A 57,671-nucleotide genomic window follows, 5' to 3' on the forward strand; every position below is an offset into this window, starting at 1 on the left:
CCCTGGAGGCGCTCTTTGGCATAATCGGCCGCCATCTGATAAGCGCCCTGAGCACTGCCAAGCCCCTGGATACCTATGGACAGACGTTCATAGTTCATCATGGTGAACATGCACACCAGGCCACGATTGGGCTCGCCGATAAGATACCCCTCGGCATCATCAAAATTCATCACACAAGTCGCCGAACCCTTGAGACCCATCTTGTGCTCGATGGCACCGACGGTTACACCGTTGGCTGCGCCCAAACTGCCGTCATCGGCCACTTTGAACTTAGGTACCAGGAATAGCGAGATGCCTTTGCTGCCGCTGATCTTGGCCAGCACCAGATGAACCAGGTTCTCGGTCAAGTCCTGATCGCCACCTGTGATGAAAATTTTTGAACCACTGATAAGGAAACTGCCGCTGTCAGTTGGTTCAGCGCGGGTGCGGATATTACGCAAGTCCGAACCGGCCTGAGGCTCTGTCATATCCATGGCGCCGGCCCATTCACCTGAGTAGAGTTTAGGCAGATATTTGGCCTTGAGCTCCTCACTACCGTGGGCGTGAATACACAGTGCAGCACCTGAAGTCAGTGCACTGTAAAGTGTAAAGGCGTTACAGGCGCTATAGCCCATTTCATCGACCATGACACCGAGCATTTTCGGCATCCCCATCCCCCCCAGCTCAGGGTCGCCGCACAGCCCTACCCAACCACCGGCGGCAAACTCGGCATAAGCTTCTTTATAACCATCGGGTGTGATCACCTTGGCAGCCTCGAAACGGACTCCTTGTTCATCGCCATTGCGGTTTATAGGATGAATAAGATCGCGGCACAGTTTGGCGCCTTCTTCGAGGATGGCAGCGGCAGTATCGAGATCGACCATATCGGCCATTGCCGGCAATGAAGACCAGGTTTGTTCGGCATCAAAAACATGTTCAAGCAAGAAGCGCATGTCAGTTAACGGAGCTTGGTAGGGATTCATCTAAAGACTCTTAAACGTTGGATTTAAACACTTGTTTCAATCTAACTCAGTTAACGCAGTAATACAATGCGCCAAAGGTAGAATTACCGAGGCGATATCCACAGAAATGAGGGTTTTATGGGTATAATCATATTCTGATTATCAAGCACAACGACCAAACCCAAAGCGGATATCCCCTGCCGCTTTCCGCCGGGCCACTCTTCAGTCTCATCAAGTAGTTACAGTCAAAACTGTCGCATTGAGTTGTGAAATCTATTCATATCCCTTTTCATGGAGATATTCAGCCAAAAGTTGCTCTGTTTGTTGCTGCTGGGTCGCTTGCCAGCCATCTTCATGGACAGCCAACTCAAGTGGTCGCCGTGGCAACCAGCCTTTACGTTCAAGCTCAGGGATATCGCTAAAGGCACTCACACGACCCAGACATAGATAGGCGATAATTCTTATCTGCTCCGGGATCCCCAATGTCTCACGCAGCACTTCATCATCGAGAATACTGACCCAACCCACCCCAAGACCTTCTGCTCTGGCAGCAAGCCACAAATTTTGCACGGCACAAACCGCACTGTAGTTGTCCATTTCCGGTTTAATGGTGCGCCCAAGTACCACTGGCCCAGTGCGGCTTGGGTCGCAAGTCACGCAGATACCCAAAGGCGCTTCAACAATACCTTCTAGTTTTAGTCGCTGATAATGGCGTCGTCTTTCACCACTGAACTGCTCGGCAGAACGCGCATTGGCGGCGTCAAACCCTTCTTTAATTGCCTGGCGCTTGGCGTCACTACGCACCAGAATAAAGTCCCAAGGCTGCATAAAGCCAACGCTGGGCGCATGGTGCGCGGCATCCAGGATCCGCTGTAAACTATCCTCGGCAACCGGTTTTGACAAAAATTGGCTACGTATGTCACGACGGGCAAATATCGCCTTGTAGAGGGCTTCTCTTTCTTGCAGAGAAAACGCCTGTGCTTCGGAGGAGACGGTAAAATCAGACATGGTTCACCTCTTTGATGACTGCTGTGCCCGGACTATAGCAGGCATTTTACTGATTGGGCCAATCCGACGTTCGCGGATTTGATGCCATATCAGCAAGCGCTTTATGGAAAAATACCAGGTCGTTTGAATGACCCGGTATTTTCAATACTGTTCAAGGCAAAGGTTCAGGCTTTATCAGACACTCACTTCTCCACGATCTTGTTTATTGTCCGTGCCGCCGGCTTTTCCATCTTCATTGCTGTTCTTGCCTTGTTCACCAGATGCCGTTAATGCGGCTTGCTGCTCTTTTGCTTCCAGCTCCTTGGCCTTTTGCTCGGCTTCAGCCCTTGCCTGCTTGAGGGTTTCTTCAGCTTCCTTGAGTGCTGAAGCTTCTGCCATCGCCTCTTTAGGGATAAGGCTGATAAGTTCAATTCCCGTTGGCAAGTCTGTCGTGTTACCGGTCAACATAGTGACCTTGCCGTTTTTCAAATACATCAGTGGTACTACAGTTTCACCATAACGACGGTAAAAATCTTTGTAGCCGAAGCTCTCCGTCAGATTAGTGCTCTTAAGCACTCCGCCCTTAGACATCAAGCTGGCCAGTTTGGCGTAGGAAACTGTCTCCCCGAATAGGCACATACGCTTCAAGTAAGATTCAGATAACTGATGGCGAGCGCTGGTACCGTTGTTCTCCGAGTTACTGAGACCATAAACCTTCTTCTGCCCGAGGATATCCTGGAAATGGAAATAGACCAAAGGATTGAGCTGACGATATGGGGAGAGGATCAGCACCTTGCCGATACCGGTCAAATCCAGATAGGTGTCGGCATGTTCGGAAGCCGGATTACCGAAATAAACCGGAATATTATCCATTCGTGCCAAACGAATATTATCCCAGTTACTGTCGGCGAGGATGACCTTGATATCCTTACCCTTGAGCACCTTGGCCAGCTCCCGGGAAAACTTGGAAGCGCCAAAGATAAGCAGGCCGCGGGCGGACCCCGCTTGTACCCCAAGCATATTGGCCCAGCGTCTGGCCGTGAGTGACTGGATCACAACCGTGCCTATGATGATTAAGAACACCAACGGCACTATAGTTTCAGCCCCGGGCACTTGCATCTTCTCCAGCTTGATGGCAAACAGTGATGACACTGCCGCCGCTACTATCCCTCTTGGTGCCACCCAGCTCAAAAACCACTTTTCAGGGCTACTAAGAGACGTTCCTATACCAGAGATCCAGATACTCAAGGGCCTAGCCACCAAGAGTACCACTGCCAGTACCCCAAGACCGCCCAGCCCTAAGTCGAGCATGGCAGATGAGTCCAACCTGGCGGCGAGCAAAATAAACAGCGCCGAGATAAGCAGTACCGTGAGAGTCTCTTTAAACTCAAGAATATCGGCAATATCCACACCGCGCATATTGGCCAGCCAAATCCCCATTACTGTCACTGTTAGCAGGCCGGACTCCTCCTGAAGCAGATTCGAGCCGACAAAGACCCCGAGCATTATGGTTAACACTGCCGTATTAGTGAGATAATGAGGCAAGAGGTTACTTCTCAGCATCCGACCAACAAGATAACCGGCCAGAGCCCCCAGGCCCAGGCCTATCCCCAGCATGGAGCCGAGCGCCAGCAGTACATGCGCCGTCTGCCCGGCGCTGACAGTAATATACTCAAACACCAATACCGCCAGCATGGCGCCTATCGGATCTATGACTATCCCCTCCCAGCGCAGAATGCTGGCCAACTGAGACTTGGGTTTAACAGTTCTGAGCATGGGCACTATCACAGTCGGGCCGGTCACCACGACCAAGGCACCAAACAGCAACGCCAGCGGCCAGTCAAAGCTCAACAAAAAATGCGCCGCCGAGGCGATGCAGCCCCAGGTAATCAATGCCCCCACAGACACTAAATGCGTCACCATCCGGCCGTGATCTTTGATCTCCTTGAAGTTGAGTGTCAACGCCCCCTCAAACAGAATCACCGCCACCCCGAGGGAAATTATCGGGAACAGCAGATCACCGAAAATCGCGTCGGGATTAAGTAAACCTAGTCCAGGCCCCAGCAATAAACCACACAATAGCAGCGGCAATATCGCCGGCAGACGCATCCGCCAGCCAATCCACTGACACGCCAGAGACAAGACTCCTATCAACGCCAGCATGGCGGTGATTTTTTCAACCATAAGTGAATCCTTTTGTTTGGCTCGCCCCGAAAGCCGTTCTACCATCAGCCCAGTAAAAGCCGCATTCGCATTATGAGCATATATGAGTTAACGAAATATGTACCAGCTTTGAATATCAATGATTTTCAAAACCCGGTTATACAAGAATAAAATCTGATAAGAACTGGAAGATGCACATAATATTAAGCAAAAGTGCTTTTCCAAGGAAGTTGATAAGGCTGCAAAACTAACTTTATAAAAACAATAAGTTAACTATCGATTTTCAGTTTGCCAAGATGCAGGGTTTACCTATTTTGCGTGATTAGACAGGGAAAAGTCGTTAAGACCTTTCCCTTTTCTGACTATTCCGGCTTTATCATCTCAAAATGGCTGTAGGCCCTGGCAGTGGCTATCCTGCCCCTGGGAGTACGCTGGATAAAACCTTGCTGAATAAGAAATGGCTCCAGCACATCCTCTATGGTTTCCCGCTCTTCGCCTATAGCCGCCGCCAGGTTGTCGAGCCCCACTGGGCCGCCCATAAACTTGTCGATGATCGCCAGCAGCAACTTGCGGTCCATGTAATCGAAGCCTTCGCCGTCCACATCCAGCATATCCAGCGCTTGCTCGGCCACCAACTTGGTGATCCGGCCATCGTGTTTCACCTCGGCAAAGTCACGCACCCGTCTGAGCAGGCGGTTGGCGATCCGCGGGGTTCCGCGGGCACGGCGAGCGATTTCCCTGGCGCCGTCCGAGTCCATCTGCAGTTCCAACATCTTGGCAGAGCGGGCAACTATGGTGCTGAGGTCGTCCACATTGTAAAACTCTAGCCGCAGCGGGATCCCGAAACGAGCCCTTAACGGCGAAGTGAGCGCACCGGCGCGGGTGGTAGCGCCCACCAGGGTAAATGGCGGCAAGTCCAGTTTGATAGAACGGGCCGCCGGGCCCTCGCCTATCATGATATCCAGCTGATAATCTTCCATCGCCGGATAGAGAATTTCTTCCACCACAGGGCTGAGACGATGAATTTCATCGATAAACAGGACATCGCCCGGCTCGAGATTGGTCAGCAATGCCGCCAGATCGCCGGCTTTTTCCAGCACTGGCCCCGAGGTGGACTTGATATTCACCCCCATCTCATTGGCCACTATCATTGCCAAGGTGGTCTTGCCAAGCCCCGGCGGGCCGTAGATCAACATGTGATCCAAGGCTTCCTGGCGGTTTTTGGCGGCTTGAATAAACACCTTGAGCTGAGCGCGAGCCTCATTCTGACCTGTATACTCGTCCAGCAACTTGGGACGCATCGCCCGATCGATAAGCTCCTCCTGAGGAGAGCTTTGGGGTTGGATCAGTCTGTCGGCCTCTATCATGCCTTTACCTTCATTCCTCAGTTATCCGCTCCATGTTACAGCATGGATTTGAGTGCGGCCTTGATCAGGGTTTCTGAATCTATGCCTTCAACAAAGGCGCTGGAAACCGCTTTGCTGGCCTGGGCGGGTTTATAACCCAAAGAGAGCAAGGCTGCAATGGCATCTTCTTCGGCGTTGTTGGGCGCTTCTGCCGGGGTAAAATTGGACTTGAGCACAAACTCACGCTCATTGCCGCTGGAGGCTTCCATCAGGCTCTTGAGCTTGTCGCGCATCTCAACCAATAAACGCTCGGCGGTCTTCTTGCCCACCCCCGGCAGTTTTACCAAAGTGGCGATATCATCGCGCTCGACACAGCTGACAAATTCCTGCGCCGTCAGCCCCGACAGTATGGTCAGCGCCAACTTAGGGCCGACCCCATTGGCCTTGATAAGTAACCTGAACAGCGCTCTTTCCTGCTTGGTAATAAAGCCATACAGCAGTTGAGCATCTTCACGCACCACAAAGTGGGTATAGAGAGTGGTGCTCTGTTGCAGTTCCGGCAACTCATAAAAGCTGGTCAGCGGCATCTGCAGTTCATAGCCCACGCCATGCACATCCAACAACACTTCCGGAGCTTGCTTTTCCAGCAATATTCCCTGTAAACGCCCTATCATCTGTATCTTCCATAGCTGCGGGCCGTTGCCCGGCCACCGAGGGCAACCAGACTCTGGCAAGTATGATAATGACACACGGCCACGGCGAGCGCATCTGCCGCATCCGCCTGCGGGGCGGCCGGCAGTTTGAGCAGCTGCTGGATCATGTGTTGTACCTGGGTTTTCTGAGCCCTGCCTGTCCCAACCACGGCGCTTTTGATCTGGGTTGCCGTGTATTCAGCCACCGGCAAATGCGCCGCTGTGGCCGCCACTATGGCCGCGCCTCTGGCCTGGCCCAATTTCAGCGCCGAATCGGCATTTTTGGCCAGAAACACTTTCTCAATGGCAAACTGCTCCGGCTGATATTGGCGGATAATCTCCGACAGGCCATCGAATATCTGTTTGAGACGGGAGGGAAGGTCCTCGCAGCTGGTGCGAATGCAACCGCTGCCGAGGTAAATCTGGTGTCTTCCCTGACACTGGATCACGCCGTAGCCAGTGATCCGCGAGCCAGGGTCAACACCTAAAATAATCGCCATAGTCCGCCTTATCAGCCGAGGCGTTCCATCACATCATCGGCAATTTCCGCGTTGTGATAAACTTCCTGAACGTCGTCGTGATCTTCCAGCGTGTCGATAAGACGCAGGAACTTGGCGGCGGTATCTTCATCCAGATCGGCCTTGGTCGATGGCACCATGGTCACTTCAGCATTCACCGCTTCAACCCCAATCGCATCCAGCGCATCTTTTACCGCACCGAAATCGGCAGGTGCAGTGTATACATCCACAGAGCCGTCATCATTGCTGACCACATCCTCGGCGCCGGCTTCCAGCGCGGCTTCCATGATGGCATCCTCATCAACGCCTTCTTCGTAGCTGATAACGCCCTGCTTGGTGAACAGATACGCCACTGAGCCGTCTGTGCCCAGGTTACCACCTGACTTATTGAAGGCGTTACGTACGCCGGTCACAGTGCGGTTGCGGTTGTCTGTCATGCACTCGACCATAACGGCGGTGCCGCCTGGGCCATAACCTTCATAAACAACGGTTTCCAGCGCCTGGCCGTCGAGCTCACCGGCACCGCGCTTAACCGCACGATCGACTGTGTCACGGGTCATGTTGTTGGACAGCGCTTTGTCGATAGCGGCACGTAAACGGGGGTTGGAATCCGGATCTGAGCCACCTTCGCGGGCTGAAACTGTCAGCTCGCGGATAAGTTTGGTGAACAGTTTACCGCGCTTGGCATCCTGAGCGGCCTTGCGGTGTTTGATGTTGGCCCATTTACTATGACCTGCCATAGGTATATCTCCTCTCAATACCGGCTTAAATTCAGACCGGTAAAAAAACAGACCGAGGCTTATGCCCCGGTTTGATTCACACTTTTATGACTTCAAGCTCAGTCATTCAGACTTCAGCTTTGTCGGCGGCCTTTTCGGCAACCTTGATACCCAATTCCACCAGTTGTTGTGGATTGGCCTCACCCGGTGCATTGGTCAGCGGGCAGGCTGCGGTAGTGGTTTTCGGGAACGCCATTACGTCACGAATCGAGCTGGCGCCTGTCATCAGCATAACCAGACGGTCGAGACCGAAGGCCAAACCTGCGTGCGGTGGTGTGCCGTAGCGCAGCGCTTCCAGCAGGAAGCCGAATTTTTCTTTGGCTTCTTCATCTGTGATCCCAAGAATACGGAATACCGTGGCCTGCATCTCCTGATTGTGGATACGTACAGAGCCGCCACCGAGTTCGGTACCGTTGAGTACCATATCATAAGCGTCGGATACCGTCTCGGCCGGGTTGGCTTCCAGCTCGGCCGGAGTCACGCCCCGCGGCGCGGTAAACGGATGGTGCACTGCGTACAGGCGACCATCGGCCTTTTCGAACATAGGGAAGTCCACCACCCACAGCGGCGCCCACTCGCCCTGGAGCAGGTTGAAATCTTCACCCAGTTTCAGACGCAGCGCGCCCATGGCTTCGGCAACCACGTTGGCCTTGTCGGCACCAAACAGTATGATATCGCCGCTTTGCGCGCCGGTGCGTTCCAGCAGCGCCTTAACGATATCTTCATTGAGGAACTTGAGCACAGGTGACTGAATGCCTTCCATGCCTGCAGCCAGATCGTTGACCTTCATCCAGGCCAAACCGCGGGCACCGTAGATACCGACATACTTGGTGTAGTCGTCTATCTGCTTACGGGACAACTCGGCGCCACCCGGCACCCGGATAACCGCCACACGGCCTTCAACATCGTTGGCCGGGCCGTTGAATACCGCAAACTCAACATCCTTGACCAGATCGGCCACGTCCACCAGTTCCAGCGGGTTACGCAGATCCGGCTTGTCGGAGCCGAAACGGCGCATGGCTTCGGCATAGGTCATGGTCGGGAATTCACCCAGGTCCACGTTGAGCAGTTCGAGGAACAGACTGCGCACCATCTCCTCGGTCTTTTGCATCACCTGCTCAGAGCTCATGAAAGAGGTTTCGATATCAATCTGGGTAAATTCAGGCTGACGGTCGGCGCGCAAGTCTTCGTCGCGGAAACATTTGACGATTTGGTAGTAACGGTCGAAACCGGACATCATCAACAGCTGTTTGAACAGCTGAGGCGACTGAGGCAAGGCAAAAAACTGCCCCTTGTATGTGCGGCTTGGCACCAGATAGTCACGGGCGCCTTCCGGCGTGGCCTTGGTCAGAATGGGGGTTTCGATATCCAAAAAGCCGTTGCTGTCCATAAAACGACGCACGGCACTGGTGACCTTGGCGCGGAAAATCAGTCGCTGGGCCATTTCCGGACGACGCAGATCCAGATAGCGATACTTGAGACGCTGCTCTTCGCTGTTGTTCTGGAAGTTATCCATACTCAGCGGCAGAGGGTCGGCGGCGTTGATTATAGTCAGTTCCTTACCCAGCACCTCAATTTCACCGGTACGCATATGAGCGTTGACCTGGCTGTCGGGACGGGCTCTGACCACACCTTTAACCTGGACACAGAATTCGTTGCGCAGTGTGCTGGCGACATCGAAAACCTCAGGCAAGTCCGGGTCATATACTACCTGGATCAATCCTTCACGATCCCGGAGATCCAAAAACACCACACCACCCAAGTCGCGGCTACGGTTTACCCAACCCACCAGGGTCACTTCTTGTCCAACGTGGGACTTGTTTACGTCCCCACAATAATGACTGCGCATCTGCTTTATATCCTTTATTCCGGCCTGCTGAGCTCTGGAACGATTCAACACGATAAGAGCGGCATTATAGAGAAAATCTGCCGCTTACCAAAGTACTTCACTTTCAGACGGTGAAGTATCAAACAGTTTGCTCCCTTTGACCAGTGGCTGAAACCAGGTCAAGGCACGAGCGTTCAAAATAACAACAATCAGGCACTGCGATAACAGTTACCGCCGCCCTTCTTGGCGCGATACATGAGTTGATCGGCCCGTTTGAGCAGTTCGATGGCGTTGTCACCATCCATCGGATACACGCTGATCCCGATACTGAGCGACAACTGCACACTGATATCTTGCCACTTAAGAGGTCCTGCCAGCGATTGGATCAAGTTTTCCGCCACCTGGCAGACAGCATCGAAATCCTGAATCCGATTGAGGATCACCACAAATTCGTCGCCACCAAAGCGTACCAGGGTATCAGATTTGCGAATAACAGTAGCCAAGCGTTCCGTTACTTGTACCAGCATTCTATCCCCAACCTCATGGCCATAGGTGTCGTTAATGGCCTTAAAGCCATCGACACCCAAAAACAGCACAGCAAAGCGCTCCTGCTCTCTGGCATGTTGCAAAAACGCCTGCTCCAGCCTGTCATCGAGTAGCGCCCTATTGGGTAAGCCGGTGAGCGGATCGTGATTGGCAAGATGCTTCATCTTGAGCTCGGCCTCGCGCCTTAAGCTCGTTTCCCGGCTGAGGCGCCGATTGAGCTGCAACACCAGCAGTGCAATAAACAGCGCAATCAAGAGTGCCAGCAGAAAATAGCCAAGCCACTCCTTATATTGTTGGCTCTTGTCGGTAATCACAGTGCCAATCCATTTTTCATGGATCCTTTGCCTTTGGCTGTCATCTATACCGCTTATTACCCGGTTAATCAAAGGCACCAAAGGTTTGTAGCCTGACGTGACGCCAATATGGCTCTTTTGATCGGCCATATCGGTTATCAGGTTCATCTTCAGTGCCGGATATTGCCCGGTAGAAAGTGCCGAGGCCAGCGATATCACTTTATCGATAAAGAGATCCGCCCTTCCCTGGTTGACCGCCTCCAATCCTTCACGCATGCCGGGCACCAATACCGGGATTATCCCCTGGCTCTTGGCCATAAGTTCACCGGCGAGCTGATAACCTTCAACAATCGCCACCCGCTGGCCATTGAGTTGCCCCAGGCTATAAAGATTCAGATGATTTACAGTGGATACCATGGCCCAGGGCGATGGCCAATAACCATCGGAAAAAGCCAGCGCAGCATCTTGCTCATCCCTCGCCGCCAGGCTGGCGGCCATCACCACATCGCCGCTGCCAAGCGCCTTGAGGAGATCGCGCCACTCATCGAAAGCCACGGGCGCGAGTTTAAGCCCCAACTGTTGCGCCACCCTGGTCATCACGTCGGCATTAATTCCGGCAAACTGCCCCTGCTCATCCTTGAATTCAAAGGGCGGCCAATCCTTGAGATAACCCACTTTAAGCTCGGGCAAGCTTTCAAGATAGCGCTGCTCTACCTGAGTCAATGGCAGCCGACTCTGCTCCTTGTTGTAAACATGATCGTCACCATTGAGCATCCATTTGTTTTCCAGCGCCGCCAACTCGTCGCGGGTCAACAGATTAAAGCCCGCGCTCAGTCTTTGGGTCAGGCCATGGTCCTGCCTGCGGGTCAACACATAGATATCTGAGCTGAATTGCAAGGCTTTTGCTTGCTGGTAACCGGCCCAGAGTCCATGAGTCAACAGGTAGTGCTGAGTCCAGGCCGAGGGCGAGACGAAGCCTGAGATATCACCGCGGTCGGCGGCATTGACCATGGCATCGAGAGAGTCGAAATATTTGAGCTGTACCTTGGGCAAGCCCTGTTTCAGCTCTGTGATATAAGGTGATGACGGGAAAATGCCTAAGCGTTTGCCGTCCAAAAGTGCAGGCGAATCCACCACCTGCCCTTTGAGAAATAGCCGACTGTTTTGGGTGTGCAAGTGCCAGGCACGCTTGAGTCCTGAGCTGAGGTCATCACTTTCCGGATAGCCTATATGGGCATCAACAATCCCCTGCTTGACCTGCTCCAGAGTGTTGTTCATGCTACCGGCAACAAACTCCACCGGCACCCCGGTTTTGGCAGACCATTTGTGCCAGATATCCACATACAGGCCATGGGGTAAACCATCCGGGCCAAGATCGGAAAACGGCTCCATATTCAGTGGCATGGCAACCGTGATCCCATGCTGATCGGCGCGATAGCCCAGCCAGCGCCTCTGGGTCTGGACGATAAACTCAGGAGTAATCTGGGCAAAGCCACTATCGATTTCGGCCACCAAGGCCTGCCTGCCTTTGGCAACAGCCGGCGCCACCGGCGAGTGCTTTATCAGCATCCTGTTGGCGGTTGGATATTGCTGGGCAATACTGCGCGCCAATTGCCGATCACGAAGATACCCTTCCATGCCGGCAAACACCTTGATCTCTCCGCGGGATACCGCCTTGAGCAAAGCGTCGCGACCTGGGTATAAGGCAAATGACAGGCCGGACTGCTGCGCCTTAAGATCCGATTCGTGGGACGAGCCTGTGACTATCCCTATCCGATACGGCAGCAGCTCATCGAAACTGTCCTTGCGTCTTAGTTCAGAGTGCAGATAAAGGTAGGTGTCAATACGACTGATGGGCTTGGCAAATTCAAACTCTGCTTCGCGCTCCGGGGTCAGCGCCAACGCCAGGTGCACATCCGCCTTGCCTTCTTTGAGCTGTTTCAAAGAGTCGTTCCAGTGCCGCGCCACTAGTGTGATGGGTCTTTGATTGACCCGGCTCCATTCCTGCCAAAGGTCCACCAATATCCCCCGTGGCTGGCCGGCATCATCAACAAATTGGTAGGGATAGCTGTCCTCCCCCATGACGATGACAAGAGGGGGGGCAGAAGACAGATCTTGGGTGGCCGCTTCCAGCGGCAGACATACGAGCACCCACAATAGACTCAAAAGAGAGGTCAGCGATTTCAAGTGCTTATTTCCTGATAAGACGATGTAATTATTTTGTTATTCCCGCATCATTAGACAAAAAATTTGCGTCAATTACCAGAGCACACTTGCTGCTTTCAGGCGGGATTCGGTAAAATACGTCACTGATTTTCCCGCACAAGATTTCAGATGAACACTTCTCAAGACACCATATATGCAACTGACTGCGGTCAGGTCTCAGACTTTGCTTTTGATGATAGGGTGGCCGGCGTATTCAGCGATATGATCCGTCGCTCTGTGCCGGGTTACGGCCAGATCATCAACACCATAGGCGATTTCGCCGAACGCTTTGTGACACAAGACAGTAAAGTCTATGATTTAGGGTGTTCTCTTGGCGCGGCGACTTTAAGTATTCGTAGGCGTATTGAAGGCAAGGGCTGCGAGATTATCGCCGTCGACAACTCACCGGCGATGACCGAGCGCTGTCAGGAGTATCTCAATGCTTATGTCAGCGATACCCAAGTGCAGCTTATTTGTGGTGATATTCGTGATGTCGCCATCGAAGACGCCTCCTTGGTGGTACTCAACTTTACCTTGCAGTTTCTGCCACCCGAGGATCGCGATACCCTGATCCAGAAAATATATGCCGGCTTACGCCCCGGTGGTGCCTTGGTACTGTCGGAAAAAATCCGCTTCGGCGATGAAGTTATCCAGCAAGTACTGGATGAACATCATCTGGATTTCAAACGCGCCAATGGCTATAGCGAGTTGGAGATCAGCCAAAAGCGCAGCGCACTGGAAAACGTGATGAAACCCGATCAACTCGACAATCACTACAACAGATTATCCCAGGCCGGTTTTGGCCATTACGGTGTCTGGTTCCAGTGCTTCAATTTCACATCCATGGTAGCTATCAAGTGATCAGTTTCAGTAATTTCTATCAACAGATTGCCGATTCCAATCTGCAGCATTGGCTGGAAACACTGCCGGCCAAACTCGGCGACTGGCAAAGAGAACACAAACACGGCGCCCTGCCCAAGTGGGAAAAAGTACTCGCCAAGCTCAACTACCCCACCCCCGACCGTCTGGATTTCAAAGACAGTGTCACCATAGGTTCAGGTGAGCAATTGGCAACAGGGCAGCGGGAAAAGCTGGAAAACCTGCTGCAGTTACTGCATCCCTGGCGCAAGGGACCATTTCATATTCACGGCATTCATATCGATACCGAATGGCGCTCTGATTGGAAGTGGGAGCGCGTCGCGCCCCATATCAGCCCGCTGGCAGGTAGAACCGTGCTGGATGTAGGCTGCGGCAGCGGCTATCACATGTGGCGCATGTATGGTGAAGGCGCCAAAATGGTGGTCGGTGTCGATCCCTCCTCACTGTTTTTATGCCAATTCGAAGCGGTCAAACGCCTTACAGGCGGCACTCCGCCAGTGCACCTGCTGCCTTTGGGGATAGAAGAACTGCCGCCACTGGATGCCTTTGATACCGTGTTCTCCATGGGAGTGCTCTATCACAGGCGTTCCCCCATTGATCACTTGTTGCAACTACGTGATCAATTGCGAACCGGAGGTGAACTCATTTTGGAGACTTTGGTCATAGAAGGTGATGAAAATGCCGTACTGCTGCCACGGGATAGATATGGAAAGATGAATAATGTATGGTTTATCCCGTCCGTTGCCGCGTTGCAACTCTGGCTTGAGAAGTGCGATTTTCGTGAGGTTCGCTGTGTCGACGTCGATGTCACATCTCTGGCCGAGCAACGCTCCACGCCCTGGATGCGCAACGAATCTCTGGTGGATTACCTCGATCCGACCGACATCAATTTAACAGTGGAAGGTTACCCCGCTCCCAAACGGGCTACCTTTATCGCGATTAAGTAAATCGAGCTCACCGAGCCCTATATAAAAGTGACGCAATCTGGAAAACAGAATACAGGAAGCAACATGTTGAAACAGACGATTTCAATCGCCGTCATGGCCTCCATGGCAACACTTGCCGGCGGCTGCGCCAGCACTCAGGAAGTGGCCAATGCCCCGGTGCCGGTCGACGCCCAGACCTTGCAGTCCAACCTCGCCTCTCAGGAAGCCAGCATAGTCAATGTGATTGCTCAGGCGCAGAATCAACAGCAACAGCATCTGGATGCCTTGAATACTCAGCTTCAGAGTTTGCAACAGCAGATGAAGAAACTGCAGCAGCCCCCCAAAGAAACCATCAAGGAAGTACAGGTGCCTGCGCCCTGCGAAGCTTCACCTATTGGCGACAAATATATTCTCGGTGAAGTCGAAAGCGTCTTTATCGATGAATTGAATGCCAGTTTCGACACCCGTATCGATACCGGCGCCGAATCTTCGTCACTCGATGCCCGCAACATAATTCTGTTTGAGCGTGACGGCGCCCAGTGGGTTAGATTCGATGTGATGATCAATGGCGCAGATGCACCGGGAAAAACCTTCGAATCCAAGGTGGTGCGTTTTGTGCGTATCAAACAAGAGGCCGATGAAAAGGACGATCGTCGTCCGGTAATCCACGCCCACCTCAAAATAGGCAAATATGCCGCTGAAACCGATCTTAACCTTACCGACCGCAGTCACCTCGAATATCCTTTGCTGCTTGGCCGCAAGTTTATGAAAGACATAGCCGTTGTCGATGTAGGCCAAGCCTATCTGCATGGCAAAGCCAAAGACTTAGTGATTTCGAGCCATAAATAGGAGCGGTAATGCATTCACGGAAACCTTTCTACCTGGTGGTAGCTCTGCTGTTTATTGTTGGGCTAAGCGCCAGTATTTATCGTGGTATTGAACACAATGTGCCCTTCCTGCCCGGTGAGCAGGTGCAAAGTTGGGCTGTCGATGCCAAGGTGAGTTTTCAGGGTACGGGTGGCCCGGCAGAAGTCTCTTTCTCCCTGCCACAAGACCCGGCATTTGAAGTCTTGATGGAAAATGCCACCTCCCCGGGTTATGGCCTGACTATCAGCAACAATGAACAGGGCCGCCGCGCGCTTTGGTCGATTCGTCAAGCCAATGGCCAACAGGACCTCTACTACAAGGTCACCCTGATCCCCACAGGCCGAGAAGAACTCAAGGCACAGGAAGAACCCCTGCCGCCGGCACCTTATATCTGGTCTGCGACCGAGAAAGCCGCCGCCGAACAGGTGATGGACGAAGCCTGGGCCCGCAGTGCCGGTAACCTCTCTTTTGCCCGTGAGATCATGCGCGCCATTGCCGGCCGTGATCGCAGTCAGAACATAGAGCTGCTGCTGTCGGCCAACTCACCCACCAAACTGTTTGTCCATATGCTCAATAGCCGCGGTATTCCAACTCAGGAAGTCAATGGTCTGTATCTGGAAGATCAGCGTCGTCGGCAGCAACTGTCTCCCTTTGTCGAAGTCTATCAGGACGGTAAATGGCACCTGTTCGATCTGGTCAAAGGCACAGAGGGCCGTCCGGAAAACATGGTGCTGTGGGAGCGCAATGGCAAATCGGTATTGGACGTACTGGGTGGCAGCAACTCCCAGGTCAACTTCTCCATGCTGAAAGACACACGTTCAGCCCTGGCGACCTCCATTGATATGATGGCCAAAAACAGCGCCTTCGACTTCTCTCTCTACCAACTGCCGCTGGAAGAGCAGAGCCTGTTCAAGGGGATTTTGCTGATCCCCATCGGAGTGCTGATGGTGGTATTCCTTAGGGTTATCATAGGAATAAAGACTTCAGGTACCTTTATGCCTGTGCTTATCGCCCTGGCCTTTATCCAGACCACACTGCTGACCGGCCTGATAGGTTTCCTGCTGATTGTGGCCTTTGGCTTGATGATCCGCTCCTATCTATCGCATCTGAACCTGTTGCTGATTTCGCGAATATCGGCGGTGATCATAGTGGTGATAGGCATTATTGGCCTGTTTACCCTGCTGTCGTACAAGTTTGGCCTCAGTGAAGGCCTGACTATCACCTTCTTCCCGATGATCATTCTCGCCTGGACCATTGAACGTATGTCTATCCTCTGGGAAGAGGAAGGCGCCAAAGAGGTGATGGTGCAAGGTGGCGGTTCACTTCTGGTAGCCACTCTGGCTTATCTGGCCATGAGCGCCACTTGGGTACAGCACTGGGTGTTCAACTTCCTGGGTATCCATTTGGTGATCCTGGCGCTGGTGCTGCTGATGGGTCAGTACACGGGTTATCGACTGCTGGAGCTCAAGCGCTTCAAGCCACTGGCAGGAGAATAAAATGAATTTTGCCTGGCCATGGCAGCTACGCCGCGCTGGCGTGCTGAATATGAACAAGCGCAATATCGACTATATTGGCCGCTACAATCCGCGCAAGTTTTACAAACGGGTGGACGACAAGCTCACCACCAAACAACTGGCGCTTGCCAATGATATTGCCGTGCCCGATCTCATAGGTGTGGTGCGCGAGCAACACGGTATCAATAGCATTCCCGAGCAGGTAAAAGATCGCAGTGGCTTTGTGATCAAACCCTCCAAAGGCTCGGGCGGCAAAGGGATCTTGGTGATCACCCATGTGGAGAATGGTCGCTTCTATAAGCCCAATGGCAATGAAGTCACCCCGAGCGAGGTCGACCGCCACGTTTCCAACATCCTCAGCGGTCTGTTCTCCCTCGGTGGCAAGCCGGATGTGGCCATTATCGAGGGCTTGATTGAATTCGATCCCGTCTTCGATGGCTTCAGCTATGAAGGGGTTCCGGATATCCGCCTGATAGTATTCAAGGGGTTTCCTGTGATGGGAATGCTCAGATTGTCCACCGCCGCTTCCGATGGCAAGGCCAACCTGCACCAGGGCGCGGTTGGTGTCGGCTTGGATATCGCCACCGGCCGCGGTCTGCATGCGGTGCAGTTTGACCGCCCGGTCGATTTGCATCCGGACACGGGGCGTAACCTGATTGAAATCGAGGTGCCCCACTGGGATACCTTGCTGCACACGGCCTCGAGCGCCTATGAGATGTGCGAACTGGGTTATCTGGGAACCGATATGGTACTGGATCAAAACAAGGGACCACTGCTGCTGGAGCTCAACGCCCGTCCCGGGCTTGCTATCCAGATAGCCAATGGCATGGGGATATTGCCAAGGCTGCAGCATGTGGAAAGAATGACAGGCAAACCCATGTCAGTGGAAGAACGGGTCGCTTATGCCAAGAAGCACTTTGCCAGCCGCTAACTCCGGCCTGAGTCCATCTCGCCTCAAGTCCAGACTGCCACTGTCGTTGTTGGCGTCCCTGCTGGCATCGACAATGGCCTCGGGCATTTCCCCTGCCCTGGCCGCGCCTAATGCCGTCCCCTTGCTGACGGCTCAATGTGTCGAATACAGCAACAATTTTCAACCTGAATTTCAGGATCTGCAGCTGCTGGAGCGGCAAACCCTAGGGCTGCACAATATCAATGACCGCCTCGGTTATTATCGGAGTTTCCCCCTGTCAGCGGCACAGCATGAGCTGCTGTTGCAATGTCAGTTGAAACTGGCCGACACCATGGATAGATTCCTGAGCGAACCGGCGCTGACAAGCCTGACATCCGAACTGACCCAGGATGATGAGCCACAGCTTCAGGCATTGGCCCAGAGGTTGGACTGGTTGATGCAGCAACATCTGGGCATAGAGGAAAAGGCCCGTCTTCATGGCGCCCAGGCCAGCATTCGCCAGGGAATGCGCAGTGACGATCTCAAGCTGGAGTTGGGACAATGTGCCCTGCCCGGCATGCAACAGGCTTCCAACCCCGAAGAGGATTCAGCGGAGCAGGAAGCCGCTCAATCAGCCCAAAAGCCCGGCTTTTTTGCAGTCAATATCGCCTCTTACTTGATGCAACAGGCAGATAGTGATTGTCGCGCCAAGGTTTGGCGCACTTATCAGGGCCGCGCCAGATTACGCAATCAACTGCCGCTGTCATCCATTTTTGCCCTCAGACAGGAGCAAGCCAAAGCGCATGGTTACCCGAGCTACAGTGATTTTATACTCAGTTCTCAGTTGCTGAGTACCCCAAGCGATGTGGCCAAATTTCTCGATGCCAGCACTCAAAAACTGGATTACGCCCCTTGGGATCTGGGCCGTGAGTTACAACAGGCCCACTCGACCGAAATGGTCGCGCTCAAAGGCTCTGAAGTACTAAAAGCCCTGTTTAACCATCTCAAACCGCTGGGATTAACCGCAGAGCGGATTAACGACGACTGGCTCAGGGTGTATCACCATGGTCGGCTGCTGGGTGAACTGCTTATCAGCGAAGGCAAACACAACCGCCATAAAATGCTGCGCCGCGCTGTTGTCGGCCAACAAACCGGCCAGAGCGAGCTGGTGCTTAAGCCTCAGCAACTTAGGCTAAAAGATTATCAGACCGCAGTTTCTTCCCTGAGCGCCGCCATAGCCCAACTCAGTGGCGGCGGCCGTTATTATCTCAACAACAGTCTGGAGTTGCCTCAGGATGGCGCCGGAGTGGGCAAAGCCTGGCTGGAACGCTATCTGAGCGGCGCCTTTGCATTTTCACTCAAGCCGGCTCCCGGCTCGCGCGAACAACTGGCCGAAGAATACCAGCAGCAGCTCAAGGTGTTTCGTGCCAAAGTGGCCCTCACCAGCTTTGAAGCCTTTGGCAACAGCCAATACCCACAGCTGCACAAGGCGTTTGAAGCCAGTTTTAATGGCTCCTGGCCCGAAGTCAGTGATTATAGCTACAGCTTTGGCGCCATCAGCGTTCAGGGGCCGCTCTATTATCTCGGGCTCTGGCAACAGCAACTTGCCAGAGCCATAGATGTTCACACCCGGGGCTGCAACCCGGCGCAACTATTTGATCTCTTGCTGGTCAACGAATCAGCCCAACCTATGGCCGCCCGTTTGCAAAGCCTGTTTGGCGCTGCCGATGCGGCCACACTCATCCGGAGGATACGCGATGCCAATACTCAAGAGAACCGGTCAACTGACACTTGCCCTCTGCCTGGGAGTGATGAGCAGTACCCTGGCCGCCAAGAGCCAGCCCAGCGCTGATGAGGTTTATCAACGCATTCAGCAGAATCTGGAGCAACATCTCTACCAGCTGCCCCCAAGGGTGCAGGGCCATTACGGGATCCGCCTCTATCGGATGACAGGTGACGAGCAGTACGCCAACGCCGCCTTGGTGGATCTGTTTGCGGTTACTGAAGCGCAAAGCTTCTATGCCTGCCAACTGGACGACCCTGAATTTGTCAAAAGTGAATCGCTCAAGGCAATATCCCAACTGGGCAATGGCCCCCGGGCCAAGGCACGCAAAAAAGCGCTCAAACCCTTCCCCGAATTTCTGTTTTATACCGATGTGCTGCTGCGCTACGCCAGCCGTATAAATGAGTTTGGTTTTACCGGCCCCTGCCACGACAAGTTGCTCAAAGGGCTCAAGAGTACAGATCTGCAGCACGGCTTGACCGACGAAGCCATGATTGAAGCCTGGGCGGCGCAGCTGATCAATTATGTTTACTGGGCCAAGCAACTTGGCGTTGGCGATTACCTGGAAGACTACAAAGCCGCCTTCAAACGTGTCTACCCGGATGCCGAGGATGGCAAGCTCAGTAAGGCACAATATCGCAATAAGCTCTATGGCCTGACTCACTTTATCTTCGCCGCCAGTGAATACTATCAGCACCCGGTAGATACCAAGGAGTTCGCCTGGATCCTCGACTACTTCGAAGCCAACCGCCAGCGGATCCTCAGTGATGCCACCGACGATATTATTGCCGAAGTAGGAATAAGCTATCTGCTCGCCGGCAAGGGCAAAGATCATCCCATGGTGAAAGCCACTCAGGCGCACATCATCAAGTCCTTCGATCCTGAGGTGGACTTTATTCGCTCCCCCAAAGGCAACCCGGCGCTGGCCCTGGGTGAACACCGTAATGTGCTGGCGATGATGCTGCTCAAATGGCCGGAAAAACTGCATAAAGGCCCCTATTTGAGTGAGCTCAAGGCGACCCGGAAATACCTGCCGATGCAGGTGACGCCACTCGAGTCGGTCAAACAGGCGACCGAGTCGACGAAAAAGGCTAAATAGTTTGAAAAACTGGCAGTTTCCACCCATGATAGGCCGAAATCTGACGAGTTTTTAGAAAATGAACAGACCCAAGTCCACATTGGAACAGTGGCGGATCCTGCAGGCCGTCGTCGACTTCGGTGGTTACGCCCAGGCTGCCGAGCAGCTCAACAAGAGCCAGTCATCCCTCAACCATGCTGTTGCCAAGCTGCAGCATCAGTTGGGGATCCAACTCCTCGAAGTGCGCGGCCGCAAGGCCTATCTGACAGAATGCGGCGAAGTACTGCTGCGCCGCTCTCGTCACGTCACTCAGGCTGTGGGGGAATTGGAGCAGCTCGCCAGCAATCTGGAACAGGGCTGGGAGCCGAGTCTGAGCATCGCCAGGGAGCTGGTCTACCCCATGGAAACCCTGACCGAGGCGCTGGCCGCCTTTCTGCCCCAGAGTCGCGGAACCCGGGTCACAGTGCGGGACACTGTGATCAGCGGTACTCAGGAGATGATCAAAAACCATCAGGTGGATATTGCGATTTGCGGTACCCCGCCCATGGGGTATATCTCAGAGCCCCTTTGCGACTTGAACTTCTACCTGCTCTGCCACCCTTCCCATCCGCTGGCGGCCCAAGTGGAAATTGAAGACGACAGAGTGCTGGCCCAACATCTGCAAATTGTGATCAAAGATACCGGCGTCAATAGTCAACTGGAAATCGGCTGGCTCAAGGCCGAGCAGCGCTGGACCGTCAGCAACTTCCACGAAGCCAAGGTGATCCTGGCCAAAGGCATAGGTTTTTGCTGGATCCCGGCGCATCTGGTCAAGCAGGAGCTGGAAAATGGAGAGTTGGTACGGCTCAGTCTCAAAGGTTCCAGCAGCCGCAAGATACTGCTCAGTCTGGTGGTGCCACAGAGAGATAAACAAGGCCCGGCCTGTAAGCTGCTGGAATCACTGATCCTGGCTCAACATAAATCCGGCTCAGTATAAATCTGGCTCATTATAAATAGTAAGAAACGGAGCAACTTCATATTTACCCTGTGTCCGTAAGGTATGACGTCACAAATATCAGTTAGAAAAAGACTCGAACAGCTCCGGAAGCACACTATAGTGCTTGTTTTTCACACAGTATTATTGAGGTTTTGACAAAAACCTCGGAAATTTGAAGATAATCTGGCGCATTATTTCTGTAATATCACAGAAAGTATCATTAAAGTCATATAGATATAAAACACTGTTGGTAGATAATAGGTTTGGAAACCGCGCATGCGCACTATATGGCTGGTATGTGTAAAAAGTAACGGGCCATTTACAGGAAAACTCTCTGAGGAAAAGCAACCAAACTATCAGATTTTCCATTGGTTTTTCTCTCGCCATGCTTGCCTGGGTAGCACCATCTGTAGCTATGGCTGATCTTGAACGAGCTTTAGAAAACTATCTGCTTATCGTTAAAGGCAAAAGAAGGCTAATGATTTATCCCCAGCCGAGGCTAAGGGGGCACTCGAAGTCCACAACAGACTAAGGGGCTTTGGTGGATCGGGAGGCGGTGGTTGCGAGCCAGTAATCGAATCTCAGATAGATGGAGATTTTGAAGGCTGGGAAGGTGAAACCATTTTTAAGCTTATGAATGGGCAAATCTGGCAGCAGAGCAGCTACTCCTACACCTATATGTATTCGTTCATGCCAAAAGTCATGATTTATCCTGTAAGCGGTGGTTGCACGCTAAAAGTCGATGGTGTTAGCGATACCATTACTGTGCGCCAAATCAAGTAGCAAGTTGGTTATGAGCTCTATTGAAAGAATATGGACACCCTGCGTTAATGGCACGCCCCCGACTATGCTTTGTTTAAGCATTTAACAAGAAGGTTATTGTGCCGCGCCCTCGCCGAACTCAAATTAGTCTTGAAGATACGCCTTACTATCACTGTTGTAGCCGAGTGGTACGGCGTGGCTTTCTGACTACAAGGATATCTTTTGTCAAATCACCTAACTGTGCTTGAACGCAGACAGAAAGAAGGTTAGGTTATTGTTTTATAATGGGTGGCTCGATTTTTTGTTAGATAACAGGTTTGGAAACCGCGTATGTGCGTTTAGCTGCGAGGGATATTAGGACTAAAGCCTATTTAACCAATCGATACAAATAGATAGGATACAAAAAAATAGCGATGCGCGTTTCACTCATCCGAGGACTAAAACGCGTAAGCGTACTATACAACTGTTAGGCATACGGAATATGAATCGAGTTAAGTCTTATATTATTGCAATTTTTCTAGTATCAGTTGCTGGGTGTAAATCAACTTCAGAAAAAGAAGATGAAAGTCTTGCTTTACGAAAATCAACACCAATTCAACTGTTCATGGGGACATGTGTAGTTGGTCGTCAAAGCCCAGCGGCTCTTGAAGAGTCAGCTAAAAGAAAAGGTTTCGTACTCGCTCCTAAACAAATTGCTCAAAATTACTTAAAGGGTAATGCTGGTAAAGCGTGGCACTTGAATAATAGTGAGGGTAGTTTCGGGTTAGCACTACTGCAAAATAAACTTTGTTCCCTATACGTACATCAAGGTGACCCAAATACTATTCAAGCGAGCATGGAGGCTTGGTTACCACCCAAAGGTAGCGGTTTTACATATAAAAAAGAACTAATTTCTCAATCTGCCAACCTGAGTACAACTTCATATACATTGTATCAAGGCAGTAGTTTTCTAGAGCAATGGGTAATAACAATAAATAGTGCTAAACCTAGTGATTTAGTTGCTGTAATGTCATACAAAGGCGTCTAGTATGCCTTGCGAGAATATGGACACCCAGCGTTAATGACGCGGAAGTAAACCCCCGACTATGCTTTGTTTAAGCATTTAACAAGGAGGTTATTATGCCGCGCCATCGCCGAACTCAAATTGGCCTTGAAGATATGTGAAGCACTAACGACTCTCATCCCGAATGCGCTGCGCCTGTTGCTGCTCAGCGGCTATCACATCGGCAACTGAACCCGACTCGAACTGCAACTCGGCCTTGGATGGACTGAAAGTCTGTTCATTCAAGGCATTTGACTGCTGTGCTATGGCGCCCATCAGACGAGACAGGCCTATGGGAAAGTTTGCAGAGTCGCCAGCCTTGGGTTCAAAGGAAGGCGCGGACTTTTCAGCGGCCGGATCTACGGCTCCCAACAGGTTTTGACTCAGCTCAGGCTTTGGCGCGGCGGCAAGTCTCTGGGTGCCGGCCTCTTCTCTTGCCTGGTTATATTTACGCATCGCCTCGGCGGCGACCCGGATATCGGCCATGGAGGGAGCGACAGGTGCCATCGCCGCCGCATAGACCTGTTTCATTTTCGCCATGGTCGCCAGTGGATCGCCGTTCACTACAGAGACATCTATCTGAACTTCACCTTCCACCGCGTAACGCTTGCCATCGGGTCCTTTCTCGAATTCAAATGCCGGTTGTCCGGCATGGATCCCGCCTACTGCGGCATGAGCCTGCTCATGGGAGCGCACCTGGGTATCGCGCTTCATCAGGGAGTCGATCTCCCGCTCAAGCGCCTGTTGCTCACGACTCTCACGGTTCTGCTGCTGTTTCTGTTGCGCCTCATCCGGCTTGGGTTCAGCGGCGCTTGTCGTATTCGGCTCCCCGGTTGACTGACGAGCTGCCCCATAATCCCCTTCTTTTACTTCGCTTCCTGCCTGGCTCGATGAGCGACTCGAAGAGCTGCCGGAAGTGTTGTCAAAATCCTGCTCTGCCTCACCCATAGAGTTGGCGGAAGTATTTGTGCCATTAAAAGCGGGAACCTCAGGCGCTTCTCCCACTAAAGTTACTGGTATCGCAGGGCCGCCGGCAACATCTGCACCTTGGCCGGAAAAGGCAGATGCTTGAGTCGATGTCCCCGCGAGCTGCGTCGATGCTTGAACCTCTCCATGCCAATGGCCTGAGCTGGACAAGGCCGCTGCCCCCAGGGCTCCTTTAGTCAAACTGACCAGTGCTTCCCGCGGCGGTTTTACGGTTTGAGGCTCTGAATGTTGCGCAATTGAACCTTGGTGCAGGCTTGAATTGACTGGGCTTGGATTAACTGAACTTGTATTGAGTGCGCTTGTATTGATTGGGCTTTGATTTCCCGAGCTCGGGTTTAATTGACTCGGGTTTAATGGGGTTGGCTTTACGCCACTTACCTGAGAGGGATTTTGACTGGCGGAGATTTTACCGGCAGGGTTGGCACTGAGAGGCGATTGGTTTATGGAGCTGCCACTGCTTAAGCTGGCAATTGACGAGCTTGGCCGCCGGGACACGGCTGTTGCCGTCAGCCCCGCGCCGGCCAGCGCGCCAACCATATATTACACCTCGATATCTATGATACTGCCCAAGGTGTCGGATGCGCGTTCAATCACCTCTACTGAAGCTTGACCCTGGGCCTTGGATTCCAATGCCGATACCAGTGCCGAGGTTTTGTCTGCCTCCTCAACTGGGCGGGCCGAATCGGCCTGCTGCGCAGGTGCCGGACGGGCGATATCCACTGTTGCCTGAGTCAGGCCGGACTGGGCGCTTTGCAGCCCTTGAACTCCCGCCGAAAAAGCCGATGGAATTTGCATAATTGCCCCTTGTCTGTATTGGACTGTGGATTGTCGTTCTGTGGTTAAAATCAGTTGCTACCATTTCAACCACAGCTTTGAACGATTATTGGTCAATTCGGTGCAGATGTACAGCCCGAAAGGTTCATGCGCCTTGATGGGTTACCGCAAAAGAGGCGCCTGCGAGCCAACTCGCGTCCCAATCTTTCCACACAGGTTGCATGCCTTGTGCTCGAATGGCACTGACCACCTCAGGGACAGTTCGCTCATCACTTATCTGGAACTGATCCAGCTGCAACTTGGGATTGCTGTAACCACCTGGCTCTGTTGAGCTGGCGGCACTCACATGAGTGATCCCAAGGGGCAATAGATTGTCCCTGAGTGAGGCGCTCTCCCGGGTAGAGAGACTCAACTCCAGCGCCGGGCTGAACAAGCGCATGGCGCAGATTAACTGCACCAATCCGGCATCATCCAGAGTCACAGCCGGCGTTACCCCACCAACGCAGGGCCTGAGCCTTGGCAGCGACACGCTGAAGCGGCTACGCCAGTACTTTTGCTGCAGATAGTCCAGATGCAATCCCATCAGTGCCGAGTCCAGGCGCCAATCATCCAGCCCGAGCAAGACCCCCAGGCCTATCTTGTCGACCCCGGCCCTGGCGGCTCTGTCCGGTGTATTAAGCCTGAAACCAAAGTCCTTTTTATTGCCTCTAAGATGATGGCGGTCATAGGTGGCGGGCTGATAGGTTTCCTGATATACCATCACGGCATCCAGTCCCTCATCAACCAGGCGCCGATAGCCCGCTTCGGCGAGGGGCTGCACTTCAATCGCCAGATAGCTGAAGTCCTGCTTGAACCTCAAAAGCGCCTTGGCAAAATAATCCAGCCCTACCTTGGTTTCATGTTCGCCGGAAACCAGCAATACAGAATCAAAGCCGCGCTGCTTGAGAATGGCAATTTCAGCATCCAGTTCGGCCTGGCTTAGGGTCTTGCGGCGAATTTTATTGCTCATGCTGAAACCGCAGTAGTCGCAATCATTGGCGCATAGATTGGAAACATAGAGCGGCGCATAGAGACCTATGTTGGCGCCGAACTTCTTGCGGGTGAGCGCTGCAGAGAGCTGCGCCATAGGCTCGAGAAACTCCCGGGCCGCCGGTGACAAGAGAATGGGCAAGGCCGAGGGATTGTGCGCTATCGTCTCGGGCCGCGCCAGACAACGCTCAACCTCGGCGGCGCTGACACTGGCAATAGCAAGGCGCAGTAGATCTCTGTCGATAGCGGTAAAACGCTCGAGAAAATCAGCCATGGTTTTCTCCCAGATTGAGAAACCCGGTCAGCGGACTGGTGTTTTGGGCTCGATTGCTGATGGCCCCGAGTCCGGCAAGATAGGCCGCTCGCCCGGCGCGCACCGCATCTTTGAAGCTACTCGCCATGGTCACGGGATCCAAGCTGGAGGCGATGGCAGTATTGACCAGCACGGCATCGGCGCCCAACTCCATCGCCCGCATCGCCTGAGACGGCGCGCCGATCCCGGCATCCACCACCACAGGTACATTGGCCTGCTCTATGATGATCTTCAAAAAGGGTTCTGTGGCCAGCCCCTGATTGGAACCTATGGGACTGCCAAGCGGCATCACGGCGGCGCAGCCTACCTCTTCGAGGCGCAAGCACAGCACGGGATCGGCATGCACATAAGGCAGAACAGTGAAGCCTTCGGCGCACAAGACTCGGGCCGCTTCCAGTGTTTCTACCGGATCCGGCAATAGATAACGGGGATCCGGGTGGATCTCCAGCTTCAATAGTTGGGTGCCCAGCATCTCCCGCGCCAGCTCGGCGGCAAAAATCGCCTCCCTGGCATTGCGGGCCCCGGCGGTATTGGGCAGCAGCTGCACGCCGCGCTCTTTGAGCGGTGCCAGCAATTCATCACTGCCCTGGTTAAAATCGAGCCGCTTCATCGCCACAGTAACCAACTCGGCGCCGCTGGCCACGAGCGAGCGTTGCATCAGTTCTGCCGAAGCAAACTTGCCGGTGCCGCCAAACAGCCTGGATTGAAACTCAAACTCGCCAATTTGCAACATATCAACCTCCGGCAACGGCGGAAAACAGCTCGAGGCTGTCTCCGTTTTGACATTCAAGCTCTGGCCACTGAGATCTGGGCACTACGGCGCCATTACGCACCAGCGCCACGCTGCCAGGCGCTATCTCACACCACTCGAGCAGCTGTAACAGCGTCATAGCTTCAGGCAACTCTTTGACTTGATTGTTTATCTTAATTTGCATCGCAATTCTCCTCACGGCTAAGCTCTGGGCGCCCTTTCATGAATTGGGCTTGTGTTTTATGTCCAGCCTGAGTGTGGGTTTGACAGCAAAGACATGCCGGGTCGGCACAAAGCGTGGCCTCACGCATGCTTAGAGTGCGGCAATCCAAGCTGATGAGCCGTCCCAGGGTGCTGCGCTCTCCAAGCAGAGTATTGATGGCTGCCAGCGACTGCATCGCCGCCAGGGTTTGCACCGCAGGACCCAACACCCCCATGTCGCGGCAGCGCCCCGAGCCAGTGCTATCCCGAGGGAACAGGCATTCATAACAGCCCGCCTCGGGGTTAAGCCAAGGGGCGGTATGACACAATAGGCCGGAATCGGCGCTGATCGCCGCCGCAATCAGCTCTTTGCCCAACTTCACACAGGCTTGGTTAAGGTTATGACGGCAAAGAAAATTGTCGCTGGCATCCAATACCAATGACGCCTCACTAATAAGCTCCGCGCTCTTGGGGCCAAATAGCTTGGGCTCAATCTCAATCAGGCAGTTTGGATAATCGCGCCCCAGCTTTTCCTTGGCCACGTCGACCTTCAAACGGCCGATATCCTGCTCGTTGTAGAGCAGTTGCCTCGGCAGATTACCCAACTCGACAATATCGGGATCGATTAGAATGAGACGCCCTACTCCGGCGGCGGCCAAAGAGCGCGCCAGATGATGACCAAGACCTCCGAGCCCCACTATGGCGACCGTCATTACCTGTAAGGCGAGCTGCCCCGCTTCTGAGACTCTGGGCAGCAGCAACTGGCTACCGTAACGGATAAAGTCGCGATCGCTCAGCCCGGTACAGTCCTGACCCCCAGCACGGCCCAGAACTCCAGTACCGTCCCGCTCAGCTGCACCTTCCTGACCCCCGCCATTTTGTTGAGCATGGCTAATCCCACTTGCAATAGCGGCTGCTCGCCCTATCCAGCTTTGTGTCAGGCGCCTGAAGGCCGTTACCGGCTCGGCGGCCTCGGTAATGGCCCGCACCACGGCGACATTGGCAACACCGGTATGTTTGACGGCATCAAGGTTATGCTCGTCAATGCCGCCAATGGCGACCGTCGGCAGCAAGGAGCCGAAGGTTTCGCTATAGGCAGCAAGGCGCGTCAGTCCCTGGGGCAGAGACGGCATCACTTTGGTCTTGGTGGCAAAGATATGTCCGAGGGCCAGATAACTGGGCCTGTGGCGCAATGCAAGCAGCGCCTCGAAATAACCATGACTGGATAACCCCAGCGCCATACCCGCCCCTTGGATGGCCTCAAGGGATGCCTGGCTGAGATCCTCCTGGCCCAAATGCACACCAAAGGCGCCGTGGGCAATGGCCAGTTGCCAGTGATCATTGATAAATACCCGCGCCTGATATTGGCGCCCGAGCGCGATGGCGCGAATGATCGCCCGCTCGGCGCTCGAGCCGGGCAACACTTCCTCCTTGAGCCGCAATTGAATAGTGCGGCAACCTGCCTTGAGTAAGGCTTCCAGCAATTCGACATCGGCCACGACCGGGTAGATACCCAGATTATGGGGCAGTGTTTTAAAGCCTTCAGCACTAACGCCTTTAACACCAACGCCTTTAGCACTAACAGCATCAGCAGAGGTTGGCGCTGCAAGCCAGGGGGCGCCGAGCACCTGGGCTGGGTTGGCCCAGGGATAATCCTCCACCGACCAGATGACAGGCATAAGCTCGGCAGCCAGACAAGCCCCGGGGCGACCTAAGGGCCCGGGACCACTGCCTACCCGATAACTCTGCGCCAAAGCGCCATTGATATAGGCCTTGGCCAGAATTAGCGCATCGGGCAAGATCCAGTCGTGGGCCAAAAATGCCGCTATGGCACTGGATAGCGTGCAACCGCTGCCATGGTTGTTGCTGGATGCTTGCCTTGGGCTCGCCAACACAAACCCCTGCCGTTGATGCAACCCTGAGCTGTGAGGCAAGTCTTTAAAAAGCAATAAGTCTTCTGCCAGACCGCGCGCGATCCCCGCCTCGAAATCCCCGCCCTTGGCCAAGAGATGGCAAGGCAGTTCGTTTGCCAGGCAAGTTGCCGCATCTTGCCAGGAAGGAAAGTCATGAATATCGCTGCGACTCAGCAACGCCAGCTCGTGAATATTGGGGGTCAGCGCAGTGGCGAGCACCGCCAGCGGCCGGTAATCGAGCCGCGCTGCGCCCGTTGCAGTACTCTTAGAGAGTGCATCGCCGCAACTGGCCACCATGACAGGGTCGACCACCAAAGGAACATCAGGCAGGTGCCGAGCCAACCAGTCACAAAGCAGCTGCAGCTGCGCTTGATTGGCAAGCAAGCCGATTTTTATCGCCTTGGGCGGTAAGTCTCCGAGCAGAGCATTGAGCTGCGCCAGCAACATCTCCTCGCTCACCGCCTCGGTTAGCGTCACTGCCACACTGCTTTGGGCGGTCAAAGTGGTGATGACAGAGCAGCCATGGCAGCCAAGATTACTCAAGGTGGCAAGATCGGCCTGGATACCGGCGCCGCCGCCACTGTCTGAGCCGGCTATGCTCCAGACTATCGGCCTTTTATCAGCCGCCATTTCAGGCTTCCTCTTCATAGCGTGTAGCCTCTGGCTTGGACTTGGACTTGGACTTAGGCTTTGGATTGGGATTGGACTCGGACTTTTCGCCTGCTGTTGCCGGTTGATACAGGGCGCTGCCAGCGGCCTTGAACTGCGCCGACATCCGCGCCATCCCTGCCTCGGCATCCAGTACTTCCAGCGGCTGTGCCGTCAATTCTTCTGCCTGCACAGGCTCGGTTTGGCGCTCTGCCGCGTCTGGCCCTGACGAATCCCCCGAAGCTAGCTGAGATGCAGACAAGGATGCAGCCAGAGACGCAGCATAGTCGCGTACATCCTGGGTGATTTTCATCGAGCAGAATTTGGGGCCGCACATGGAGCAAAAATGCGCCACCTTGGCAGACTCCTGAGGCAGGGATTCATCGTGGAACGCCCGGGCGGTATCGGGATCCAACCCCAGGTTGTATTGATCTTCCCAGCGAAACTCGAATCTGGCCTTTGACAACGCATTGTCGCGCAGCTGGGCACCTGGGTGTCCCTTGGCAACATCGGCGGCATGCGCCGCAATTTTGTATGCAATAAGCCCTTGTTTAACGTCTTCCTTGTTGGGCAAGCCCAGATGCTCCTTGGGGGTCACATAACAGAGCATGGCGCAACCGTACCAGGCAATCATCGCCGCGCCTATGCCAGAGGTGAAATGATCATAGCCGGGCGCAATATCCGTGGTCTGGGGCCCCAAGGTGTAGAAAGGCGCCTCATCACAGTACTCAAGCTGCTTGTCCATATTCTCCTTGATCAGCTGCATAGGAATATGGCCCGGTCCTTCGATTATGGTCTGCACATCGTACTCCCAGGCGATTTTCACCAGCTCACCCAAGGTTTCCAGCTCGGCAAACTGAGCCTCGTCGTTGGCATCGGCAATCGAGCCGGGGCGCATGCCGTCACCGAGCGACAGTGACACATCATAGGCGGCGCAAAGCTCACAGATGTCGCGGAAATGGCTGTAGAGGAAGTTTTCCTTATGATGGCTCAGGCACCACTTGGCCATAATGGAGCCGCCGCGGGATACCATGCCGGTCACCCGATTGGCCGTCATGGGCACATAGCGCAGCAAGACCCCGGCATGAATGGTGAAGTAATCCACCCCTTGTTCGGCCTGCTCTATCAGGGTGTCGCGAAACACTTCCCAACTGAGGTCTTCGGCAATGCCGTTGACCTTTTCCAGCGCCTGATAGATGGGCACGGTACCTATGGGCACAGGCGAGTTGCGCACTATCCATTCGCGGGTTTCGTGGATATAACGGCCGGTGGACAGATCCATCACCGTATCGGCGCCCCAACGGGTGGCCCACACCAGTTTTTCCACCTCTTCCTCGATGGAAGAGGTCACCGCCGAATTGCCGATATTGGCGTTAACCTTCACCAAAAAGTTACGGCCGATAATCATAGGCTCGGCTTCCGGATGGTTGATGTTGGCGGGAATAATGGCGCGGCCACGGGCCACTTCGCTGCGAACGAACTCAGGGGTTATCGGCGTGGCAACTATAGCGCCAAAGGCTTCTCCTTTGGCCTTGCGGGCCAGTTGCGGATCTTTGGCAAGCGCTTCATTGGCCCGGGCCATATTCTCACGAATGGCGATATATTCCATTTCAGGAGTGATAATGCCGGCGCGGGCGTAATGCAATTGGGTCACCCGCTTACCCGGCTTGGCCCGGCGCGGTTTGGGCAAAGCGTCGAATCTCAAATGATCCAGCCCTTCATCCGCCAGTCGCTGCTGGGTAAAACTGGAACTGACCTCGGTCAGCTCTTGCGTATCATCACGCTCTAAGATCCAGCCCTGGCGCAGTTTATCCAGGCCCTGGCGCACATTGATAGCCGCGTTGGGATCTGAATAAGGGCCGGCACAATCATAAACACGTACAACGGGATTGGGTTCAAATTGCTCACTGCCATCTTGGGTTGGTATTCGGGTGTCTGTCTGCCTGATTTGGCGCATGGCAACCTGAATATCGGCCCGGGAGCCCTGAACAAACAGCTTCTGTGAATTGGGATGCTGCAAGGGTTTAAGGTTATCGATAAAAGCCTGGGCGGCCTCACGGGTTTGACGACGATTGGATTGACGATTTGACATAAGCAAGCTCACTCTTTTGGAAAATGAAATTGCTTGTCAGGAGAGTTGAATAATAAGCGGCGCAAGCTGACTGGTTAAACTCCTTGATTTGGAGTCCTCCTCCGGCGGTGTTGGCAGACTGACCTCGTGGTTTCAGGTCAGTTCAATGTCCGCTGGAGAAGCCAGATATCGCCTCGGCTCTTTAAAGCCTTTGGCATAGATTTTTGCTCGCAGTGGCTGCGGTAATGCTGCAGCTGAATGCTTGTTTCCTTCGCAGGTGCTAGCCTGATCAGGTTCAACGGATCCCGAATAAACGGTCTCAGCCCAGAGGGCACTCCGACAAGATTGCTGCCGAGTATAAGCACAAGCCGAAGCAGGAAACAAGCCCAATAGCAAAACGCACCGCAGTGTTGAATCCATTAAAATCACAACTTAAGCATTTGAATTAAATTAAAATATTCTCATAAATTGAAAATAATCTTATTTCAAATCAAATAAATTGATTGCAAAACTCACTTACCAAGCCGCTTTAGACGGCTGGCCACCGCCTCCTTGAGCGCTTTTTCCATCTCTGTCTGACCGCACTTAAATGGAAACCCCAAGTTTTCGGCGTAGGGATTGAGCGGAGTCGGCACCTTGACGACCCGATAGCAGGTATCACCATCCTTGACGATACGGTTAGGGTCGAGCGGCAGATCCAGACTGGCCACTTTATTGAAATCATCGGCGTCATTGACCCAAAGCACCTCCATCTCCCCATCCATTTCACTGAGGCTCTTGCGTCCCGTAGCCTTATCCGCATATTGCTGTGATAGCTGCTGCAGCGCCTGCTGTTGAGAGTGTTGCAATACTTTTCGGGCAGACTTTAATGCGTTTGAACTGAAGTCCAGCTGAGCTTGCTCTGCCGGCTGCGATTTAAAGTCATTTGCTCGCTCTGGCGCAGGTACGGCTGCATTTTTCGTTTCTTCAATAACGCTACCAATAGGTTTAACGCTTTGAGCCCGAATCTTGGGGACGCTTTGCTCTTTCTGGTCTTGAACAGCCACTTGTTCAGTCTCTTGCTCTGACTCTTCGGCAGCTTGTTTTTGTTGCTCAGTGTTTTGTGGCTCGGTTTTTTGTGGCTCAGTGCTGTTGCTTGAGTCAGCTTTTTTAACCTCTATCGCTTCCTTGGGCTGGGTTATTGCTTCTTCGGCCAAGGCTTCCGGCACTGGCGTTAACGGTTTTGGGCTGGGCTGACTGAAATAAAGATAGGATTGCAACGCCTTGGGTTTGGCAGGCTCTGTCACCACTCTTTGCCATTCGGCTTGCTGCCAAAACCAGGATAACCCCAGCAATAGCACTAAGTGCGCGGCTCCCGCCACGGTCCAACTACTGAAGGCGTTGCCCTTTGCCTCAGCATCCCCCTGCTCTGCTTTTTTAGCCATGCCAACTTGCGCCAGGCATTGGGGTTGAACCCCAAGCTGTTGACTAAAAAGCGATTGGTCAAAGAAAGGGTCAATCGAATGTATTTGAAAATGGCTTGGTTGGCAGGAACCTGTGTTAAGGATTTCATCCAGATCAAGCTCAAAGGCAGCATCCCTACCCGGAATGCTGAAGCTCAAGCTTGCCATTGTCGCCGGGCTTTCGTCTCGGCTGGCAATCAATTTATCTGAATGTGGAGGCATAAGCCGCTGATTTATCTTTCACCAAATGTAAACTCAGTGTTAGAGAAAACCCTCGGTAAAAAGTTCATTCCCTTGTTTGAAAAGCAATTTACGCTACAAACTCAAATCGATGGCTTCAAACAAAACAGGTAAAACCTTTGTCGAATAAGGCTGACGGGATCCTCTGAACAAAATAACTGTAAAAAGCGACTTGGAAGCCGAGCAACGAGTTGTTAAGGTGCAGCATTAGACGTTTGCAAAAAATGCAGATGATACGGTTTAAAGAACAAATCAATCTCAGCGAACAGCTGTACACTTTTATCTAGCCAGAGTGCCATAGCGCTGTTAGACTCACTTTCAATGAGGTCGAACCAGAGAGTCAATCATGCCCAACAGCAAAGTCCCAGCAGCCGAAGCCCAGTTCAATGGCCAGTTTTCCGCTGGATACAGTCTGAATGAAGAGATAGCCAATGCCGTCAGCCATGGTTTGGGGGTGATTGCCGGCATTCTGGGATTAGTGCTGATGTTACTCAAGGGCTGGCATTCGCTGGATGCCATTCAGTTAACAGGTGTAACCATCTATGGCAGCAGTATTATCCTGCTGTTTCTCTGCTCGACCCTGTATCACAGCATTCCTCAGCCAGTGTGGAAGCGGCGCCTCAAGATGCTGGATCACTGCGCCATCTATCTGTTAATCGCCGGAACCTATACCCCGCTGATGTTAATTACTTTGGCCGATGCCCAGGAAGAATGGGTGCTGATAGCCATCTGGTTATTGGCACTGGGGGGAATAGTGTTCAAGAGCTGCTTTATTCACAGATTCAAGGCGCTGAGCCTGGTGCTATATCTGGCCATGGGTTGGCTCTGCGTCGCCGTGTTGCCTGAGCTTATCGATAACCTGTCAACTGCCGGGTTCAACTTGCTGTTGGCCGGGGGGCTGAGCTACAGCTTGGGGGTGATCTTCTACGCCACCAAGGCGATCCCTTTCAATCATGCCATCTGGCATCTGTTTGTATTGGGCGGCGCCGTTTGCCATTTCCTGTGTGTTTATCTGACGGTGATCTAACGCAGGCGAATAGGCTTAACTCAGCGCCGCCCTAGAGAGACGGCTTCCGGCTTGCTGTGCCAACTCTAGTGCAGCTAGGCCGGAGCTCTTATCTCAGTTTGCCATTGATTAAATTCACTGAGTAACCTCCGAGCGGCGATACTATAGTCTCCACCCAAGTCTTGCCAAACAGCCGCAATACATTCCAAGGTACATAACCCGCCCTGGCGCTGATTGCGCCGTAACCGAAACGCTGAGCCCAGCTCTGCTTGCAGTTCGACTCTGGCAAGCGACTGCAGATAGGGGCTTTGGCGATACATCTTGCCGGCCTCCTGCCAGGTTGCATCGAGTATGACCAGCGAATTTAGCGGCTTCCCTAATTTCAGAGCAGCTTTCAGAGCAGTTTTCTGAACGGCTTCCTGAGGCAATGTTGCGCCCTGAGCGGGGCTTGGGTTTAGCTTTGAACTTGGGTCTGGAGTTGGATTTGGGTCTTGGTTTTGGCTTAAGTTTTGGCTTAAGTTTGGGCTTTCATTTGCAGCTTGAGTTCACGAAATACTTTCTTCGGAAGTACTTTCTTCGGTTTGCGGATAGAGTAAGGCGGTTCGCCCCAAAGACAAGTGCTCCATTAACCAAGCATCCGGGGCTTTACGCGCCCACAGTACCCGCTTACACAGAGTCGGATAAGCATTAAGCGCCAGGGTGGCTGTATTACTGGCTCGATTCAGCTCTCTTTCATGGGTCAGCAGGATTATTTTCACAGGCAACAGCAGCTCAAAATGAGTTATCGGCTAATGGAAATCCCGCGAGTGTACCACCAGCGCGTGCATACTGCCCGAGATATCCTCCAGCCGACCGGCCAGCAGATGTAATACGCCGGACGAAAATTCCACGACCCCACTCACCTTGAGGATCCTGGCGCTCAAATAAGCCTGTCTCTGGGCTCTGGCCGTATCACTCCATACCACCAGATTAACATTACCGGTTTCATCTTCGAGGGTGATAAAGGTGACTCCACTGGCGGTGCCAGGCCTTTGCCTGCCGACCACCAGCCCGGCCACAGTCACATTCTGGCCATGACGGCACTGCCACAAAGAGGCGGCGCTGTGACACTTGCCGAGTAACCCCTGTTCTCTGAGCAGTGCCAGAGGATGGCGTCCCAGAGTTAGCCCGGTACAGGCGTAGTCAGCCAGCAAGGCATCGACTTCAGTGACCTCAGGCAAGGCGGTTTCAAGGCGAAAATCGGCCTCGTCCGGCAGCTCAAACAAGGGCAAACTCTGCTGACGGGCGGCCAACTGCCACCTGATCTGATGGCGATCGCCCCCCAGGGTAGCAAAAACATTGGCGCTAGCCAGCGCCTCCTGCTCACGCCTTGGCAGTGCCAGAGCCGCCAACTGCGACAAGTGAGTAAAGCCCTCGCCCCGACCCGCTACTATCTTGGCGGCGCTGTGCTCGGATAACCCCTTGACCAACCTGAACCCGAGGCGCAGTGCCAAGGAACCATCGGTTTGTCGCTCCAGTGTGCTGTGCCACTGGCTGAGGTTGATGCAAACCGGCAACACCAGGCCGCCATGATGACGAAGATCCTGAATAAGCTGTGACGGGCTGTAAAAGCCCATGGGTTGACTGTTGAGCAAGGCGCAGCAAAACGCCACCGGGTAATAGTGTTTGAGAAAGGCCGAAACATAGGCCAGGAGCGCAAAACTGGCCGAATGAGACTCGGGAAAACCATATTCGCCGAAGCCGCGGATCTGGCTGAATATCTGCCTGGCAAAGGTGTCACTGTAACCTCGGGCCGTCATCCCCTGAAGCAGCTTGTGTTCAAATTGCTCCAGCTCGCCACTGCGTTTCCAACTAGCCATGGCGCGGCGCAGCTGATCGGCTTCCCCGCCACTGAAACCGGCGGCGACCATGGCCAATTGGATCACCTGCTCCTGAAAAATGGGCACCCCCAGAGTGCGTGACAATACATTTTCCACCTCGGCCGAAGGAAAAGTGACCGACTCGATTTTATCGCGGCGGCGCAGAAAGGGATGCACCATGTCTCCTTGAATTGGCCCCGGGCGCACTATGGCTATCTGTATCACCAGATCGTAATAACAGGCGGGTTTAAGCCTGGGCAGCATGCTGGTCTGGGCTCGTGACTCCACCTGAAACACCCCCATACTGTCGCCCTGCTGCAACATACGATAGACAGCCGGATCTTCCCAGCGAATATCCGACATGGCAAAGGGATGAATGTGGCGGGAGAGCAACTCGAAACATTTGCGGATCGCCGTCAGCATTCCCAACGCCAATACATCGACCTTTAACAGCCCCAGGCTCTCGAGATCATCCTTGTCCCATTGGATCACAGTGCGCTTGGCCATGGCGGCATTCTCTACCGGCACCAGCTCGGCCAATGGCCCGGCCGAAATCACAAAGCCGCCGACATGTTGCGACAAGTGCCTTGGAAAACCCATCAGAGTCTCCACCAGCGGCAACAACCACTGCCCCAAACCTTGTTGTGGCAACAGCTTGCCTTGTTGCAACTGCTGCTGCCAAGGCACTTGCGGATCGCGGCGATCGACAGCGCCTATCAGCTCATCCAGCCGTTGCTCGCTGAGCCCCAGGGCCTTACCAACATCTTTCATGGCACTCTTGAAACGATAAGTGATCACACTGGCGGCCAGGGCTGCACGCTCACGGCCATATTTTTGGTAGATATACTGGATCACCTCTTCGCGGCGTTCATGTTCAAAATCGACATCGATATCCGGCGGCTCATGGCGCTCCTTAGAAATAAAACGCTCAAACAGCATGTTGACCTTGGTGGGATCCACCTCGGTGATCCCGAGGCAATAACAGACCACAGAGTTGGCGGCCGAACCTCGTCCCTGATGCAGTATCCCTTGCCTGGCGGCAAAACAGACCAGGTCATAGATGGTCAGGAAAAAGTATTCATAATTGAGCTCGGCAATCAGCTTGAGCTCGCGCCGATACTGAGTCTGCACTTCAGGTGGAACCGCCTCGCCAAAACGCCTGCTGGCGCCCTTTTCCACCTCTTGCGCCAGATATTCACTGGCACTTAGGCCGCTTGGCACCAACTCGGCCGGGTACTCATACTTGAGTTCATCCAGACTGAAATGACACCGGGACGCCAGCTCACAGCTCCTTGCCAACCAAACTTGAGGGTGACGCCTGACCATAGCGGTTATCGGCTTAAGCGCCATCTCGGCATTGCCCGATAACAGCTCGCCGGCCATGGGCACGGCGCAGCCATGGCGGATACAGCTGAGCACATCGTGCAGCCTTTGCCGCTCGGCAAGATGCATCTGTACATTACCGGCGGCGACACAGGGGAGGGAAAAACAACTCGACAGCGCCTCACAGGCCTCGAGATACCAAGCCTCTCCGGGTTGCAGTTGCCGCTCCATCAAGAGATAAAGCGGCAGTGAAAACGCGGCTTTAACCCGTGCCGTCAGGGTATTCAACTGTGCCAGACTGCGCTGCTGCAGCTGCGTCAGCCAAGGGGTTTGCTGACTTGGGCTTTGGTTGCCTATTCCCTGGTTTTTAGAGTTCTGATGATCGACATTCTGCTGACCAAGACTCTGGTGCTCAGTGCTTTGCAAGTCGGCTTGCACCAGCAACTCGCTCACAGATGGCGGCCGCCACAGGCAAAAGCAGCCGCGGTCAATGGCCGCAAAATCATCTAGGCTTAACCGATACTTGCCCTTATCGGCCCGGCGCCGCCCTTTAGTTATCAGAGTGCTGATAAGACCATAGCCCCGGCGATTTCTTGCCAGCAGCACCAGGCAGCCTTCCGGCAGGTGGAATTCGGCGCCGACAATCAGCTTGATACCGCTTTTTTTGGCGGCCTCATGCGCCTTGACCACACCAGCCAGAGAGCACTCGTCGGTAATGGCGATGGCCTCATAGCCCAGTTTGGCGGCCTGCTGCACCAACTCATCCGGGTGGGAAGCCCCGCGCAAAAAGCTGTAATTGGAAATAGCATGCAATTCGGCGTACATCAGCTGAACCAAGCATGAAGAAAGAGCCCATTAGCGGTGCGGAACAGCCAACACAGACCGCCGCTCTCCTTATGATGGGCAAGAAAATAATCCCGGCAGGGAAAAGGCCCTGAATGCCAGGGGCTCTGTAACCTTTCCGGCCCCCTAAGCAGCTCCACGGCTTCAGGAGCAATGGCTTGCGGCTCTTGCAGCAGCCAAAGAGGTCGCAGCGCCAGCGACGGCTGAACGGGCGGCCTTGCCGGTGGCGGCCAGCGAGTCAGGGGAGCCGCAGTACTGGCCAGTTCAGGCATGGGATCGGCCGCCAACACCAAAGAGCGCACCTTATGGTTACCTAACCTGGCCTGTAATCTGGCGAGTAATTGATTGGCATCCTGCTGCTGCCCTTCTCTGGACTCGGTCAACTCTCGACTGCCCTGCTGCTGCGACACAAACTGCTTGGCTCGCAGCTCAATATCGACGACCGGGCTCGGCAGTTGCAATCCTTCCAGCTGTAAGCGGCAGAGCTGAGATAGTCCCTGCAGTTGATATTCCCCGAAGGGATAGTTGAGTGTCAGTTGCAGCGCCGGGGTCTCTGGCTCGCGAAACTTCAGCCACAGCTCCAACTGTTGCACCGCCAACTGCCTGATCCGCAAATAGGTTGCCAATTCCCCCAGCAGTTTTTGCAATGGAAACAGCAATCCCTGAACCCACTCAACATCATGCAGCAAGGTCAACCTGGCCTGAAACTGTTCGGGTAACTCATATCCCTTGCGGCAACAGGGCAAACGCCCCTGGATTTGTGCCAGCAGCTGCAGCAAACCTTGACCAAAGCGCCGCCCCAACTCGGCAAGGGGTAAAGCATCAAGCATGGCTAGAGTCGTCAGCCCAAGCGCGCCGAGCCGCTGCCGTTCCTCTTGGGTCAATGGCAGCAAATCCAGTGGTAAATCCGGCGGTAAGCCGTGATGCACCTTGAGGCGCCCGGCTTTTTCAGCTGTGGGCGTGCTCATGAAGGCAGCTGATACCGCGCTGATGCCGACGTGAGTATGCCGCGCCAATATCGCCGCATCCAGCGGGCTGTGTGCCAGCACCAATGAGCATTCCAGACCATAGTCGGCGACTTCGTTGAGATAAGCCTCGACAATGGCGCTCAAACTGCCAAACAGTTTAACCATGGATCCCACTTCCAGCAGCAGGGTATCTGTAGGCCAGCGCGCATCGGCCGCACTTTGAGCCGCTTGTTCAGTAAGTCCGGATAACAACGGCGGCCAGACTCTGGCGCTGAAATCATAGCTCCACTGACATAACCAATCCCGCAACGCCTCGCTGTCCACCTCCTGCAGCGGCCAGAGTTGCAACTCTCCGAGCAGCGACTGAGCGCTGCCGATACTCATCCCAGCTGTAACGCCTTTTGCTTGAGCGGCGGGACAGGCCGAATGTATAACCAGCTTCCGGCTGTCATACAAGGCCATGGGGACTTGGGGATCAAAAGGCTCTGACGCCGCAGCGGTTGGCACTGCTTTTGGTTGATTTTGGGTTTGGGGCTGAGTTTGAGCGCGTATTTGAACCTGAGCCGCACCACTGCCTGTCATACTTCCAGTCATAGTACCTGTCACAGTGTCGGTCATAGTACCGGTCATAGAACCGGTAATAGCGCCCGCCATATTGCCCAGCATAGCCAGGCGATAACGCTGATATTGCAGCAATAGCTGTGGAAACCAGACTCCCATCCATACCTGGGGCATCTCAGATAGCCTCTTGACTCTGAGCAGTATGGCTTTGAGCGGCTTGGCTCTGGGCCGTTTGAGAATTGGCCGGTTGCGGATTAGCGCTTGGGAAAAGCCCCGCGGGTTTATTTGACTCTTGCCGTGCCGTCCAGGGATTAGCCGCGCATTCATTGGATGCAGCAATCCTTGACTGCGCCATCCCCCAAGGACCATGAAGCACAGTGCTATGAAAACCAGAGTTGTGAAGACCAGTGCTATGAAAACCAGTGCCATGTAAACCAGAGTCGTGAAGCACAGGGCCATTGGCCTTGCGGCCGGAATGGTTTGGCTCAATTAAATCTGTTGAGTTACTTAAACTATGATTGAGACCCGCCTTGCCGCTTCTCAGGGTTACCACACCCGGCTCGACATGGGGCAGTTCAAGCGCCAGTGCCGGCAAGCCACGCAGATGCAATTCAGGGACGGGCCAACCACCGCGACGCTTTAAAATTTGCAGCCTGGCGGTATTAACGCCAGCCGCGCTGATAGCCAGCTTTAGGGTAACAGGATGATTACTATCGGCCTGAGCCATAGGCAACTGGCAAATTCCCAGCGCCTTGCCCTGCTCTGCGGCAAGTTGCAACCTTCTGGCCTCACTCAGTGTCAGCTTGTCCAGCCAAGCCAGCACCAAAGAACAGGCGCCGCTGCTCAACCCTTGCTCCATGGCCCAGAGCACCTCTTTACGCTGGGTTAACTCCAGCCACAAAATACACTCGGCGGCAATACCGTGCTGGGCAAAGCTCTGTGCCAGCGGCTGCAGTGGCGGCGCTATCAGCATTATCATGGTATCTCTGGACTCATCCCCTCTAAATTGATTTCTTTTGGACTGATTTTTTGCGGACTGACTTGTTGTCGAATGATTTATTTCGGAATGATTTCTTTCGGAATAAGAGCCACACTGAGCCGGCAGTAAATAACGCATCAAAGGCAGCAACAGGCTGAGTTCCCCGTGCCCCGGAGACTGACTGAAGAGTTCACAAATGCCCTGCCTTGGCCACCCGGCATCACTGAGCTGCGCATCCAATGCTTCAAAACCACTGGGATACCCCAATATTTTGCCCTGACTGCCCGGCCCCAACCAGAGATCCCGGCGCTCCAGCAGGCTGTTCAAGGCCTGAGATTTTGCTGAATTAGATTTTACAGAGTGAGTTTTGGCTGAAACAGGCATGAAAAACACCGATACTGTATTTTTATACAGTATAACTAACTTTAGCCAACTGACAAGTCGTGCTGGCGCCAAAGCCTTAACCCGAGATAGAATAAATGAGAATGATTATCGAAACATATTCTCGACTTCAGCGAATAATTCAGGAGCGTGCCTTGCTGCCCTTTTCCGGCCTGTTTTCCCAACTCCAATGGCGACTGTTTGGCTATTTTGGTGTGTCATTACTGCTTATCCTGCTGCTCGCCAGTGGTATTGAAGCCATGTTGCTAAACCGCCTGTTACTGCTGCCCCAGCAGACCCAAAGCCAGTTACAGCAACTGGCCGATGAGGCCAACGACTATATCGTCAGGGGCGATATTACGGGACTGGCGGATTGGGAGGGACGGCAGGCATTTGTACTCTATGTGCTGGATAGCGAGCAGCAGGCGGTGAGTCAGCGGGAAATGCACCCGCACTTTGTTTACAAACTCAATTTCCTCAGGCAGTTGCAGCAGCCTATGGGAGACAGGGTGCAAAAACCTTTGATAGGCCTACCACTACGCAATAGCCTGGAGCCGGATAATCCCCTGCTCTTGGTGGTGCAGCTCAACGCCTCTTTACATCCGGCGCAGCAACTGGATAAAAGCCTCTGGCTTATCCGTATCCTGGTAGGAGTACTGGTGCTCTTGTTGTTCAGTCGTCTGTTGAGCCGCTATCTGATCCAGCCGCTGAGTTTACTGCGCAGTGCCACCCGTCAGCTGGCACAGGGTCAACTCGATACCCGGATTGCCGGCCATTTTTCACTAAAGCAGCCGGAGTTTTTCCAGTTGGCGACCGACTTTGACCATATGGCCGAGCAGCTGCAAAAAAGCATTCAAACCCAGCAGCGGTTACTGAGGGATGTCTCCCACGAACTGCGCACTCCTCTTGCCCGGCAGGAGCTGGCCTTACACCTGTTGGAAAATCGCTTGGGGGAGGAACATCAACAACCGCTTGCCAGGCTAAGACGCCAGGGCGAAGAGATGGCGCAATTGATCAACACCATTTTAGACTTCAGCCGCCTGAGCAACGGCTTCATCAAGCTGACGGCAGCGCCTTTTACCCTGACAGAATTACGCCGCTCACTGCTGCAGGATCTGGAGTTTGAGTCTGGCCCCAAGCAAAGCATAGTCTGGGCACAGGCCCCCATTGATGAGCAAACTTTGCATACCGATATGGCCTACTTGAAGCGGGCGCTGGAAAATGTCTGTCGCAATGCCCTCAAATATGCCGGTGAAACCTGCCGGGTGGAAATCCAGGTATCTCAGTTGGGTGACGACAAATTAGGTGATAGCAGGCTGCAGCTGAGTGTCAGCGATGATGGACCCGGGATCCCCAAGGAGCAACTGGAAGCCTTGTTCAACCCTTTCACCCGTTTGGATGAAGCGCGTCACAGCTCTCAGGGAGGTTATGGGCTGGGATTGGCGATTGTGCGCCAGTGTATGCAGCTCCTGGGCGGCTCGGCCCTAGCGGTCAACCGGCCTCAGGGCGGTTTGAGCATATTGCTTGAGCTGCCGCTGCAACTGCCAAGCTGCAGCGAAGCCCAACTTAAGTCTATCGCTTAAGCGGTAAACTTACGCACCTTCTTCAGTGCCATCTCCTGTTTAAGGCGAGAGAGATGCTCGATAAATACCTTGCCGTGCAGATGATCGATTTCATGTTGCAGCACTATGGCCAGGAAATCATCACTGTGGAGCGTCTGGGCTTGGCCCTGGCGATCCAGATAGCTGACAGTGACCGACTCGAAGCGTTTTACCTTGGAGCGATAACCGGGAATGGACAAGCAGCCCTCTTCACCGATAAATTCGCCGCTGGACTCAGTGATCTGCGGATTGATCAGCACCAGAGGTTGATTGCGCTCTTCTGAGATATCAATGACGACTATTGCGTGTTCACTGCCCACCTGGGTCGCGGCCAAGCCGATACCATCGTCTGTGTGATACATGGTTTGCAACAGATCATCGATGAAAGGCTGCACGGCTTCTATTTCGGTAACAGGCTTGGCTTTACGCTTGAGCCTGGGATCGGGAACCGTCAAAATATCCATAATTGCCATAGGGTTATATTCTCAATTTACTCGACTTGGCGTTCAATGGGCGCCATTATGGCGAAAAAGCATCAAAAGGCAAATCTTGCATGTGCAGCGCAGAGCCGCCATGACACTTTTGCCAAGTGAGTAACCTCCGCTATGGAATGGTATTATAATTTGCGCCAATAGCATCAGGAGCCAAGATGACCCCGGAAACGAGCGCCCCGCCACTAAGTCCAATGCAGAAGATTTGGCACATAGTTGCACTGATCCCCGAAGGTCGGGTGGCAAGCTATGGCAAGATTGCCGACTATGCCGGTTTACCAGGACGGGCACGCTATGTTTCCCGGGCACTGAAACAGGCGCCGGACAGCCTGGCACTGCCCTGGCACAGGGTGATCAACAGTCAGGGGAAAATCTCCTTTGCCAAGGATACCCATCCGTTTCAGCTACAGATGAGCCTGCTGCGCAGCGAAGGCGTACAAGTGAACCAAGGCAGAATTGCCCTGTCTGAATATGAGTGGCGGCCGGACATGGCCACTCTGGTCTTGTCCATGCCGTTTTAACCACAGGAGACTGCCTTTGATCCGTTCACTTCTACTCTTGGTACTGTTACTGCCCTTGTCGCTATGGGCGCAGACCAGCCCCCTGACACCCCACACTGCTGAATATCAGGTCAATTATGGCGAAATCAATCTCGGTGGCGCCCGTTTTATGCTGTTGCCGCCAGAGGGCGACTTCTATCAATACAAATTGGACAGCGATCTCAGCCTGCTGGTGCTGAGCGATAAACGCCATATCCGCAGTGAATTTACCTATCAGGATGGTCAGCTGACGCCGCTGCGCTTCAGCCATCAGCGAACCGGCACAGGCCCCAACTTCAATGAGCAGATAGCCTTTGCCAAGGAGCAGGGCAAAATCTTCAGTCGCTACAAGGATGAAAAGAGCAAGCTGGACTACTCAGGCGCCCTCTACGATGCCCTGATGGTACAGCTGCAGTTTCGGCTGGATCTCGCCGCCGGCAAGGAGCCACTGGCCTATGAGCTGGTCAAGGACAACGAGATAGATGACTATAGTTTCAAGATAGTCGGCAAGGAGCGGATGACACTGGACAGTGGCGTTTATAACACGGTGAAACTGGAAGTGGTCCGCGACAGCAGCAAACGGCAGACCTTTATTTGGATGGCACCGGATCTCGGCTGGCTGCCGGTGCGCCTGACCCATTTCGAGTCAGGCAGCAAGCAGCTCGATATCAAGTTAGCCAAGCTGAGCCTGGGCTCGGAAGTCAATAACCAGCTCGCCAAGACGGAATAATTTCCAATCCCCCGGCGCCAATAGCTGCCAGTTTTCATTGCCGGTCAGCGGCCGGGTGGCTATGACAGTGACCACATCCTTAGGGGTGGTCTGGGTGTCGAAATCAATCACCACATCCGTGTCTATCAGCTGCGCCCGGCCAAAGGGCGCCCGGCGGGTGATGTAGCAAAGGTTATTGCTGCAATAACTCATCAAATAACGGCCATCGCTGAGGATCATATTAAACACCCCTAGAGTGCGGATCTCCTCGGCAAGCTGGGCGACATATTCAAACACGGGCAAAATATCATCCGGCTCGGATTCACCGAAACGCTCGGCCAGGCGGCTCATTATCCAGCAAAAGGCCTGCTCACTGTCTGTATCACCTACGGCCTGAAAGCGGCCGCTTTGAAACTTCTGTTCATAGTCAGACAACTGGCCGTTGTGGGCATAGGTCCAGTAGCGCCCCCAAAGCTCGCGGGTAAAGGGGTGGGTATTTTCCAACGAGACTTCACCGCGGTTGGCCTGCCGAATATGGCTGACCACCACTTCACTCTTGATCGGGTATGACTTGATAAGGCTTGCCACATGGGACTGGCTGCTGGGGCTGGCATCCTTGAAGGTGCGACTGCCCTTGCCTTCATAAAAGGTGATCCCCCAACCATCCACATGGGGCCCGGTCACCCCGCCTCGCTCCGCCAGCCCGGTAAAGCTGAAGACAATATCCGTTGGCACATTGGCACTCATCGCCAGCAGCTCACACATCTTGGTTTTTCCTGTCACTGAATCTGTTATTTCATTATCTGCGGCATTGTAGCCAAGCCTTGTCGGCAGGGGAATTATTGCTTGCAATAAAAAATTTAAACAATTGTTTGAAAAATGCTTGTATTCGATTTCGCTTAGGTTTAATTTTATTGCGACACAGGTCTGACCACATACTATAATTGTGATCTTGATCGCTCTCAAGCGAGGCGTTCTACACTGAATAAAGTGGTCGTTTTATTAAGGAGAACAAACAGTGACTACCCTACTATGGATCCTGGCATTGCTCTTGGTTTTAGGAGCAGCAGCGTACCTCAGAGTATCCCTGCTGACTGCAACCATAGCCGCCGCAGTGGTCATGGCAGCAGGCAGCCTGCTGGATGTAACTGGACTGATTAGCTGGATAATTTTCCTGGTTATTGCCCTGCCGCTGAACCTGAGTGCCTTCAGGCAGAGTGTGATAACCCGGCCATTACTTAAACTCTATCGCGGCATCATGCCGGAGATGTCTTCCACCGAAAAAGAGGCGATTGAAGCCGGTACTACCTGGTGGGAAGCCGATCTCTTCGCCGGTAATCCCAACTGGAAGAAGCTGCACAACTATCCGGTTGCCCGTCTGAGCGCCGAAGAGCATGCCTTCCTGGAAGGACCTGTGGAGGAGGTCTGCCGCATGGTTAACCAGCATATGGTTTCCCATCAATTGGCGGACTTGCCTGCCGAAGTATGGCAATTCCTCAAAGATAAAGGCTTCTTTGCGATGATCATCAAGAAGAAGTACGGTGGTCTGGAATTCTCTGCCTACGCCCAATCCCGGGTACTGCAAAAACTGGCCGGTGTCAGCAGTGAATTGGCCTCGACCGTAGGTGTGCCCAACTCACTGGGCCCGGGTGAGCTGCTGCAGCACTATGGTACCCCGGAGCAGCAGGATCACTACCTGCCCCGCCTGGCCAAAGGTTTGGAAGTTCCCTGCTTTGCCCTGACCAGTCCTGAGGCCGGCTCAGATGCCGGCGCCATTCCGGATTTCGGTGTAGTCTGCAAAGGCCAATGGCAAGGTGAAGAAGTGCTGGGGATGAAACTGACCTGGAACAAGCGCTATATCACCCTGGCACCTGTTGCCACAGTTTTGGGGTTGGCATTCAAGCTTAAAGATCCCGAGCATCTGCTTGGCGATAAGGAAGAGCTGGGCATTACCTGCGCCCTGATCCCAACCGATGTTGAAGGTGTGGAAACCGGCCGTCGCCACTTCCCGCTCAACTGTATGTTCCAAAATGGTCCAACCCGAGGCAAAGAGGTGTTTGTCCCTCTGAGCTTTATCATAGGTGGCCCGAAAATGGCGGGACAAGGCTGGCGCATGCTGGTGGAATGCCTGTCGGTTGGCCGCGGCATCACCCTGCCCTCCAACTCAGCCGGTGGCGTTAAAACCGCGGCTTTGGCAACCGGTGCCTATGCCCGCATTCGTCGTCAGTTCAAGCTGCCAATAGGTAAGCTGGAAGGCATTGAAGAGCCTATGGCGCGTATCGGCGGTAACGCCTATCTGATGGACGCTGTAACCTCCTTGACCACCACAGGTATTGATCTGGGTGAAAAGCCTTCCGTCATCTCGGCGATAGTCAAATATCACCTGACCGACAGAATGCAGAAATGCGTTATCGACGCCATGGATATTCACGGTGGTAAAGGGGTATGTCTTGGCCCCAACAACTATCTGGGACGCGGATATCAAGCGGCACCTATCGCCATTACGGTTGAAGGGGCCAACATTCTGACCCGCTCCATGATCATCTATGGTCAAGGTGCCATTCGCTGCCATCCATATGTGCTGGCAGAGATGGAGTCGGCCTTTGATACCGACGTAAACCGCGGCCTGAATAACTTTGATGCGGCGCTGTTTGGCCATATCGGCTTTACCACAAGTAACCTTATCCGCAGCCTGTGGATGGGCCTCACCGGCAGTCGCTTCTCCAATGCGCCTTTTGCCGACAAGACCAAGCGTTACTATCAGCATATGAACCGCTTCAGTGCCAACCTGGCCTTGCTGTCGGATCTGGCGATGGCGACCTTAGGGGGTAACCTCAAACGTAAAGAGCGGATCTCTGCTCGCCTGGGTGACTTGCTCAGCCAGTTGTATCTGGCATCAGCAACCCTCAAGCGTTATCAGGATGAAGGCCGTCAAAGTGAAGATCTGCCACTGGTACAGTGGGCGGTTGAAGACGCGCTCTACAAGCTGCAGTCTTCTCTGGATGAGCTGCTGGATAACTTCCCTGCTGGCCTCGGCGGCGTGCTGCGCCTGGTGTTGTTCCCCTTCGGTCGACCACTGAAGCGCCCAAGTGATGTGTTGGACCACAAGGTAGCCAAGATAATGCAGACCCCTTGTGCCAGCCGTGACCGTCTGGGTAAGGGACAATTCTGGGAAGCCTGCGACAATAATGCCGTAGGTATTCAGGAACAGACCTTCAAAGACATACTGGCGGCAGAGCCCTTGTATGACAAAGTCTGTAAGGCTGCCGGCAAACGTCTGCCCTTCATGTGGCTGGATAAAGTGGCCGCAGAAGGCAAGGCGCTGGGTGTTCTGAGCGATGCAGAAGTGGCCCTGCTGGAGCGCGCTGAAATCGGCCGAATGAAGTCCATCAACGTGGATGACTTTGACCCCGCCGAACTCAAGGCTCAGAGCCTGGAGCCGGAAAACCGCGAAGAACAAGCCGCTTAAGACTGTCGATAATATCACTGGAAACACAAAATGCCGTTCACAATTGTGGACGGCATTTTTATTGTCCTTCCCAACCTTCACTTCAATAGTTGGTCTTCATTCAAGATAACTAGCATCAAAACTTAAAGAATAAATGGGGACATAGTTAACCCAGGTGTAAAAAGCAGTCTGCACAGCATTAAAATAGGTAAAACAATCAGATGATTGGCCCCGTATTCAGAAGTTAACAGTAGATCTCATTCCCAAGAAAATGACGCCTTTATGCTTGTCGTATAGATAGCGTTTTCTCTGTTAGCAAAACATCCTATTAAAAACGGCTATTAACCGTCGCTGATATCAAATTTTTACTTATAGACACAAAAAATCCGACAACCTGAAGTCGTCGGATTTGGCTCTTTGTGGTTCAAGTCAGCATCTGTGGCTATAAACTGTATATGTCGCTGCAACATATAACCAAGCTTGTGCCATGTTTCCCTGTTCTACTTGGTCCAGCGGTCCATCCAGCCCAGCACCTTGGCGTACCACTGCTCAAGGTTATTGGGATTCAGGATCCAGTGGTTCTCGTCCGGATAGATCAGCAGCTCCGAAGGGATATTGTTGCGCTGCATATAGCTGAACGCCGCCAAACCCTGACCGTAAGGAACCCGAAAGTCTTTCTCACCGTGGATCACCAGCATAGGAGTCTTCCAATTTTCCACATAGTTGGCCGGATTGAACTTCTCATAAAGATCCTTGGCCTGCTCATAGCTGCCGCCAAACTCATGTTCTGGGAACCAGAGTTCCTCGGTCACATGGTACATGGAGCGCATATCGAACAAGCCCGCGTGGTTAACCAGGCACTTGAAACCGTCATTCCAGTTACCCTGGATCCAGTTCATCATGTAACCGCCGTAGGAGCCGCCGAGGGCGCAGGCGTTATCGGCATCGATCCACTTCTGCTGTTTGGCAACCGCAGCCAGACCTTTTTGCAAATCTTCCAAAGGCTTACCGCCCCAATCCAGGCTGATGGAATCGGTAAAGGCCTGACCATAGCCGGTAGAGCCGTGGAAATCCACCATCACCACCGCATATCCGGCACCGGCCCACAGCTGAGGATTCCAGCGGAAGCTGAAACTGTTGCCGAATGAACCTTGTGGGCCGCCGTGTACCAGGAAGGCCACCGGATACTGCTTGCCTTTCTGGAAATTCGCCGGCTTGAGCCAGTAACCATAAACCTCTTCGTTGTTCCAGCCCTTGAAGCTGAACTGCTCAAACTCACCGAACTTGACCTTGTCCAGCTTGGCCTTGTTGACTTCAGTCAAACGGGTCAGGTTTTGCCCTTCCATGTTGATGGAGTAGAGATCGCCCGGTTCCACCAAAGACTTATGATTGATGATCAAACGATCGCCCGCCAGACCCACCAGGCTGTTGCTGCCATCGTTGTAAATAGTGCGCACATCACCAAACTGGGTGTTGATGGCGAAGACAGACACCTGCCCCAGATCCTGAGCGGTCACATACAGGGTGTTGTTATCTTTACCAAAGCTCAGTGAGGCTGGGCTTCTGTCCCACATAGGCGCCACTTCCTTGCTCTGACCCGTGACTGTGTCTTTGAGCATGATGCGGTATCTGTCGGCCTCGAACCCAGGCTTTTTCATCGCCAGATAGGCCAGATAACGGCCATCGGCGGAAAACACCGGCTGAGCATCCCAGGCCTGGTTATCTTCGGTAAGATTCTTGGCCTTGCCACCTGTGACCGGCACCTGCCAGAGATCGTAGTTGGTAGTCCAGGCCTGATCTTTACTCGGAGCCTTGGCACTGTAGACAATATATTTGCCATCCGGGCTGAATGTCACCTCTTCCATGCCGGAAAATGGCTTTGGCGGGGTTTCGGTATCCAGGCCTTGGGTCACATCCACCGGCTTACCCAGCTTGCCGTTTTCAAGCTGCGCCACAAACAGGTGATTACGGGCATGGTCAGACCAAGTGTCCCAGTGACGCACCATCAACTGATCGTATTCACGACCTGTACTCTTGCGCTCGGCTTCTTTATCAAACTTGGCTTTTGAACATTCCAGGGTGTCGCACTCGGGAAACACACGAATGCTCATCACCACCTGCTTGCCATCGGCCGATAATTTGTAGCCGTCGATACCCAGAGGCAGATCAGATACGGCCTGGGCTTCACCACCATCCAACGGCAAGCGATACAGTTGGCTGCTGCCATCACGGGCAGCGATAAAATAGACTTGCTTATCGTCGCTGCTGAAGGCCACATCGTGTTCGGTACCCGGTGCAGAAGTCAGCTGCTTGGGAGTCGCATTCTTGTCGCTGAGATCCAACAGATAGAGATCTGAGCTGCTGCCATCATCGGTAACCTTTTTCAGGCCGTAGATAAGCTTGGTGCCGTCATTGGATACAGCGGCAGAATGAAGTTTGTTGAGCTTGACCAGATCCTGGACAGTAAAAGGGGCCTTATCGGCAGCCAGCGCCGGCTGAGCCAGTCCTGCGGCGAGCAGCGCCATCAATAGTGGGTTGGTTTTCATTATAAATCTTCTTATTGGTTGTTGATTGCAATGCAAAAGGGGCCAATAGGCCCCTCAAGGTTCAGCTTAAGCCTTGGCGTTCTGGATATTCACCTTCCAGATTGCCGGGCCGGTTTCGTGCGCATTCACCCCGTTGGAGTCAACCGCTACAGTAACAGGCATATCCTTGACGTCAAACTCATAGATAGCTTCCATCCCGAGATCTTCAAACGCCACCACACGGGATTGCTTAATCGCCTTGGACACCAGATAAGCGGCGCCGCCGACGGCCATCAAGTATACCGCCTTGTGCTTGCGGATAGATTCGACAGTGGCCGGACCACGTTCAGCCTTGCCTATCATGCCCATCAACCCTGTCTTATCCAGCATGAGATCGGTGAACTTATCCATACGGGTAGCGGTTGTCGGACCGGCCGGGCCAACCACTTCATCACCTACGGGGTCGACCGGACCTACGTAATAGATGAATTTACCAGTGAAATCAACCCCTTCAGGCAAGCCTTCACCGCTTTCAATCAGGCTCTGGATCCGTTTGTGAGCCGCGTCACGGCCGGTGAGCATCTTACCCGAGAGCAGCAGAGTATCGCCGCTGTTCCAGCTTTCAATCTCTTCCTGGGTAACGGTATCGAGATTGACCCGGCGCACGCTCTCACCCACTTCCCAGGTGATTTCCGGCCAGTCATCAAGGCTTGGCGGAGTCAGCTCGGCAGGGCCGCTGCCGTCAAGATGGAAATGTACATGGCGGGTGGCGGCGCAGTTGGGGATCATCACCACAGGCTTGGAGGCGGCGTGGGTTGGCGCTGTCTTGATTTTAACGTCCAGTACAGTAGTCAAACCGCCCAGGCCCTGGGCACCAATGCCTAAGTTATTGGCGCGCTCGAAGATATCCAAACGCAGCTTCTCTTCCGTGGTTTCGGCGCCGCGTTCCATCAGTTCATGAATATCCACGCTCTCCATCAAGGCTTCCTTGGCAAGCACAGCGGCTTTCTCGGCGGTGCCGCCAATGCCGATTCCCAGCATACCCGGTGGACACCAGCCGGCGCCCATGGTTGGCAGTGTCTTCTCAACCCAGGCGGCGATATCGTCAGACGGATTGAGCATCACCATCTTGGCCTTGTTTTCACTGCCGCCGCCCTTGGCGGCAATGGCCACTTCGATATGATCGCCGGGAACCATCTGAATATGCACCACAGAAGGCGTGTTATCGCGGGTGTTTTTACGGCTGCCGGCCGGGTCGGCCACAATTGAAGCTCGCAACGGGTTATCAGGATTGGTGTAAGCGCGGCGTACGCCTTCATCCACCATCTGCTGCACTGTCATATCTGTCTTGTCCCACTGCACGCCCATCCCCAGATAGACATAACAGGTCACAATGCCGGTATCCTGACACAAGGGTCTGTGCCCTTCGGCAGACATGCGCGAGTTGATCAAAATCTGGGCAATCGCATCCTTGGCAGCCTGGCTCTGCTCACGCTCATAGGCGGCAGCCATGGCATCGATAAAATCTTTCGGATGGTAATAGGAGATATATTGCAGGGCATCAGTGATGCTGTCGATAAAGTCAGCTTGCTTGATTACAGACATGTTTGGCGCTCCATTAGCCTAAGGATCCGCCCCTTCAGCTCAGGATCAACGCTCAACAGAGATTCAAGCCAAAGCCTTGAATTTCAGGCTCCGCTTGCCGGTTTTGCGACACAAAAATGCTCAAAACGACAGCAAAGCCGTGATACAACGCGTTTTCACCAAGGGCCAGGGGTGGTTTTATTAGTTTTTTGTGGCCGTTATGATACTCTTTCGTTCCTTTTTGGGCTACATCACATTTTCAGATAGGGTCGTTCGATGTACCAGCAGGCTATTTGCCCTCCCGCCATTCGCGTTCTTGACTGGCAATTATCAACCTTAGAGCTGTTTTCCCACTTCAGCGGTGAGCCTTGGGCCATGCTGCTGGATTCGGCCGATGCCAAACACTCTGACGCCAGATACGACATCATAGTCGCCGAGCCGATAGCCACGCTAGTCACCACAGGTGAAACCACCCAAATCGCTGAGGCAGGCAGCGTGCGCCGCTCAAGTGACGATCCTTTTGCCTTGCTGCAACAACTGCTGCAACAGTATTTTCCCAACGCCATGCCGGTCAATCAGCCTTTCAGCGGCGGCGCTGTGGGCGCCTTCAGTTACGATCTTGGCCGCAGACTGGAAAAACTGCCGAAACTGGCCGCAGCCGATATCGCTCTGCCGGAGATGAATGTCGGCCTCTATGACTGGGCCCTTATTCGCGATAAGGAATTAAGGTGCTGGCAACTGGTGCACTACCGCGGTGAAAAGGCGCTGATAGACACCCTGTCGCGGCTAACGTCCAAAGTCACAAACAGCCCCAATAAGCACCTTGACCAGAAAGCCTTCCGACTCAGCGGTGAGTGGCGCTCGCAGCTTAGCCGCGAGCAATATGGCGACAAGTTTGCCCAAGTGCAGCAATATCTTCACAGCGGCGATTGCTATCAAATCAATCTGACCCAAAGATTCCAGGCCGACTATCAAGGCGATGAATGGCAAGCCTATCGTAAGCTAAGACAAGCCAACGGCGCGCCCTTCTCTGCCTTTATTCGCCTGGAGCACAACTGCATCCTGTCCATCTCACCCGAGCGTTTTATTGCCCTGGATCCCAACCGCCATATTGAAACCAAGCCCATCAAGGGCACCCTGCCCCGCAGTGCCGATGAACAGCAAGACAGGCAGCTTGCCAAACAGCTGGCGGAGTCGGAAAAGGACAGAGCCGAAAACCTGATGATAGTGGACTTGCTGCGCAACGATATCGGTAAGGTTGCCAGCCCAGGCAGTGTGGCCGTGCCGCATCTGTTTGCCATAGAAAGCTTTCCGGCGGTGCACCATCTGGTCAGTACAGTGACTGCCGAACTGGCACCGGGTTATCAGGCCACAGACTTGCTGCGGGCCGCCTTCCCCGGCGGCTCAATCACAGGCGCGCCCAAAATCCGCGCCATGGAAATTATCGAAGAGCTGGAACCCAGTCGCCGCTCACTCTACTGCGGCTCCATCGGGTATCTGAGTCAGGATGGCAAAATGGACAGCAGCATCACCATTCGAACCCTAGTTGCCGATTCCGGACAACTCTATTGCTGGGCCGGCGGCGGGATAGTAGCCGACTCAGACGTGGATGCCGAATACCAGGAAACCTATGATAAAGTGAGTCGAATACTGCCGCTATTGACCCCTGAGCCAGACTCGCCTTAGCCTTAAGCTTGCCATTTAAGCTTGATGATAGTTCTTTGCGAAGACAGGACAGTAATGGCTTGGGTTATTGATTACTTCAATTTACTTCAAGGACGCTATGGATAAAGACGAGCTACTGACCCGTTTTCAACTCAGGGCCCTGAGTCGATACCATTCAAGTCCTTTGCTCCCGGCCAAACTCAGGGCCGCGGCGGTACTTATCGCGCTGGAGCCGGGTTTGCAGGGGCCGGAACTTATCCTGACCCAGAGACCGAAGCATCTTAAGGCTCATCCAGGTCAAGTGAGCTTTCCCGGCGGCAAACCGGAAGCCGAAGATCAGAACCTTATCATGACAGCCCTCAGAGAAGCTGAAGAAGAGATAGGCTTGGCGCCGGATAATGTCGAAATCATAGGTCAACTGCCCAATCATCCCACCTTTACCGGCTTTGAGATCACCCCTGTGCTTGGCTGGGTAAAGTCACCCTTTGAGGCCCAAATTGACCCGGCCGAAGTGCAGGAGCTATTTCGGGTGCCGCTGGCGTTTTTACTGGAAGAGGAAAATCGTCACACGGCTATGTTCGAGCGCCGCGGCCATTTCTACCCTGTCACCTTTATTCCCTATCGCAGGCACTTTATCTGGGGCGCCACCGCGGCGATTATCGATATGCTTTGTCGACAACTGCGCTGACAGCACAGCATAAAGGCAGTTAGGGAAGACTTTGACAGGCCCCGGCATGCCTTCAGTCAGATGCCTTGAATGCCAATTGCTGTGTAAGCCACTCTCTACAAAAGAGAAGGCCGCGAGGACTTATTCGCACCTTCCTTAGATGAAGAAACGCAGATACAAGCCAGCGGCGGTGGATGAGAGCAGCAAAAGTGGAATATTGAACCAATAACCCAAGCGGCTGTGATGAGCCACATACCAGTTGAAAGCCAGACTAATGAAACTGATGGCAGCGCAAGCCCAGATGATATATTCCAATAGCATGGTCTGCTGAGGGTCCCAGTACAAACGCACCGGCGCCCCTTTGCTGAAGAAATAGCCTACGGCCCTATCGGGCCGCGCTTTATCAAATATCAGCAGGGCGTAAATCGCCAGTGACCAACCAATAATCGACAGGCTCGCCAACAGATATTGAAAGATTTTGACCTTTTTCATCCAAACTCCTTCCGTCTGAAGGGGGATATTGTCCCCAGAATACCTTTTTCAGCTTGAGAAAAGCCACCAGCAAGGTAATATTAACCTCCAAATTTTTTCCTGTGTCATCAATATAGTCAGGGATTTGCCTGATTTCTGCTCTCGAACTATTTTCGGGGCGAATTGAAGCATAAAACGTTTCATTGGAGAACTAAGCAATAATGAGCATTGCATCTGTCGCATCTGTATTTAAAGGCGAGCATGCGGTCGGTTCACAGGTCACTGTACGTGGCTGGGTAAGAACCCGTCGTGATTCCAAGGCCGGCATCTCGTTTCTTGCCGTCTATGATGGTTCCTGTTTCGATCCTATCCAGGGCGTGGTGCCAAATAGCTTACCCAATTACAATGACGAAGTGCTGAAGCTCACTGCCGGCTGCTCCGTGATTGTCACAGGTGAAGTGGTTGAAAGCCCAGGCTCAGGCCAGGACTTTGAACTGCAGGTCACCCAAGTGGAAGTCACAGGTTGGGTGGAAGATCCTGATACCTATCCTATGGCGGCCAAACGTCACTCGGTTGAACACCTGAGGGAACTGGCGCACCTGCGTCCACGTACCAACATCATTGGCGCGGTTGCCCGAGTACGTAACTGCCTGTCACAGGCGATTCACCGCTTCTATCACGAAAACGGCTTTATCTGGGTTTCTACCCCACTTATCACCGCCTCCGACTGTGAAGGCGCCGGTGAAATGTTCCGGGTATCAACGCTGGACATGGAAAACCTGCCACGTACCGCCGATGGCAAGGTAAATTACGAAGAAGACTTTTTCGGTAAAGAGGCATTTTTGACCGTATCGGGTCAGCTCAACGGTGAAACCTACGCCTGTGCCCTGTCGAAGATTTACACCTTTGGCCCAACTTTCCGTGCTGAAAACTCCAACACCAGCCGCCACTTGGCCGAGTTCTGGATGGTTGAGCCGGAAGTGGCTTTTGCCGATCTGAACGACATTGCCGGTCTCGCCGAAGCTATGCTCAAGTACGCCTTCAAGGCGGTGCTGGAAGAGCGAATGGACGACCTGCAGTTCTTTGCCCAGCGCGTCGATAAAGGCGTGATTGAGCGCCTGGAAAACTTTGTCAGCAGTGACTTTGCCCAGGTGGACTACACAGATGCCGTTGAGATCCTCAAAAACTGCGGCAAGCAGTTTGAGTATGATGTCGAATGGGGCATAGATCTGCAATCCGAGCACGAGCGTTATCTGGCCGAAGTGCACTTCAAGGCTCCTGTGGTCGTGAAGAACTATCCAAAAGATATCAAGGCCTTCTATATGCGTCTCAACGAAGATGGCAAGACAGTGGCAGCGATGGACGTATTGGCCCCCGGCATTGGTGAAATTATCGGTGGTTCACAGCGTGAAGAACGTCTGGACGTACTGGATATGCGCCTGGCCGAGATGAATCTCAACAAGGAAGATTACTGGTGGTATAGAGATCTGCGTCGTTACGGCACTGTGCCTCACTCAGGCTTCGGTCTGGGCTTCGAGCGTCTGGTGTCTTACGTTACCGGTGTTTCCAACATCCGCGATGTAATCCCCTTCCCTCGCGCCCCAAGAAGCGCCAACTTCTAACGAGTTCTTATCCAAAAAAACGCGCTTCCGGGCGCGTTTTTTATTGGCTGGATATCAAGTTTAGCTACGTATTTTACACCGGCTTAAAGGGCTGTACTCTGTCGCAAACCGCGCCGAGCAAAGGTTTGTCGTGGGAGATCACCAGTAGGGTCAACTGCCTGTCACGGGCTATCTGCAACAGTTGCTGCCAAAGCCTTTGCTGACTCAGCATATCGAGCTGGGCCGTGATTTCATCACAGATAAGCAGCCGGGTTTCCGGCGCCACAGCCCTTAAAATATTGAGCCTCTGCAGCTCACCGCCGGAAAGGCCGCCGGGGCGTGATGCCAACCAGCGCCTGAATTCAGACTCGGCCACGCCGAGCATGGGCAAGAGATGAGCATAATCACGCCCCTGCCAACTCTCATTCAAGGATTGCGCCAGGGTCAATCTGGGGTTGAACGCCTGCTCCGGCTGCTGAATAACCCACTGAATGGGTGAAGGGCGGCCGCCAACCTGCTTGAGCACCTGACTGCACTCAAGCTTTCCCGCCGTAAGCGGCATCAAGCCTGTGAGTATCGCGGCCATGGTGGACTTGCCGCAGCCACTGTCACCCCAGATCCCGAGAATTTCGGCGCGATTAATAGCGATATCAGGCAGCTCAATCACCTTGCTGCCCCGGTAAGCCAAGCCACCACTGAGTGAAAGCAGCGGCGATAAGGATTCAGAAGGCAAAGGCGCGCTTTCAAGCGCCAAGGCAGAGCCGGATTGAGCCGGCTTTTTTTGCAAAGAATTTAGACTCATGCACGCCTCCGACAAGGCGAGTTGCTGAAACTATCCAGACTGTCACCATGGGGCTTTTGTTGACCAGCTGGTTGACTAGCGGGTTCGCCAACGGGTTGACTGGCAGCTTGATTATCGAGCCGGCTATTGAGGTGACTCTTGGGCCCGCTCTTTGGTTCAGCATCAGCCAAGCGACAGCTGCCGGCAGGCCAGTTTTCCGGCAACGCCGCCAGCAAGGTGTGGCTATAGCAGCCGTCACTCTCATATTCATCTCCCGGCTTATGCC

General features: G+C 53.6%; 47 protein-coding genes, 1 pseudogene and 1 riboswitch (2 of these 49 only partly in view). Of the genes and pseudogenes, 19 read left to right on the forward strand and 29 right to left on the reverse strand.

Annotation, left to right across the window (positions count from 1 at the left end):
• The 9 genes from SIL79_RS16615 to SIL79_RS16655 form a co-directional block, all read right to left on the reverse strand.
• Positions 1-962, reverse strand: partial view of an acyl-CoA dehydrogenase family protein gene (locus SIL79_RS16615; RefSeq protein WP_144361512.1) — the 5' portion only. It extends 811 nt beyond the left edge of the window; only the first 962 of its 1,773 coding nucleotides appear in the window; it begins with the start codon at positions 960-962; its stop codon lies beyond the left edge, outside the window.
• Positions 963-1,214: 252 nt separating this feature from the next.
• Positions 1,215-1,949, reverse strand: a complete 735-nt coding sequence (bluB, locus tag SIL79_RS16620) for a 5,6-dimethylbenzimidazole synthase (protein WP_144361513.1) — start codon at positions 1,947-1,949, stop codon at positions 1,215-1,217.
• A 174-nt stretch (positions 1,950-2,123) separates the two neighbouring features.
• Positions 2,124-4,112: a cation:proton antiporter domain-containing protein gene (locus SIL79_RS16625; RefSeq protein ID WP_071476682.1), complete on the reverse strand. Its 1,989-nt coding sequence runs from the start codon at positions 4,110-4,112 to the stop codon at positions 2,124-2,126.
• A 341-nt stretch (positions 4,113-4,453) separates the two neighbouring features.
• Positions 4,454-5,458 carry a Holliday junction branch migration DNA helicase RuvB gene (gene ruvB, locus SIL79_RS16630; RefSeq protein ID WP_039032912.1) on the reverse strand — a complete coding sequence of 335 codons (1,005 nt, stop codon included), beginning with the start codon at positions 5,456-5,458 and terminating at the stop codon, positions 4,454-4,456.
• A 35-nt stretch (positions 5,459-5,493) separates the two neighbouring features.
• Positions 5,494-6,111 (reverse strand): Holliday junction branch migration protein RuvA, encoded by a 618-nt coding sequence (ruvA, locus tag SIL79_RS16635; RefSeq protein ID WP_039032911.1) that lies wholly within the window; start codon positions 6,109-6,111, stop codon positions 5,494-5,496.
• On the reverse strand, positions 6,108-6,629 hold the full coding sequence (gene ruvC, locus SIL79_RS16640; RefSeq protein ID WP_039032910.1) for a crossover junction endodeoxyribonuclease RuvC: 522 nt from the start codon (positions 6,627-6,629) through the stop codon (positions 6,108-6,110). The genes ruvA and ruvC overlap by 4 nt, the downstream gene beginning before the upstream one ends.
• Positions 6,630-6,640: 11 nt before the next feature.
• The gene (locus SIL79_RS16645) at positions 6,641-7,387 is read right to left on the reverse strand and encodes a YebC/PmpR family DNA-binding transcriptional regulator (RefSeq protein ID WP_039032909.1); all 747 of its coding nucleotides are present in this window, start codon (positions 7,385-7,387) and stop codon (positions 6,641-6,643) included.
• A gap of 106 nt (positions 7,388-7,493) precedes the next feature.
• Positions 7,494-9,275 (reverse strand): aspartate--tRNA ligase, encoded by a 1,782-nt coding sequence (aspS, locus tag SIL79_RS16650; protein WP_039032908.1) that lies wholly within the window; start codon positions 9,273-9,275, stop codon positions 7,494-7,496.
• 188 nt (positions 9,276-9,463) lie between these two features.
• Positions 9,464-12,271, reverse strand: coding sequence for a diguanylate cyclase domain-containing protein (locus SIL79_RS16655; RefSeq protein ID WP_405130442.1), 2,808 nt, complete (start codon positions 12,269-12,271; stop codon positions 9,464-9,466).
• Positions 12,272-12,427: 156 nt separating this feature from the next.
• Between SIL79_RS16655 and cmoA the strand changes: the two genes are divergently transcribed.
• The 10 genes and pseudogenes from cmoA to SIL79_RS16700 all read left to right on the forward strand — a co-directional run bounded on the left by cmoA (position 12,428) and on the right by SIL79_RS16700 (position 22,999).
• Complete coding sequence (cmoA, locus tag SIL79_RS16660; RefSeq protein WP_039032907.1) at positions 12,428-13,159, forward strand: carboxy-S-adenosyl-L-methionine synthase CmoA; 732 nt, start codon at positions 12,428-12,430, stop codon at positions 13,157-13,159.
• Entirely contained in the window at positions 13,156-14,124 is a 969-nt protein-coding gene (cmoB, locus tag SIL79_RS16665) for a tRNA 5-methoxyuridine(34)/uridine 5-oxyacetic acid(34) synthase CmoB (RefSeq protein WP_039032906.1), read from the forward strand. The genes cmoA and cmoB overlap by 4 nt, the downstream gene beginning before the upstream one ends.
• Before the next feature lie 63 nt (positions 14,125-14,187).
• Complete coding sequence (locus tag SIL79_RS16670) at positions 14,188-14,952, forward strand: ATP-dependent zinc protease family protein (protein WP_039032905.1); 765 nt, start codon at positions 14,188-14,190, stop codon at positions 14,950-14,952.
• Between the two features lie 8 nt (positions 14,953-14,960).
• Positions 14,961-16,466, forward strand: a complete 1,506-nt coding sequence (locus tag SIL79_RS16675; protein ID WP_039032904.1) for an inactive transglutaminase family protein — start codon at positions 14,961-14,963, stop codon at positions 16,464-16,466.
• A 1-nt stretch (position 16,467) separates the two neighbouring features.
• Positions 16,468-17,415: an alpha-L-glutamate ligase-like protein gene (locus tag SIL79_RS16680; RefSeq protein ID WP_039032903.1), complete on the forward strand. Its 948-nt coding sequence runs from the start codon at positions 16,468-16,470 to the stop codon at positions 17,413-17,415.
• A complete protein-coding gene (locus tag SIL79_RS16685) occupies positions 17,387-19,225 on the forward strand; it encodes a M3 family metallopeptidase (RefSeq protein WP_319619615.1) in 1,839 nt (612 codons plus the stop codon). The genes SIL79_RS16680 and SIL79_RS16685 overlap by 29 nt, the downstream gene beginning before the upstream one ends.
• Positions 19,185-20,255 carry a DUF3541 domain-containing protein gene (locus SIL79_RS16690; protein ID WP_238398911.1) on the forward strand — a complete coding sequence of 357 codons (1,071 nt, stop codon included), beginning with the start codon at positions 19,185-19,187 and terminating at the stop codon, positions 20,253-20,255. Before SIL79_RS16685 ends, SIL79_RS16690 begins: the two co-directional genes overlap by 41 nt.
• Before the next feature lie 58 nt (positions 20,256-20,313).
• Positions 20,314-21,210: a LysR family transcriptional regulator gene (locus tag SIL79_RS16695; RefSeq protein ID WP_144361516.1), complete on the forward strand. Its 897-nt coding sequence runs from the start codon at positions 20,314-20,316 to the stop codon at positions 21,208-21,210.
• An 881-nt stretch (positions 21,211-22,091) separates the two neighbouring features.
• A pseudogene (locus SIL79_RS20710) lies at positions 22,092-22,178 on the forward strand (Mobile element protein); the annotation flags it as partial.
• A 275-nt stretch (positions 22,179-22,453) separates the two neighbouring features.
• A complete protein-coding gene (locus SIL79_RS16700; protein ID WP_226684917.1) occupies positions 22,454-22,999 on the forward strand; it encodes an NMCC_0638 family (lipo)protein in 546 nt (181 codons plus the stop codon).
• Positions 23,000-23,140: 141 nt separating this feature from the next.
• On the opposite strand, the gene SIL79_RS16705 is transcribed toward SIL79_RS16700, so the two are convergent.
• From SIL79_RS16705 to SIL79_RS16740, 8 genes are all read right to left on the reverse strand, one after another.
• On the reverse strand, positions 23,141-24,538 hold the full coding sequence (locus SIL79_RS16705; protein ID WP_319619616.1) for a putative metalloprotease CJM1_0395 family protein: 1,398 nt from the start codon (positions 24,536-24,538) through the stop codon (positions 23,141-23,143).
• Positions 24,539-24,541: 3 nt separating this feature from the next.
• Positions 24,542-24,796, reverse strand: coding sequence for a hypothetical protein (locus SIL79_RS16710; protein ID WP_025888106.1), 255 nt, complete (start codon positions 24,794-24,796; stop codon positions 24,542-24,544).
• Positions 24,797-24,920: 124 nt separating this feature from the next.
• A complete protein-coding gene (thiH, locus tag SIL79_RS16715; protein WP_039035258.1) occupies positions 24,921-26,078 on the reverse strand; it encodes a 2-iminoacetate synthase ThiH in 1,158 nt (385 codons plus the stop codon).
• Positions 26,071-26,850, reverse strand: coding sequence for a thiazole synthase (locus SIL79_RS16720; RefSeq protein WP_144361520.1), 780 nt, complete (start codon positions 26,848-26,850; stop codon positions 26,071-26,073). The genes thiH and SIL79_RS16720 overlap by 8 nt, the downstream gene beginning before the upstream one ends.
• A gap of 1 nt (position 26,851) precedes the next feature.
• Positions 26,852-27,052 carry a sulfur carrier protein ThiS gene (thiS, locus tag SIL79_RS16725; protein WP_039035260.1) on the reverse strand — a complete coding sequence of 67 codons (201 nt, stop codon included), beginning with the start codon at positions 27,050-27,052 and terminating at the stop codon, positions 26,852-26,854.
• Complete coding sequence (thiE, locus tag SIL79_RS16730; protein ID WP_319619617.1) at positions 27,042-29,612, reverse strand: thiamine phosphate synthase; 2,571 nt, start codon at positions 29,610-29,612, stop codon at positions 27,042-27,044. The genes thiS and thiE overlap by 11 nt, the downstream gene beginning before the upstream one ends.
• 1 nt (position 29,613) lies before the next feature.
• Positions 29,614-31,722, reverse strand: a complete 2,109-nt coding sequence (gene thiC / locus SIL79_RS16735) for a phosphomethylpyrimidine synthase ThiC (RefSeq protein ID WP_233962385.1) — start codon at positions 31,720-31,722, stop codon at positions 29,614-29,616.
• Between the two features lie 228 nt (positions 31,723-31,950).
• Positions 31,951-32,050: riboswitch (TPP riboswitch) on the reverse strand.
• A gap of 163 nt (positions 32,051-32,213) precedes the next feature.
• On the reverse strand, positions 32,214-33,125 hold the full coding sequence (locus tag SIL79_RS16740; protein ID WP_144361523.1) for a hypothetical protein: 912 nt from the start codon (positions 33,123-33,125) through the stop codon (positions 32,214-32,216).
• Between the two features lie 24 nt (positions 33,126-33,149).
• Here SIL79_RS16740 and SIL79_RS16745 point away from each other — a divergent pair, with 24 nt between their 5' ends.
• On the forward strand, positions 33,150-33,353 hold the full coding sequence (locus tag SIL79_RS16745) for a hypothetical protein (protein WP_143078444.1): 204 nt from the start codon (positions 33,150-33,152) through the stop codon (positions 33,351-33,353).
• A gap of 376 nt (positions 33,354-33,729) precedes the next feature.
• Positions 33,730-34,410: a PAQR family membrane homeostasis protein TrhA gene (gene trhA, locus SIL79_RS16750; RefSeq protein WP_144361524.1), complete on the forward strand. Its 681-nt coding sequence runs from the start codon at positions 33,730-33,732 to the stop codon at positions 34,408-34,410.
• Positions 34,411-34,484: 74 nt separating this feature from the next.
• Here the strand turns inward: trhA and SIL79_RS16755 are convergent, their stop codons facing one another.
• The 5 genes from SIL79_RS16755 to SIL79_RS16775 form a co-directional block, all read right to left on the reverse strand.
• The gene (locus tag SIL79_RS16755; RefSeq protein ID WP_144361525.1) at positions 34,485-34,817 is read right to left on the reverse strand and encodes a DTW domain-containing protein; all 333 of its coding nucleotides are present in this window, start codon (positions 34,815-34,817) and stop codon (positions 34,485-34,487) included.
• A 117-nt stretch (positions 34,818-34,934) separates the two neighbouring features.
• Complete coding sequence (locus tag SIL79_RS16760) at positions 34,935-35,147, reverse strand: DTW domain-containing protein (protein WP_144361526.1); 213 nt, start codon at positions 35,145-35,147, stop codon at positions 34,935-34,937.
• 30 nt (positions 35,148-35,177) lie between these two features.
• Positions 35,178-38,396, reverse strand: a complete 3,219-nt coding sequence (locus tag SIL79_RS16765) for an error-prone DNA polymerase (RefSeq protein ID WP_144361527.1) — start codon at positions 38,394-38,396, stop codon at positions 35,178-35,180.
• A complete protein-coding gene (locus SIL79_RS16770; RefSeq protein ID WP_144361528.1) occupies positions 38,396-40,117 on the reverse strand; it encodes a Y-family DNA polymerase in 1,722 nt (573 codons plus the stop codon). Before SIL79_RS16770 ends, SIL79_RS16765 begins: the two co-directional genes overlap by 1 nt.
• Before the next feature lies 1 nt (position 40,118).
• Positions 40,119-41,249: a hypothetical protein gene (locus SIL79_RS16775; RefSeq protein WP_144361529.1), complete on the reverse strand. Its 1,131-nt coding sequence runs from the start codon at positions 41,247-41,249 to the stop codon at positions 40,119-40,121.
• 209 nt (positions 41,250-41,458) lie between these two features.
• On the opposite strand from SIL79_RS16775, the gene SIL79_RS16780 reads away from it, so the two are divergent.
• The gene (locus SIL79_RS16780) at positions 41,459-42,886 is read left to right on the forward strand and encodes a HAMP domain-containing sensor histidine kinase (RefSeq protein ID WP_233962384.1); all 1,428 of its coding nucleotides are present in this window, start codon (positions 41,459-41,461) and stop codon (positions 42,884-42,886) included.
• On the opposite strand, the gene def is transcribed toward SIL79_RS16780, so the two are convergent.
• Entirely contained in the window at positions 42,883-43,377 is a 495-nt protein-coding gene (gene def, locus SIL79_RS16785) for a peptide deformylase (protein WP_039035272.1), read from the reverse strand. The two genes, SIL79_RS16780 and def, sit on opposite strands and share 4 nt — an antisense overlap.
• A 176-nt stretch (positions 43,378-43,553) precedes the next feature.
• Here def and SIL79_RS16790 point away from each other — a divergent pair, with 176 nt between their 5' ends.
• Together SIL79_RS16790 and SIL79_RS16795 are read left to right on the forward strand one after the other, a co-directional pair.
• Positions 43,554-43,916 (forward strand): MGMT family protein, encoded by a 363-nt coding sequence (locus tag SIL79_RS16790; protein ID WP_037436559.1) that lies wholly within the window; start codon positions 43,554-43,556, stop codon positions 43,914-43,916.
• Between the two features lie 19 nt (positions 43,917-43,935).
• Positions 43,936-44,664: a DUF3108 domain-containing protein gene (locus SIL79_RS16795; protein ID WP_405130443.1), complete on the forward strand. Its 729-nt coding sequence runs from the start codon at positions 43,936-43,938 to the stop codon at positions 44,662-44,664.
• Here the strand turns inward: SIL79_RS16795 and SIL79_RS16800 are convergent.
• On the reverse strand, positions 44,608-45,408 hold the full coding sequence (locus tag SIL79_RS16800) for a class II glutamine amidotransferase (RefSeq protein ID WP_039035273.1): 801 nt from the start codon (positions 45,406-45,408) through the stop codon (positions 44,608-44,610). The two genes, SIL79_RS16795 and SIL79_RS16800, sit on opposite strands and share 57 nt — an antisense overlap.
• Positions 45,409-45,661: 253 nt before the next feature.
• On the opposite strand from SIL79_RS16800, the gene fadE reads away from it, so the two are divergent.
• Positions 45,662-48,112 carry an acyl-CoA dehydrogenase FadE gene (gene fadE / locus SIL79_RS16805; RefSeq protein WP_039035274.1) on the forward strand — a complete coding sequence of 817 codons (2,451 nt, stop codon included), beginning with the start codon at positions 45,662-45,664 and terminating at the stop codon, positions 48,110-48,112.
• Between the two features lie 479 nt (positions 48,113-48,591).
• On the opposite strand, the gene SIL79_RS16810 is transcribed toward fadE, so the two are convergent.
• Together SIL79_RS16810 and SIL79_RS16815 are read right to left on the reverse strand one after the other, a co-directional pair.
• Complete coding sequence (locus SIL79_RS16810; RefSeq protein ID WP_039035275.1) at positions 48,592-50,637, reverse strand: dipeptidyl-peptidase 5; 2,046 nt, start codon at positions 50,635-50,637, stop codon at positions 48,592-48,594.
• A gap of 66 nt (positions 50,638-50,703) precedes the next feature.
• Entirely contained in the window at positions 50,704-52,221 is a 1,518-nt protein-coding gene (locus tag SIL79_RS16815) for a fumarate hydratase (protein ID WP_039035276.1), read from the reverse strand.
• Positions 52,222-52,476: 255 nt separating this feature from the next.
• Between SIL79_RS16815 and pabB the strand changes: the two genes are divergently transcribed.
• Both pabB and SIL79_RS16825 read left to right on the forward strand, forming a co-directional pair.
• Positions 52,477-53,886: an aminodeoxychorismate synthase component 1 gene (gene pabB / locus SIL79_RS16820; protein ID WP_162206387.1), complete on the forward strand. Its 1,410-nt coding sequence runs from the start codon at positions 52,477-52,479 to the stop codon at positions 53,884-53,886.
• A gap of 97 nt (positions 53,887-53,983) precedes the next feature.
• Complete coding sequence (locus SIL79_RS16825; RefSeq protein WP_039035278.1) at positions 53,984-54,553, forward strand: CoA pyrophosphatase; 570 nt, start codon at positions 53,984-53,986, stop codon at positions 54,551-54,553.
• A 135-nt stretch (positions 54,554-54,688) separates the two neighbouring features.
• On the opposite strand, the gene SIL79_RS16830 is transcribed toward SIL79_RS16825, so the two are convergent.
• Positions 54,689-55,024 carry a hypothetical protein gene (locus SIL79_RS16830; protein WP_039035279.1) on the reverse strand — a complete coding sequence of 112 codons (336 nt, stop codon included), beginning with the start codon at positions 55,022-55,024 and terminating at the stop codon, positions 54,689-54,691.
• Positions 55,025-55,224: 200 nt separating this feature from the next.
• Between SIL79_RS16830 and asnS the strand changes: the two genes are divergently transcribed.
• Positions 55,225-56,625 (forward strand): asparagine--tRNA ligase, encoded by a 1,401-nt coding sequence (asnS, locus tag SIL79_RS16835; RefSeq protein WP_039035280.1) that lies wholly within the window; start codon positions 55,225-55,227, stop codon positions 56,623-56,625.
• 73 nt (positions 56,626-56,698) lie between these two features.
• Here asnS and SIL79_RS16840 read toward each other — a convergent pair whose 3' ends face one another.
• Positions 56,699-57,406, reverse strand: coding sequence for an ATP-binding cassette domain-containing protein (locus tag SIL79_RS16840; RefSeq protein WP_233962383.1), 708 nt, complete (start codon positions 57,404-57,406; stop codon positions 56,699-56,701).
• A protein-coding gene (locus SIL79_RS16845; RefSeq protein WP_082014331.1) for an ATP-binding cassette domain-containing protein crosses the window boundary here: on the reverse strand, positions 57,403-57,671 show its final stretch. 1,597 nt of this gene lie beyond the right edge of the window; 269 of the gene's 1,866 nt are visible here — the last part of the coding sequence; its start codon lies beyond the right edge, outside the window — the gene reads right to left on this strand; it ends in the stop codon at positions 57,403-57,405. The genes SIL79_RS16840 and SIL79_RS16845 overlap by 4 nt, the downstream gene beginning before the upstream one ends.

Source organism: Shewanella indica, from assembly GCF_033842865.1.
Lineage (GTDB): Bacteria > Pseudomonadota > Gammaproteobacteria > Enterobacterales > Shewanellaceae > Shewanella > Shewanella indica.

Coding starts and splice junctions, on each gene's coding strand:
- SIL79_RS16690 (WP_238398911.1), top strand. CDS start 19,185: ATGAGCAGTACCCTGGCCGCCAAGAGCCAGCCCAGCGCTGATGAGGTT.
- SIL79_RS16710 (WP_025888106.1), bottom strand. CDS start 24,796: ATGCAAATTCCATCGGCTTTTTCGGCGGGAGTTCAAGGGCTGCAAAGC.
- SIL79_RS16705 (WP_319619616.1), bottom strand. CDS start 24,538: ATGGTTGGCGCGCTGGCCGGCGCGGGGCTGACGGCAACAGCCGTGTCC.
- SIL79_RS16720 (WP_144361520.1), bottom strand. CDS start 26,850: ATGTTGCAAATTGGCGAGTTTGAGTTTCAATCCAGGCTGTTTGGCGGC.
- bluB (WP_144361513.1), bottom strand. CDS start 1,949: ATGTCTGATTTTACCGTCTCCTCCGAAGCACAGGCGTTTTCTCTGCAA.
- pabB (WP_162206387.1), top strand. CDS start 52,477: ATGTACCAGCAGGCTATTTGCCCTCCCGCCATTCGCGTTCTTGACTGG.
- SIL79_RS16645 (WP_039032909.1), bottom strand. CDS start 7,387: ATGGCAGGTCATAGTAAATGGGCCAACATCAAACACCGCAAGGCCGCT.
- ruvA (WP_039032911.1), bottom strand. CDS start 6,111: ATGATAGGGCGTTTACAGGGAATATTGCTGGAAAAGCAAGCTCCGGAA.
- ruvC (WP_039032910.1), bottom strand. CDS start 6,629: ATGGCGATTATTTTAGGTGTTGACCCTGGCTCGCGGATCACTGGCTAC.
- SIL79_RS16840 (WP_233962383.1), bottom strand. CDS start 57,406: ATGAGTCTAAATTCTTTGCAAAAAAAGCCGGCTCAATCCGGCTCTGCC.
- asnS (WP_039035280.1), top strand. CDS start 55,225: ATGAGCATTGCATCTGTCGCATCTGTATTTAAAGGCGAGCATGCGGTC.
- SIL79_RS16765 (WP_144361527.1), bottom strand. CDS start 38,396: ATGTACGCCGAATTGCATGCTATTTCCAATTACAGCTTTTTGCGCGGG.
- SIL79_RS16830 (WP_039035279.1), bottom strand. CDS start 55,024: ATGAAAAAGGTCAAAATCTTTCAATATCTGTTGGCGAGCCTGTCGATT.
- SIL79_RS16700 (WP_226684917.1), top strand. CDS start 22,454: ATGAATCGAGTTAAGTCTTATATTATTGCAATTTTTCTAGTATCAGTT.
- SIL79_RS16695 (WP_144361516.1), top strand. CDS start 20,314: ATGAACAGACCCAAGTCCACATTGGAACAGTGGCGGATCCTGCAGGCC.
- SIL79_RS16790 (WP_037436559.1), top strand. CDS start 43,554: ATGACCCCGGAAACGAGCGCCCCGCCACTAAGTCCAATGCAGAAGATT.
- SIL79_RS16810 (WP_039035275.1), bottom strand. CDS start 50,637: ATGAAAACCAACCCACTATTGATGGCGCTGCTCGCCGCAGGACTGGCT.
- SIL79_RS16685 (WP_319619615.1), top strand. CDS start 17,387: ATGCCAAGAAGCACTTTGCCAGCCGCTAACTCCGGCCTGAGTCCATCT.
- aspS (WP_039032908.1), bottom strand. CDS start 9,275: ATGCGCAGTCATTATTGTGGGGACGTAAACAAGTCCCACGTTGGACAA.
- thiC (WP_233962385.1), bottom strand. CDS start 31,722: ATGTCAAATCGTCAATCCAATCGTCGTCAAACCCGTGAGGCCGCCCAG.
- thiS (WP_039035260.1), bottom strand. CDS start 27,052: ATGCAAATTAAGATAAACAATCAAGTCAAAGAGTTGCCTGAAGCTATG.
- cmoA (WP_039032907.1), top strand. CDS start 12,428: ATGAACACTTCTCAAGACACCATATATGCAACTGACTGCGGTCAGGTC.
- SIL79_RS16740 (WP_144361523.1), bottom strand. CDS start 33,125: ATGGCTAAAAAAGCAGAGCAGGGGGATGCTGAGGCAAAGGGCAACGCC.
- SIL79_RS16675 (WP_039032904.1), top strand. CDS start 14,961: ATGCATTCACGGAAACCTTTCTACCTGGTGGTAGCTCTGCTGTTTATT.
- SIL79_RS16815 (WP_039035276.1), bottom strand. CDS start 52,221: ATGTCTGTAATCAAGCAAGCTGACTTTATCGACAGCATCACTGATGCC.
- thiE (WP_319619617.1), bottom strand. CDS start 29,612: ATGGCGGCTGATAAAAGGCCGATAGTCTGGAGCATAGCCGGCTCAGAC.
- SIL79_RS16670 (WP_039032905.1), top strand. CDS start 14,188: ATGTTGAAACAGACGATTTCAATCGCCGTCATGGCCTCCATGGCAACA.
- SIL79_RS16770 (WP_144361528.1), bottom strand. CDS start 40,117: ATGCCCCAGGTATGGATGGGAGTCTGGTTTCCACAGCTATTGCTGCAA.
- trhA (WP_144361524.1), top strand. CDS start 33,730: ATGCCCAACAGCAAAGTCCCAGCAGCCGAAGCCCAGTTCAATGGCCAG.
- SIL79_RS16800 (WP_039035273.1), bottom strand. CDS start 45,408: ATGTGTGAGCTGCTGGCGATGAGTGCCAATGTGCCAACGGATATTGTC.
- ruvB (WP_039032912.1), bottom strand. CDS start 5,458: ATGATAGAGGCCGACAGACTGATCCAACCCCAAAGCTCTCCTCAGGAG.
- SIL79_RS16825 (WP_039035278.1), top strand. CDS start 53,984: ATGGATAAAGACGAGCTACTGACCCGTTTTCAACTCAGGGCCCTGAGT.
- thiH (WP_039035258.1), bottom strand. CDS start 26,078: ATGGCTGATTTTCTCGAGCGTTTTACCGCTATCGACAGAGATCTACTG.
- SIL79_RS16680 (WP_039032903.1), top strand. CDS start 16,468: ATGAATTTTGCCTGGCCATGGCAGCTACGCCGCGCTGGCGTGCTGAAT.
- def (WP_039035272.1), bottom strand. CDS start 43,377: ATGGCAATTATGGATATTTTGACGGTTCCCGATCCCAGGCTCAAGCGT.
- SIL79_RS16625 (WP_071476682.1), bottom strand. CDS start 4,112: ATGGTTGAAAAAATCACCGCCATGCTGGCGTTGATAGGAGTCTTGTCT.